General features: G+C 64.6%; 53 protein-coding genes (2 of these 53 only partly in view). 13 read left to right on the forward strand and 40 right to left on the reverse strand.

Features of this window, described 5'->3' with window-relative positions:
* Positions 1 to 552: the 5' portion of a tetratricopeptide repeat protein gene (locus IG197_RS08015; RefSeq protein ID WP_115733153.1), read on the reverse strand. Its footprint begins 114 nt before the window's first position; the window shows 552 of its 666 coding nt (coding positions 1-552); it begins with the start codon at positions 550 to 552; its stop codon lies off the left edge, out of view.
* 515 nt (positions 553 to 1067) lie between these two features.
* On the opposite strand from IG197_RS08015, the gene IG197_RS08020 reads away from it, so the two are divergent.
* Positions 1068 to 2066: a polysaccharide deacetylase gene (locus tag IG197_RS08020; RefSeq protein WP_192318115.1), complete on the forward strand. Its 999-nt coding sequence runs from the start codon at positions 1068 to 1070 to the stop codon at positions 2064 to 2066.
* A 243-nt stretch (positions 2067 to 2309) separates the two neighbouring features.
* Here the strand turns inward: IG197_RS08020 and sbmA are convergent, their stop codons facing one another.
* Positions 2310 to 3584, reverse strand: a complete 1275-nt coding sequence (gene sbmA, locus IG197_RS08025) for a peptide antibiotic transporter SbmA (RefSeq protein WP_182575435.1) — start codon at positions 3582 to 3584, stop codon at positions 2310 to 2312.
* A gap of 172 nt (positions 3585 to 3756) precedes the next feature.
* Here sbmA and IG197_RS08030 point away from each other — a divergent pair, with 172 nt between their 5' ends.
* Positions 3757 to 4161, forward strand: a complete 405-nt coding sequence (locus IG197_RS08030) for an MAPEG family protein (protein ID WP_192318116.1) — start codon at positions 3757 to 3759, stop codon at positions 4159 to 4161.
* Positions 4162 to 4256: 95 nt separating this feature from the next.
* On the opposite strand, the gene IG197_RS08035 is transcribed toward IG197_RS08030, so the two are convergent.
* The gene (locus IG197_RS08035) at positions 4257 to 4460 is read right to left on the reverse strand and encodes a hypothetical protein (RefSeq protein WP_192320040.1); all 204 of its coding nucleotides are present in this window, start codon (positions 4458 to 4460) and stop codon (positions 4257 to 4259) included.
* A gap of 92 nt (positions 4461 to 4552) precedes the next feature.
* Between IG197_RS08035 and IG197_RS08040 the strand changes: the two genes are divergently transcribed.
* Positions 4553 to 5473 carry a LysR substrate-binding domain-containing protein gene (locus tag IG197_RS08040; protein ID WP_192319644.1) on the forward strand — a complete coding sequence of 307 codons (921 nt, stop codon included), beginning with the start codon at positions 4553 to 4555 and terminating at the stop codon, positions 5471 to 5473.
* A 54-nt stretch (positions 5474 to 5527) separates the two neighbouring features.
* On the opposite strand, the gene IG197_RS08045 is transcribed toward IG197_RS08040, so the two are convergent.
* From IG197_RS08045 to IG197_RS08070, 6 genes are all read right to left on the reverse strand, one after another.
* A complete protein-coding gene (locus IG197_RS08045) occupies positions 5528 to 5878 on the reverse strand; it encodes an ArsC family reductase (RefSeq protein ID WP_192318118.1) in 351 nt (116 codons plus the stop codon).
* A 68-nt stretch (positions 5879 to 5946) separates the two neighbouring features.
* Complete coding sequence (locus IG197_RS08050; RefSeq protein ID WP_192318120.1) at positions 5947 to 6351, reverse strand: RidA family protein; 405 nt, start codon at positions 6349 to 6351, stop codon at positions 5947 to 5949.
* Positions 6348 to 7199, reverse strand: coding sequence for an SMP-30/gluconolactonase/LRE family protein (locus IG197_RS08055; protein ID WP_192318122.1), 852 nt, complete (start codon positions 7197 to 7199; stop codon positions 6348 to 6350). The genes IG197_RS08050 and IG197_RS08055 overlap by 4 nt, the downstream gene beginning before the upstream one ends.
* On the reverse strand, positions 7196 to 8416 hold the full coding sequence (locus IG197_RS08060; RefSeq protein WP_192318124.1) for a PLP-dependent aminotransferase family protein: 1221 nt from the start codon (positions 8414 to 8416) through the stop codon (positions 7196 to 7198). Before IG197_RS08060 ends, IG197_RS08055 begins: the two co-directional genes overlap by 4 nt.
* A 23-nt stretch (positions 8417 to 8439) precedes the next feature.
* A complete protein-coding gene (locus tag IG197_RS08065) occupies positions 8440 to 9711 on the reverse strand; it encodes a Coenzyme F420 hydrogenase/dehydrogenase, beta subunit C-terminal domain (RefSeq protein ID WP_192318126.1) in 1272 nt (423 codons plus the stop codon).
* Positions 9712 to 9837: 126 nt separating this feature from the next.
* Positions 9838 to 10770 (reverse strand): LysR family transcriptional regulator, encoded by a 933-nt coding sequence (locus IG197_RS08070; protein WP_067964709.1) that lies wholly within the window; start codon positions 10768 to 10770, stop codon positions 9838 to 9840.
* Between the two features lie 175 nt (positions 10771 to 10945).
* Between IG197_RS08070 and IG197_RS08075 the strand changes: the two genes are divergently transcribed.
* A complete protein-coding gene (locus tag IG197_RS08075; RefSeq protein WP_067964711.1) occupies positions 10946 to 11389 on the forward strand; it encodes a MarR family winged helix-turn-helix transcriptional regulator in 444 nt (147 codons plus the stop codon).
* A 102-nt stretch (positions 11390 to 11491) separates the two neighbouring features.
* Here the strand turns inward: IG197_RS08075 and IG197_RS08080 are convergent, their stop codons facing one another.
* Complete coding sequence (locus IG197_RS08080) at positions 11492 to 12154, reverse strand: flavin reductase family protein (RefSeq protein ID WP_115733165.1); 663 nt, start codon at positions 12152 to 12154, stop codon at positions 11492 to 11494.
* Between the two features lie 259 nt (positions 12155 to 12413).
* Between IG197_RS08080 and IG197_RS08085 the strand changes: the two genes are divergently transcribed.
* Entirely contained in the window at positions 12414 to 13103 is a 690-nt protein-coding gene (locus tag IG197_RS08085) for a GntR family transcriptional regulator (protein WP_115733166.1), read from the forward strand.
* An 85-nt stretch (positions 13104 to 13188) separates the two neighbouring features.
* A complete protein-coding gene (locus IG197_RS08090; RefSeq protein ID WP_192318128.1) occupies positions 13189 to 14634 on the forward strand; it encodes an amidohydrolase family protein in 1446 nt (481 codons plus the stop codon).
* Positions 14635 to 14637: 3 nt separating this feature from the next.
* Here the strand turns inward: IG197_RS08090 and IG197_RS08095 are convergent, their stop codons facing one another.
* From IG197_RS08095 to IG197_RS08115, 5 genes are all read right to left on the reverse strand, one after another.
* Positions 14638 to 15153 carry a 2'-5' RNA ligase family protein gene (locus tag IG197_RS08095; protein WP_192318130.1) on the reverse strand — a complete coding sequence of 172 codons (516 nt, stop codon included), beginning with the start codon at positions 15151 to 15153 and terminating at the stop codon, positions 14638 to 14640.
* Between the two features lie 188 nt (positions 15154 to 15341).
* Positions 15342 to 16373, reverse strand: a complete 1032-nt coding sequence (locus IG197_RS08100) for a P1 family peptidase (RefSeq protein ID WP_192318132.1) — start codon at positions 16371 to 16373, stop codon at positions 15342 to 15344.
* 5 nt (positions 16374 to 16378) lie between these two features.
* The gene (locus IG197_RS08105) at positions 16379 to 16966 is read right to left on the reverse strand and encodes an NUDIX domain-containing protein (RefSeq protein ID WP_192318134.1); all 588 of its coding nucleotides are present in this window, start codon (positions 16964 to 16966) and stop codon (positions 16379 to 16381) included.
* Between the two features lie 143 nt (positions 16967 to 17109).
* Entirely contained in the window at positions 17110 to 18126 is a 1017-nt protein-coding gene (locus IG197_RS08110; RefSeq protein ID WP_192318135.1) for an amino acid ABC transporter substrate-binding protein, read from the reverse strand.
* 119 nt (positions 18127 to 18245) lie between these two features.
* The gene (locus IG197_RS08115) at positions 18246 to 21296 is read right to left on the reverse strand and encodes an aminotransferase class III-fold pyridoxal phosphate-dependent enzyme (protein ID WP_192318137.1); all 3051 of its coding nucleotides are present in this window, start codon (positions 21294 to 21296) and stop codon (positions 18246 to 18248) included.
* Positions 21297 to 21426: 130 nt separating this feature from the next.
* On the opposite strand from IG197_RS08115, the gene IG197_RS08120 reads away from it, so the two are divergent.
* The gene (locus IG197_RS08120; RefSeq protein ID WP_192319646.1) at positions 21427 to 21864 is read left to right on the forward strand and encodes an Lrp/AsnC family transcriptional regulator; all 438 of its coding nucleotides are present in this window, start codon (positions 21427 to 21429) and stop codon (positions 21862 to 21864) included.
* A gap of 36 nt (positions 21865 to 21900) precedes the next feature.
* Here the strand turns inward: IG197_RS08120 and IG197_RS08125 are convergent, their stop codons facing one another.
* A complete protein-coding gene (locus IG197_RS08125; protein ID WP_192318139.1) occupies positions 21901 to 22956 on the reverse strand; it encodes an alpha/beta hydrolase in 1056 nt (351 codons plus the stop codon).
* Between the two features lie 24 nt (positions 22957 to 22980).
* The gene (locus tag IG197_RS08130) at positions 22981 to 24336 is read right to left on the reverse strand and encodes an MFS transporter (protein ID WP_210346903.1); all 1356 of its coding nucleotides are present in this window, start codon (positions 24334 to 24336) and stop codon (positions 22981 to 22983) included.
* 126 nt (positions 24337 to 24462) lie between these two features.
* Here IG197_RS08130 and IG197_RS08135 point away from each other — a divergent pair, with 126 nt between their 5' ends.
* Entirely contained in the window at positions 24463 to 25446 is a 984-nt protein-coding gene (locus IG197_RS08135) for a LysR family transcriptional regulator (protein ID WP_192318143.1), read from the forward strand.
* 48 nt (positions 25447 to 25494) lie between these two features.
* The gene (locus IG197_RS08140) at positions 25495 to 25992 is read left to right on the forward strand and encodes a peptide deformylase (protein WP_185910196.1); all 498 of its coding nucleotides are present in this window, start codon (positions 25495 to 25497) and stop codon (positions 25990 to 25992) included.
* 405 nt (positions 25993 to 26397) lie between these two features.
* On the opposite strand, the gene IG197_RS08145 is transcribed toward IG197_RS08140, so the two are convergent.
* Genes IG197_RS08145 through IG197_RS08185 form a run of 9 tightly spaced genes read right to left on the reverse strand, consistent with a single transcriptional unit; the run spans position 26398 to position 36980 of the window.
* Entirely contained in the window at positions 26398 to 27846 is a 1449-nt protein-coding gene (locus tag IG197_RS08145) for a M81 family metallopeptidase (RefSeq protein WP_192318145.1), read from the reverse strand.
* Positions 27847 to 27868: 22 nt separating this feature from the next.
* On the reverse strand, positions 27869 to 28771 hold the full coding sequence (locus tag IG197_RS08150; protein WP_192318146.1) for a GTP-binding protein: 903 nt from the start codon (positions 28769 to 28771) through the stop codon (positions 27869 to 27871).
* Complete coding sequence (locus tag IG197_RS08155; protein ID WP_192318148.1) at positions 28768 to 30261, reverse strand: amidohydrolase family protein; 1494 nt, start codon at positions 30259 to 30261, stop codon at positions 28768 to 28770. The genes IG197_RS08150 and IG197_RS08155 overlap by 4 nt, the downstream gene beginning before the upstream one ends.
* Positions 30254 to 31075: an ATP-binding cassette domain-containing protein gene (locus IG197_RS36170; protein WP_192318150.1), complete on the reverse strand. Its 822-nt coding sequence runs from the start codon at positions 31073 to 31075 to the stop codon at positions 30254 to 30256. The genes IG197_RS08155 and IG197_RS36170 overlap by 8 nt, the downstream gene beginning before the upstream one ends.
* Complete coding sequence (locus tag IG197_RS36175) at positions 31068 to 31898, reverse strand: ABC transporter ATP-binding protein (RefSeq protein ID WP_192318152.1); 831 nt, start codon at positions 31896 to 31898, stop codon at positions 31068 to 31070. Before IG197_RS36175 ends, IG197_RS36170 begins: the two co-directional genes overlap by 8 nt.
* Before the next feature lie 2 nt (positions 31899 to 31900).
* Positions 31901 to 32797 carry an ABC transporter permease gene (locus IG197_RS08170; protein ID WP_192318153.1) on the reverse strand — a complete coding sequence of 299 codons (897 nt, stop codon included), beginning with the start codon at positions 32795 to 32797 and terminating at the stop codon, positions 31901 to 31903.
* The gene (locus IG197_RS08175) at positions 32790 to 33779 is read right to left on the reverse strand and encodes an ABC transporter permease (RefSeq protein ID WP_192318155.1); all 990 of its coding nucleotides are present in this window, start codon (positions 33777 to 33779) and stop codon (positions 32790 to 32792) included. The genes IG197_RS08170 and IG197_RS08175 overlap by 8 nt, the downstream gene beginning before the upstream one ends.
* Before the next feature lie 13 nt (positions 33780 to 33792).
* Positions 33793 to 35397 (reverse strand): ABC transporter substrate-binding protein, encoded by a 1605-nt coding sequence (locus IG197_RS08180; RefSeq protein ID WP_192318157.1) that lies wholly within the window; start codon positions 35395 to 35397, stop codon positions 33793 to 33795.
* A 26-nt stretch (positions 35398 to 35423) separates the two neighbouring features.
* Entirely contained in the window at positions 35424 to 36980 is a 1557-nt protein-coding gene (locus IG197_RS08185; protein WP_192318158.1) for a serine hydrolase, read from the reverse strand.
* Between the two features lie 347 nt (positions 36981 to 37327).
* Here IG197_RS08185 and IG197_RS08190 point away from each other — a divergent pair, with 347 nt between their 5' ends.
* Entirely contained in the window at positions 37328 to 37930 is a 603-nt protein-coding gene (locus IG197_RS08190) for a helix-turn-helix domain-containing protein (RefSeq protein ID WP_192318160.1), read from the forward strand.
* A 58-nt stretch (positions 37931 to 37988) separates the two neighbouring features.
* Here the strand turns inward: IG197_RS08190 and IG197_RS08195 are convergent, their stop codons facing one another.
* Positions 37989 to 39452: an MFS transporter gene (locus IG197_RS08195; RefSeq protein WP_192318162.1), complete on the reverse strand. Its 1464-nt coding sequence runs from the start codon at positions 39450 to 39452 to the stop codon at positions 37989 to 37991.
* A 277-nt stretch (positions 39453 to 39729) separates the two neighbouring features.
* Here IG197_RS08195 and IG197_RS08200 point away from each other — a divergent pair, with 277 nt between their 5' ends.
* The gene (locus tag IG197_RS08200) at positions 39730 to 39972 is read left to right on the forward strand and encodes a hypothetical protein (RefSeq protein ID WP_192318164.1); all 243 of its coding nucleotides are present in this window, start codon (positions 39730 to 39732) and stop codon (positions 39970 to 39972) included.
* A 207-nt stretch (positions 39973 to 40179) separates the two neighbouring features.
* Here the strand turns inward: IG197_RS08200 and IG197_RS08205 are convergent, their stop codons facing one another.
* The 3 genes from IG197_RS08205 to IG197_RS08215 all read right to left on the reverse strand — a co-directional run bounded on the left by IG197_RS08205 (position 40180) and on the right by IG197_RS08215 (position 43458).
* Positions 40180 to 41391, reverse strand: a complete 1212-nt coding sequence (locus IG197_RS08205; protein ID WP_192318166.1) for a serine hydrolase — start codon at positions 41389 to 41391, stop codon at positions 40180 to 40182.
* Complete coding sequence (locus tag IG197_RS08210; RefSeq protein ID WP_192318168.1) at positions 41388 to 41894, reverse strand: chlorophyllide reductase; 507 nt, start codon at positions 41892 to 41894, stop codon at positions 41388 to 41390. Before IG197_RS08210 ends, IG197_RS08205 begins: the two co-directional genes overlap by 4 nt.
* 427 nt (positions 41895 to 42321) lie before the next feature.
* A complete protein-coding gene (locus IG197_RS08215; RefSeq protein ID WP_192318170.1) occupies positions 42322 to 43458 on the reverse strand; it encodes an NAD(P)-binding domain-containing protein in 1137 nt (378 codons plus the stop codon).
* Positions 43459 to 43727: 269 nt separating this feature from the next.
* On the opposite strand from IG197_RS08215, the gene IG197_RS08220 reads away from it, so the two are divergent.
* On the forward strand, positions 43728 to 45326 hold the full coding sequence (locus IG197_RS08220) for a globin-coupled sensor protein (RefSeq protein WP_192318172.1): 1599 nt from the start codon (positions 43728 to 43730) through the stop codon (positions 45324 to 45326).
* A 720-nt stretch (positions 45327 to 46046) separates the two neighbouring features.
* Here IG197_RS08220 and IG197_RS08225 read toward each other — a convergent pair.
* From IG197_RS08225 to IG197_RS08270, 10 genes are all read right to left on the reverse strand, one after another.
* On the reverse strand, positions 46047 to 47003 hold the full coding sequence (locus tag IG197_RS08225; protein WP_192318174.1) for a dihydrodipicolinate synthase family protein: 957 nt from the start codon (positions 47001 to 47003) through the stop codon (positions 46047 to 46049).
* An 11-nt stretch (positions 47004 to 47014) separates the two neighbouring features.
* A complete protein-coding gene (gene araD, locus IG197_RS08230) occupies positions 47015 to 48730 on the reverse strand; it encodes an L-arabinonate dehydratase (RefSeq protein WP_192318176.1) in 1716 nt (571 codons plus the stop codon).
* A 54-nt stretch (positions 48731 to 48784) separates the two neighbouring features.
* The gene (locus IG197_RS08235) at positions 48785 to 49660 is read right to left on the reverse strand and encodes an SMP-30/gluconolactonase/LRE family protein (protein WP_192318178.1); all 876 of its coding nucleotides are present in this window, start codon (positions 49658 to 49660) and stop codon (positions 48785 to 48787) included.
* Positions 49650 to 50300 carry a 2-dehydro-3-deoxy-6-phosphogalactonate aldolase gene (locus IG197_RS08240; protein ID WP_192318179.1) on the reverse strand — a complete coding sequence of 217 codons (651 nt, stop codon included), beginning with the start codon at positions 50298 to 50300 and terminating at the stop codon, positions 49650 to 49652. The genes IG197_RS08235 and IG197_RS08240 overlap by 11 nt, the downstream gene beginning before the upstream one ends.
* Positions 50297 to 51235, reverse strand: coding sequence for a 2-dehydro-3-deoxygalactonokinase (locus tag IG197_RS08245; protein WP_192318181.1), 939 nt, complete (start codon positions 51233 to 51235; stop codon positions 50297 to 50299). The genes IG197_RS08240 and IG197_RS08245 overlap by 4 nt, the downstream gene beginning before the upstream one ends.
* A 7-nt stretch (positions 51236 to 51242) precedes the next feature.
* Entirely contained in the window at positions 51243 to 52025 is a 783-nt protein-coding gene (locus IG197_RS08250; RefSeq protein ID WP_192318183.1) for an SDR family oxidoreductase, read from the reverse strand.
* Positions 52022 to 52900, reverse strand: a complete 879-nt coding sequence (locus tag IG197_RS08255; RefSeq protein WP_192318185.1) for an aldose 1-epimerase — start codon at positions 52898 to 52900, stop codon at positions 52022 to 52024. The genes IG197_RS08250 and IG197_RS08255 overlap by 4 nt, the downstream gene beginning before the upstream one ends.
* 1 nt (position 52901) lies before the next feature.
* Positions 52902 to 53852, reverse strand: a complete 951-nt coding sequence (gene araH / locus IG197_RS08260) for an L-arabinose ABC transporter permease AraH (RefSeq protein WP_067964775.1) — start codon at positions 53850 to 53852, stop codon at positions 52902 to 52904.
* Positions 53853 to 53863: 11 nt separating this feature from the next.
* Positions 53864 to 55375, reverse strand: coding sequence for an L-arabinose ABC transporter ATP-binding protein AraG (araG, locus tag IG197_RS08265; protein ID WP_192318187.1), 1512 nt, complete (start codon positions 55373 to 55375; stop codon positions 53864 to 53866).
* A 68-nt stretch (positions 55376 to 55443) separates the two neighbouring features.
* The gene (locus IG197_RS08270; RefSeq protein WP_192318189.1) at positions 55444 to 56436 is read right to left on the reverse strand and encodes an arabinose ABC transporter substrate-binding protein; all 993 of its coding nucleotides are present in this window, start codon (positions 56434 to 56436) and stop codon (positions 55444 to 55446) included.
* A gap of 198 nt (positions 56437 to 56634) precedes the next feature.
* Between IG197_RS08270 and IG197_RS08275 the strand changes: the two genes are divergently transcribed.
* On the forward strand, positions 56635 to 56852 hold the 5' end (the start) of the coding sequence (locus IG197_RS08275; protein ID WP_067964781.1) for a FadR/GntR family transcriptional regulator. It continues 526 nt past the right edge of the window; 218 of the gene's 744 nt are visible here — the first part of the coding sequence; it begins with the start codon at positions 56635 to 56637; its stop codon lies off the right edge, out of view.

The raw sequence follows: 56852 nt of genomic DNA on the forward strand, positions 1-56852 counted from the left end.
GGCGAGCTTGCCTTCCTTCCAGGCGGCAAGGCCGAGCGCCTCGCGGGCCGAATGGCGCAGCGGGTTGGTGTCGTTGGTCAGCGCTTCGACGCGGCCCGAGACATCGGCATAGCTGCCGTTGTCGACGAGCAGGAGTGCGGCGCGCAGACGGGCGACATCACGAATGACATTGGGGATCGAGCTGTCGGCGGCCACTTCGTCGAAGCCGGCGATTGCCGCCTTGAAGTCACCCTTGTCGGCCTGGACGGTGGCGGCACGCATGCGGGCGAGCAGCGGATAAGCACCGTAGCCGTCCTTTTCGAGTGCGTCGAAAGCGGCAAGCGCTTCATCGGCCTTGCCGGTATTGGCGAGCGTCAGCGCCTGCGAGAAGCGGTCGCCGGAATTGTTGGCCTTGTTTTCGACCCAGTATTCCCAGGCCACGAACAGGCCGGTGCCGATGACGATCAGCACGGCGATGACGATGGCTGCGGGGCCATAGCTGTCCCACAGGGCCTTCGCCTTCTCCTGGCGAATTTCCTCGTTTACTTCACGAAAGAAACTGTCGTCCGACATGCTATCCAATCACCTCTGCCCCTCGGGGCCGTTTGAGCCTGCGTTTTAACGGAATTTCGCCGCCATGGAAGGGGGCGGGGCGGAAATTCGGTTCCTACGGGTTCTGCGTGCAGTGAGAGCCGGTCGTGCCTTACGAAGTCAACCTTTGACGTCATGCTCCTTCGCCCCCCCTCTGGCCTGCCGGCCATCTCCCCCACAAGGAGGGAGATCACGCCGTCATCAACGCCTCAGGCAATCACCAACGTAGAAGCGGCAGGATGAGCGCCGCCAGCGACGCGACTAATCTCCCTCCTTGTGGGGGAGATGGCCGGCAGGCCAGAGGGGTTGGGACGGAGCGCGGCAGTGGAGATTTGCGGCACCTCCCCGTGGTATTTAGCGCCCAGAAGCCACCACCCCGGCTCCCTAGCCCAAATGGGCGCATAGGCGGCGGGACGCATCCGTGCCACATTTCGGCCCTACCGGCTGATCTCGCCCCAATACCGAACAAGCCCCCCGAAATTGCATCGAAGTTCGACATGACCAAAGCGTTCCCAGTCAGTGCTCTCATTTCCGCGTCATTGGTCGCGTCCGCCGCGATGGCCGGGCCTGCGCCCAAGGTCGAGGACGTCAAGAAGCCGCAGATCGTGCTGATCTCGTTCGACGGCGCGCATGACCTCGCGCAATGGCAGCGCAGCCGGGAGCTAGCGGCGCGGACAGGGGCGCGCTTCACCTATTTCCTGTCCTGCGTGTTCCTGTTGTCGCGCGAGACGCGCAGCAGCTACCAGGCGCCCGGCAAGTCGGCCGGCAAGTCGAATGTCGGCTTCGCCATGACCAGACAGGAGGTTGTCGACCGCCTGGGGCAGATCAACCTCGCCGCATCAGAGGGCCACGACATCGCCAGCCACGCCTGCGGCCATTTCGACGGCGGCAAGTGGAGCAAGGCCCAGTGGACCAAGGAGTTCGACGCGTTTTCGACAATCATGCGCGACGCCTACAGGATCAACGGCATCTCGCCCGAACCGGAGGGCTGGGCGAGGATCGCCGCATCGGTGAAGGGTTTTCGCGCGCCTTATCTCTCCGACAGCAAGGGGCTGACGGCAGCACTTCGCGACAGGGGTTTTGCCTACAATGCCAGCGGCGTGTCACGCGGACCGGAAGAACCCAGGCTCGACGGCTCGATGATGGATTTTGCCCTGCCGGAGATTCCGGAAGGCCCCTCGGAGCGACGCATCATCGCCATGGACTACAATCTGTTCGTCCGCCACTCCGGCGGCGTCGACAAGCCCGCGGAAGCGGCAAAATACGAAAGCCGCGCCTACGGCGCATTCCGCAAGGCCTTCGACACGCAATATGAAGGCGGCCGCATTCCGTTGCAGATCGGCTTCCACTTCACGCTGATGAATGACGGCGCCTATTGGCGTGCGTTGGAGCGCTTCGCCGGCGAGGTGTGCGTGAAGGCGGATGTCGAATGCATCAGCTATGCCGACTATGTCGGGCGGCAGAAGGATACAGCGCCGGTGCAGACCGGCGGGTGAGCGCGAGCGGGTGGGGCCCCGCCCGCACGAGCTTTCGCCCTACCCGTCGCGACCTGGCCATGCATGATAATGACCCTGCACCGTGCAAGTGCCATCAGCGTTACGGCATGGCAACTGTGTTCATGCCAAGCCGCGAGAGGGTGCAGAACTCGCACACACCCTCAGTTACTTGCCGATAACTGACTCCGGCGATCCAATGCCGATATCTGGCTCCGGCGATTGCGCTGGCCGGGGCGCCGGCACTCAGGCCGGCTCGCTCTCCGGTTCGGAGCCGGTCTTCTTCCGGTCGAGATAACGCTGGTCGATGTCGGGCAGCGCTTCACCCGACAGCGTCGCCTCAAACGCGCGCAGGCGCTTGTGTACCGACTGCAGCTCGACGATCGTCGACCAGGAATTGAGCAGGAACTGCAGCGATCCGGTCACGCGGCCGAAGGCATTCGAGATCTGGTTCATCGGGCCCAATGTGATCTTGTGCGCGACGATCGACGGCCCGAGGATGATGAAGGAGAAGATGTTGTCGGCCTGCAGGTAGGTGTAGCGGACGACGTTGAAGTAGATGTAGTGGGCGTAGAGCCGGAAGTAGTTCTTGCGCACATTGGTGAAAAGCTCGGTGGTCGTCGCCGGCTGGGCACGGTCGGCATGGTCCTCGCCATAGACAAGCTCCTTGCGGTAGGCAGCCTCGACGCGCTGGTTGCGGAATTGCAGGCCAGGCAGCTTCACACCGGCGAGCATGACCGACAGCGTGCCGAGCAAACACCAGCCGATCGCGGCGAGGATGAGCGGCTGCGGGACAGCGCCGATGATCGGCAGCTCGGTGATGTGCTTCTGCAACTCGATCAGAACAGGCAGGAAGGCGATCAGCGTCATGATCGACGCAACGAAGCTGGACCCCAGGTCTTCCATGATCTGGGCGAAACGCATGGTGTCTTCCTGAATACGCTGCGAGGCGCCTTCGATGTGGCGCAGCTTGCTCCAGTTCTGCATGAAATAGTCGTTCATGGCGGTGCGCCAGCGGAAGATCCAGTGCTGCACGACATAGGCGTTGACGACCGAAACGTTCATGCCGATCAGCGCCAGCCAGGCAAAGCTGGCCGCGCCGGCATAGAACTCGGCATTGGTCGAGTTGGTGGTGCCGCCCATCAGGCCCTGGACGTAGTCGAAGAACGGGCCGTACCAGTTGTTCACGGCAACGCTGACCTGAACGTTGAAGTAGATCAGGAACAGGATGACCGAGGTGACGAGGATCGACCATTGCTGCCAGGGATGGGGCGAATACCAGCGCCAGAAGGCGTAGAAGAGCAGGACGCCGGCGACATAGTAGATGTAGAACCAGATGAACGGTGCCGACAGGAACACCGTGATGCCGATGATGGGTGGCGTGCCCGGCGCCGCCGGAGGCAAGCCGAATACGGCGCCCAGCTGCGCCCCGCCGAAGAACCAGAACAGCACAAGCACCAGACTCCAGGCCGCAGCCGAGGTGAAGAACAGCTTCGGCTGCGGGAAGAACGATATGAACACGGTTCCGGGTTCCTTTCGGAGACGGTGGCATTGCCTGTTGGCCGCATGAAGTCACACTTCGTGGCACAAGGGAATCCCCTGCGGCGACCACCTGTTGCAATGCGAGCCGGATCGTGGCGATTTTCCGCACCGGAATATTACAGTTTGGTCATCTAGACAGTTCGGGGAGCGCATGAACCAGTCAGCCCTTGCCGCAGCGGGACTCTATGCGGGCCTGAACGCGCTGATATTGCTGTGGTTGACGATGGCAACCGCGCTGGTGCGGCGCAGGCACATGGTGGTGATCGGCGATGGCGGGGTGGCGCATCTCGGCCGGACGATGCGCGGCCATGCCAACGCCATCGAGAACATTCCTGTGATGCTGGTGCTGCTGGGGTTTGCAGCCACGCTCGGAGCGCCCGTCATGGCGATCCACGCGCTGGGTGCAGCTTTCACCTTCGGCCGCGCGGCGCATGCCTGGCACTTCACCCATGCCGAGGCAGCGCAGTGGCAGCGGGCTGTGGGGTTCGGGCTCAGCGTGCTGACCCTTGGCGCGGCCGCTCTCGGCGTGCTCGGCCACGCCCTTTTGTTGCTCTAGAGGTTTACGCTTTTCTTCGAAATGCGGAAACCGTCTATCTTATTGTCTTGGGCAATCCCGTACGGAAAACCGCGAAACACTTTTCCTGGAATTGCCTAGGCACGGCACTCGCCCGGCACGGGAAGCGCGGGGCGAAAACCGCGGCCGAGCGGCAGGTCGGCGAGCTCGCGTTCGTCCATACGCGCGATGTCAGGATGGGAAAGCGGATCGCGCAGCCAGGCGAGGAAACGCTCGCTGTCGATGCCGTGTTTGTCGTGCTGGCCTTGCAGCAGGGTGGCGAGGCTTGAGAAAATCTTCATCTGACTTCTCCTGAAAGTGTTGGTCCTTTCACTGTATTTTCGTTACAAACACTCACTTTTCAATCAAGATTGCCGCAGGCGGAGTTTAGAAAATCTCAAGTCAGGCACTCAATCGCGTCCATCTCAACGGGCTCCGCGCGGTGGAGAGCGTCGCGCGCTGCGGTTCGCTGGTCAAGGCGGCAGAGGAGCTCGGCGTGTCGGCCAGCGCGGTCAGCCAGCAGATCGGCCGCACCGAGGCGCAGCTTGGCCGTGCCATCTTCCAGCGCACCGGCGCGGGACTGGCGCTAACGGCCTTCGGAGCGGAGTTTTGTACGCGGCTGACGACCGGCTTTCAGGAGCTGGGCCGCGCGGTGGCGCTGGCCGAGGAGGCGGTAAGCAACGTGCTGGTGGTGTCGGTGGCACCGGCTTTTGCCTCGCGCTTCCTGGTGCCGCGGCTCAACCGCTTCAACCAGCGCCATCCCGAAATCAAGCTCAGGATCGACGCCTCGACCGGGCTTGTCGATCTCGACCATTCCGACGTCGACCTCGCCATCCGCATGGGCGACGGCAGATGGCCCGGCGTGCGGGCAGAGCTCTTGCTGGCACAGGAGGTGTTCCCGGTCTGCGCGCCGGCACTGGCCGCCAAGCTCAAGGAGCCGGCCGATCTCGCGCACCTGCCTGTCATCGCCGACGAGAGCACGATGATCAGCTGGGAGCGCTGGTTCGAGGCGGCGGGGCTGGAAAAGCCGTTTCCGGTGCAGCGGGCGGGGCCATCCTTCACCGACCCGATCCTCGGCATCGACGCGGCGGTGGGCGGACAGGGCGTGGCGCTGGCCTGGCAGTTGCTGTCGGCCGATGCACTTGCCGACGGAAGGCTGGTGGCGCCGTTCGGCATCACGGTCGCCAGCGGACTCGGCTATTACCTCGTCAGCTCGAAGCTGGAGCGCCCCGGCCGCAAGCTGCGCGACTTCTCGACATGGCTGCGCGAGGAAGTGGCAACGACGATGGCAAGATTCGGCACGCGGGCGGAGTAGCCGGGCCGAATTTGGGCGTGCGACTGCGGCCTGGCGACCAGATCTCGGAAGGCCTCACTTCGGGACCGCGGCCTCGTAGGCCTCGGGCTTGAAGCCGACGATGCGGCGGCTGCCGAGGTCGAGCATCGGGCGCTTGATCATCGATGGCTGGGCGAGCATCAGGGTGATCGCCTTTTCGGCGTCGAGGCCTTCCTTCTCAGCGTCGGGCAGCTTCTTGAAGGTGGTGCCGGCGCGGTTGAGCACGGTCTCCCAGCCGAATTCCTTGACCCAGCTCTCCAGGCTTTTGCGGTCGATGCCCGAGGCCTTGTAGTCATGGAAGTCGTAGGCAACGCCGTGACCTTCGAGCCAGGTCCGGGCCTTCTTGATCGTGTCGCAATTCTTGATGCCGTACATTTTGATCGACAAGACCGGGCCTCCGCAAGCGCGGCCGGCCGGGCGGACCCGACTCGGCCAGTTTCAGGTCCGGCTAGGTTCTACACCTCGGCAGCTTTGGCAAGCGCGTGGCGCCAGGCGACCGCCTCGACTTCGACCATGATCTCGGGCAGGACGAGCGCGGTGACGACCATGGCGGAGGCGGCCGGCGGATTGTCGGCGAAGATGCGGTTCTTGACCACGGCATAGGCCTGGTAGGCTTCGGCACTGGTCAGGTAGCAGCGCAGCGAGACGACATGGGCGAGCGTCAGCCCCGCCTCGGCCAGCACCGCCTCGATGTTGCGGAACACCTGCTCGGTCTGCCCGGCGGGATCGCCGACCGCGATGATCTGCTTGTCCTTCAGCGCCACCTGCCCGGACACGAGCACGAAGTCGCCGCAGCCGACGGCCTGGCTCATGCCGGGGAAGGCCATGCCTGGAGGATTGAAACGTTCGACGTTGCTCATGGCCGTCCTGCTCCCGATGCTGGCGCGCGGACGACATCGATGCGCCCTGCCCTCAGCTTCACCGTCATCTCTGGGTCGTGGTGCGGGGCAATACAGATGTAGAGGTCGCGACCGTCGGCCCCACCGAGCATGCAGGCATAGGGGTTGGCATCAGGGATGACGACCCGCTCAACGATCGCGCCAGCCGGACTGATGCGCAGCACCGTCTTTTCGTAAGGCGACGCAGCCCAGATGTGCCCCTCGGCGTCGAGGCAGATGCCGTCGGGCACATGGCCGTCGACCGCAGCGAACAGCCTGCGGTTGGACAGGCTGCCGTCGGCTGACATGTCGAAGGCGGTGAGACGGGCGGCCATCGACTCGGCGATGACGAGCGTGCGACCGTCAGGTGAAATCACCGCACCGTTGGGGCACATCAGGTCGCCCGCAGCAACACTGATGGAGCCATCCGGCGCGACAGCGGCCAGCACCGTCGGCGCCGGCGGCTGGCCGGCATAGAAGTCGAAGCCGATGTTGCCGACATAGGCGCGGCCTTCACCGTCGACGACCATGTCGTTGGAATGGAACGGGTGGACGCCGGCGAGATCGGCATGAAGCACGAGTCTGCCGTCGCCAAGCCGTCGGAACAGCTTGCGGTCGTTCATCGAGACGACGAGCAGGTCGCCATCCGGCAGCCAGCCCATGCCGGACGGGCCACCCGGAACGGCGAAACTGTCGCGCCTGCCGCCGTCGCCGTCCAGCACGTGGACGAGGCCGTCATGCTGGTCGGCGAACCACAACTGGCCGTCATGCCAGCGCGGGCATTCGGGATAGACGAATCCCCCCGCGATCGTGCGAACAGAAAGCGTCATGCCGGGACCCGGGCGCAAGCGCTGAGGATCTCGCCGAGCTTCCTGATGCCGCGCTCGATGATATCTTCGCTGACATGGCTGTAAGCGAGGCGCAGGAACTGGCGGCCGTCGCTTTCGCCCATGAAACGCTCGCCGGGGCGGAAGAAGATGCCTTCCCTCGCCGAAAGCTCGGCGGCGCGCTGCCAGTCGACGCGCTCGTCGATTTCGAGCCAGAGATAGAACGAGCCCTGCGGCATGCGGAAGGTGACGTAGTTGCCGCAATGGTCGCGTACGGCGCGCGCCGCCGTCTCGGCCTTGCTCTTGTAGACCTTGTTGACCTCGGCGATATGGTCGTCGAGCAGGCCGTCGGCCATGAACGAGGCCATGACGCGGGAATACCACTGGCTGACACCAAGGTCCTGGCGCACGGCGGCGATGGGTTCGATGGCGGCGGCCGGACCGGCGATCCAGCCGAGCCGCAGTGCGGGAGCGACGATCTTGGAGAAGCTGCCGCACTGGATGACGCGCTCGTCGGTGTCGAGGCTGAGCAGCGTCGGCAACTCCTCGCCGGCGAAACGCAGGTCGCCATAGACATTGTCCTCGATGATGAGAAAGTCATGTTCGCTGGCGAGCTTGAGCAGTTGCTTGCGGCGCGGCACCGACATCTCGGTGCAGGTTGGCGTCTGGAAGGTCGGGATGGTGTAGACGACCTTGACCTTCTTGCCCTCGGCTTTGACTTTTTTCAGCAAGGCTTCGAGCTTGTCGATGTCCATGCCGTGGTCGTCGACCGGCACTGTGCGCAGGTCGCCGCCGGCCATCTGCATGAAGCGCAACGCATAAGGGAAGGACGCCGCCTCGGCGACGACGACGTCGCCCGGATTGACGTAGCCATTGGCGGCAAGGGCGATGCCCTGCACCGAACCCGAGGTCAGGATGACGCCAAGAGTGCCGAGCTGCTTGCCCTGGGTGCGTTCAATGCGGTCAGCGATCTCTTTGCGCAAGCCCTTGAAGCCGAAGACCAGCTCCTCATAACCGGTGGCCGGGTCGAAATAGTCGAGCACCTTGGCGCCGTGCTCGTCGAGCGCCTTGCGGGCGAGACGAACGAGGTCCTCGGTGGGAAACGTCTCGGGCGCTGCCAGTCCCTGGTCGAAATTGAAGATCGCCGGCACTTCGGGATCCGGGAAAAACAGCGCCGGCCCGGAACCGGAGAGCTTGGCGCGCAGATGATCGACAGACATTGTTTCCTCCTTGATGATCGTTGTCAGCTTGTCTTGGCGTCCGGGACGAAGGTCCCCGAGGTGATCGGGCTCTCGCGGTTGCGGCGTTTGAGCGAGCGGGCGAGCGTGCCGCGGAAGGATGCCCAGCGTTCGCGCCAGCTGGCGGCAAGGCCGGCCTGGACCACCCGCAGCCCGCCATAACAGGGGAATGGCTGACCGGTCAGGGCGAGACCGGCGAGCCGCCACAGCACCGAGCGCTTCTTGGTGCCGTGGTCGTCATGCATGGCTTCGAGTTCGGCAACGGAGAACGCCTCCTCATGGATGTAGCCGGCGACGAGCGCATCCTCGATCAACTGCCTGCCGCGTACGGTTCGGGCCATGTGCATGTTCCAGCCGTCGCCAGCCTCGCGATGGCTCGGCTTGCCATCCTCCATGACCCAGCAATCGCCGGCGACGACGTCGGCGTGCTCGCCTGTGCCGTCAGCGCAGATCTTGCAGCGGAACATCAGCTCGTAAGTGAGATTAGAGAACCATGTCTCGTCATAACTCTGGCTGTGCGCCCTGCCCTGCCGCGTGTGCAGATAGGTCGGACCGGGCCAGCCATGGCCGCGATAGCGGAACTCGTCGACGTCGCGGTGGTCCTCGCCGAAGCGCCTGACGATGTTGTAGGTGGCGGCAATGCTGGGATTGCCGCCGCAGACCATCGCCAGCATGTAGGGGATCTGCAGGTCGACGCGCGGATCGACAAGCGCCAGGTTGCGCAAGGTGGCGACGTCGCAGGGCTTGCCGACGAACGCGAAGCGGCGGCCGCTGTCGAGCAGCGCTGCGATGTCCCTCAGCGGCGCCGACGGCCCGTAGCGGGAGCCCGAAGAGGCAACGATCTGCTCGCGCGTGGTGTTGAACCTCGGTTCGTTGTGCAGCGGGTTGTCGCTTGCGACGCCGGTCTGCAACACGCCGTCGACCTCGCCGCTTTCGACCAGATAGACCGCGAGCGCGGTGAGCACGCCGCCGGTGGCGCTCCTGAAGCGAATCTCCTTGTCGGTCGCATGGCCCTTGGCGAGATGCAGCATCGCGCCGAAAATGCGGTGCGGCTTGGCCTCGGCTGGCGCCGCGCCCTGCTGCGCGCGCCCGGCACATATCTCCAGCACCGCCTGCTGCTCGCCCTTGTCGAGCGGGCGCTGGCCGCGCGGCCGCATGAAGCCTTCAGGCGACATATCCATGCGCAGGGCGTCGCCTCCGAGCAGGCTCGCGCAAGCGCCGCAGCCGGTGCAAAGCCCACGCTCAACAATCTCCTCGATGCTTGCCGCAGCACGCATGCGCCATCCTCCCGGCGACAGCCTCGCGGCCATCGCCCCAGCGACAGGTTTTCGATCTCAGCTGTTGGCTCAAGTTATAGGTCGGCGGTATTTGCCCGGGCAAATTGCCAATCCGAATGACCGTCATCAGCCTGAGTGATCCCGGCAGGCGTCCGGAAAACAATCGTCGAGCACGCCGCGAACCCAATCATGCGCCGGGCTGCCTTCAGAGGCCGGGTGCCAGTAGAGCCAGGTCTGAAGCGGCGGCATGCGGAAAGGCCGGGGCAGCGCAACGAAACCATCTTCGGGCAGGAAATGCCGGACGAAGGAGGTCGGAATGGTGAGGCAGAGGTCGCTGCGCGACAGGATGGCGGCAGCGGCCAGGCAATGTTCGAGATGCACCGCCACCTGCCGCTTCAGCTTCATCCGGGCCAGCGCGCCGTCGACCAGATTGGCAAAGCGCGGGCGATTGGAGATGTGCAGGTGGCTGAGCGCCATGTAGCGCTCGATGGTGAAGGGTTCGGTCGCCGCCGGATGGCCCCGGCGCATGACACAGACGAATTCGTCACTGAACAGCAGGCGCTGGCCGAAACCATCCTCGGCCAGCGGATGCGACTCGACGGCGAAGTCGATCTCGCCCGAGGCCAGGCCGGGAAACAGGTCGCGCTCGGCAAGGAAGCGGTTGCGCACCGTCAGCCTCGAGCCCAGCCGGTTCAACTCGCCGACAAACGGCGCCAGCACGACCGCCTCGGCATAGTCGCTCATGCTGAAGGAGACGATGCGCTCGGAGGCGAGCGGGTCGAAGCGCTCATGCCGTGCGAGCGTGCGGTCGAGCGCGGTGAGCGCTTCACGGACAGGGCCGATCAGCGTTTCGGCGAGCGGCGTCGGCGCGATGCCCTGCCGGGCACGGACGAACAGCTGGTCGCCGAAGATGTCGCGCAGGCGCGCCAGGCTGTTGGAAACGGCGGGCTGGGTGACGTTGAGCGTTTCGGCGGCACGGGTGATGCTGGCCTCGCCGTAGACGGCCTCGAAGACATGCAACAGGTTGAGGTCGAGCTTTGCCAGATTGCGCAGGACCACACCCCACCTCCTCCATCCCCGGCTGCGCCGCTCCATTGGCGAGAATGGACATTACCTACGCTGATCGAAGCCGCAGCCTCGTCCGAAGGGACTAGGAGGATGGTTCTTGCCGGAGATATTGCCGCGAATTACATAGGTATCTAATGATAATCAAAAGAACAAAAGGGGGATCGATATGAGCAGCGCCGAGCTGAAGAGCGCGTTTTTTGACGAATTGCTGAAGGTCAACCGCAAGCTCAGGACGATGTTCGACGCGCGGGTGAAGGAGCGCGGCCTGACGCTGGCGCGCGCCCGACTGATGATGCAGATCGCCAAATGCGAGGGCAAGACGCAGGCCGAGCTGGCAGAGCAGATGCAGATCGAGCAGCCCTCGCTGGTCGGGCTCATCGACGGGCTGGAGAAGAAGGGGCTGGTGGTGCGCTGCACCACCGACGGCGACCGGCGCACCAAGCGCATCTTTCTGACGCCGACGGCGCGGCGCGAGGCCGACAGCATGTTCGCCGACGTCGCCGAGCTGCGCTGCCTGGTGCTTACCGGTGTTGACGACGCCGACATCGAAAGCGCGACCCGCGTGCTGCGCGTGCTGAGCGAGAACATTGGCGCGGCGGCCGAGGACTGACGCCCAAACAGAAAGGGCGCCCGAAACGAGCGCCCTTCCCATGCAAGGTCGTCGGGGGCTTACGCCTTGCGGTGGAGCAGGTGGGCCGACAAGGCTCTAGCCTCAGCCGATGACCTTTTCCGACTTCGGGGCGGCATTGGCGGCTTTTTCCTCTTGAGGAAAAAGCTCGGCCGGGCGCTTGAGCACGAACTGGTCGGCGGCAACGATGTAGTTGTCGGCGTGGAGACGGGCGATCGGCTGGTAGACCTCGGGCCGGACATAGCGGCCGCGCTCATCGAGGCAGTCGTCGCGAACATACATCTGCACGACCTCGCCAATGACGATGGTGCGGCGGCCATAATCAAGGATCTGCGACACACGGCACTCCATGGCGCAGGGCGATTCCTCGATGCGGGGTGCCGCGACCTTTTTCGACGGCGTGCTGGTCAGGCCGGCGAGCTCGATCTCGTCGACGTCGGCGGGGAAGTTGATGCCGGTGACGATCATCTCGCTGGCAATCGCCATGTCGACCATGTGGACGACGAACTCGCCGGAGCGGCGGATGTTGGCGACGGTGTCCTTGGCGGTGCCATCAGGACGGGTCTGCATGCCGAGGATGAGCAGCGGCGGCTCATGTGAGAAGACGTTGAAGAAGCTCATCGGCGCGGCGTTGTTGCAGCCATGCTCGTCGATGGTGGTGACCAGCGCGATGGGGCGCGGTCCGACGAAGTTGGTGAGCAGCCGGTAGCGGTCCATTTCGGGCAGCTCGGCGAAATCAAAATCCATCTTTTCTCCTTCGGATCGCATTTCGAAGCGCGTCGACAGCGCTGATCGACCAATCATACGCCCGAAGGCCGGCGCCTCATGGCTTCGACAGCGGCCCCATCCTGTCACGTTACAGGGCGCTTTCGGGCTCCTTCCACCTCACGCTGACATCGTATCCAATTATTGTCAACAATTGGTGTCGACAGATTTGTTGACTTAGCGTCCATTTAGGTTTGAATAGGTTGGAGCCGCATATCGGGACGAACGGGAGGAGGAGTGGATGGACGCTGAAGCAGGCATGCGGCATGCCACCGATCAGGAAATCTACGAGAAGATCTGGAGCGCCATCGCCGAGCGGCAGATCGGCCCCGGTACGCGGCTGAAAGAAGAGCAGCTTGCCGACATCTTCGGCGCCAGCCGGGCACGCATCCGCCATGTGCTGCAGAACCTCGCCCGCGACGGCCTGATCACACTGGTTCCCAATCGCGGTGCGTTCGTATCCAAACCGTCGATCGAGGAAGCGCGCGATGTGTTCTTCGCCCGCCGCACCATCGAGGAAAGGCTGGTCGAGCGGCTGTGCGCGACCATCGACGCCGCCGGAATCGCCCGGCTGGGCGAACATGTCGACCAGGAGCGCAAGGCCCACCAGGGCGGCGACCTCGCCGGTGCGATCAGGCTCTCGGGCGCGTTCCACATGCTGATCGCCGAGCTGGCGCAATCGCAGATCCTCGCCACCCTGCTGCGCGATCTGGTTTCGCGGACGTCGCTGATCATGGCGATGTACCAGCAGAAGGAAATCCAGAACTGCGGCCCCGACGAGCATGCGGCGATCGTGCAGAGCATCACCGCGCGCGACGCCAAGGCGGCACTTGCCGTCATGCACCACCACCTCGCCCATATCGAAAACCAGCTCGATCTCGAAAGCGAACGCGTGCTCGCGCGCGACCTGGAAGACATTCTGGGGCTGTAGCCCCGGTTTGACATGGCTTGCGGAAGGCCGGCTCGGACTTCCGCAACCATGCGATTTCGCCCGCCGACTTTTGGAAAGCAGTGACATGACGCAGCCAGACATCCTCGTCCGCAACGTGACGGCGATCACCGTCGACCCGGAACGCCGGGTGATCGACCGCGCCTGGATCGCTGTCACCGGCGACCGCATCAGCGCCATCGGTGGCGACGGCGACGCCGAGCCTGTCGGCGCCAGGGACATCATCGACGGCACAGGCATGGTGGCGATGCCCGGCTTGATCGACAGCCATTCGCATGCCGGCCACGGGCTGGTGCGCAATGCCGGCGCCGGGCTCGACAGCTGGTTCGACGCCTGCGAGGAGATCTACGCGCGCGGCTCGACGCCGGACTTCTGGCGCGCCGAGGCGCGCATGACCCAGCTCGAACGCCTGCGTGGCGGCATCACCACCGGTATGACGCTGCTCGGCGGCGGCGCCGATATCTACCGCACCGACGATCCCATCTATGGCGACGCGCATTGCGGTGCGACCACCGAATCCGGGCTGCGCACCTTCATGGCCGTCGGCCCCGGCCGGACGCCCTTCCCGAAAAACTACCGCCAGTTCTCGGAGACCGGTCAGGCGCGCGACGTATCCGTCGGCTTCGAGCGCCAGCTCGAGGTCAGCGAAATCCTGATCGATCGCTGGAACGACCTGCTCGGCCGCGGCACCGGCGTGTGCCTTGTCATGCCGGTCTATTATGCCGCCCAGGTGGCGGATGCCGATGCCCGCCGGCAGGTCGTCGAGATGGGCGAAGCGGTCATGGATCTGCGCCGTCGCAAGGGCGTGCTGTTCACCCAGGACGGCCACCGTGACGGGTCGATCGCGCTGGCGCGCGATCTTGGTGTCCTCGGTGAGTTCGCGCTTCTGGGTCATAGCGTCGACCTCACCGAGGAAGATTTTGCAGCACTCAAGGAGACAGGCGCGTCGATCATCCACAATCCGAGCGCCATCATGTCGGTCTATGGCCGCTGCCCGGTGCCGGAGTTGCTCGAGGCTGGCATCACGGTCTGCCTGGGTTCGGACGCGGCCGCCCCCGACCGCGGCTACGACATGTTCCGCCACATGGCGCAGTGCATGCACTACCACCGCCGCCACTTCCGCGACCCGGCCTATCTTCCGCCCGGCAAGACCATCGAGATGGCAACGATCGACGCTGCCAGGGCGCTTGGCCTGGAGAAGGAACTGGGGTCGCTGGAGTCCGGCAAGAAGGCCGACATCGTGCTCGTCGACATGCGCAAGCCGCATCTCTACCCGCCCGTCATGCCGGTGACGCGCATCGCCCATTTCGCCAACGCCGCCGACGTCGACACCGTCATCGTCAACGGCAAGGTGTTGATGCGCAGCCGCAGGACCGACCATCTCGACGCCGAGGACATTCTCGCCGATGCCGCCGAGCAGGCGGCACTCGCCTTCGAGCGTGTCGGGCTGACACATCTGCTGGAAGAACCTGAGGAGTTCTGGCGCAACGCGCGTCAGCCGCTGCCGCTCTGAACCTCAGCCCAGCAACGGCCAGTGGCCGAAGCTCCGGCGGCGGCCACTGGCCGAACGATGCAGGAGATGAAACTCCGTGATCGGGACGACGATCGGCCGGTCGAGAGGCGTTTCCGGGACGAGCCTGTCGGCGTAGAGCACGGTGCAGTGGGGCACGAAGCCGGCGCGCCGGCGTAGCCGGAGCCCCGCACGGTTCAACGCATCGATGATCCGGCGTTCGAGCTCAACCACCTTATCGGCACCCTTGCCGCACAGCAGAACCAGCGGTTTCGATTCCCGATTGTGGAAGCTGGCGATGCGGTCGAAAGCCAGCTCGAATGCCGGCACTCTGACTGTCGCGGCGGCGGCCGAGGCGTCATGCACCGTGGTTCGGTCGATCTCCCCGCCGTTGTGAAGCCCCACCAGCGAGACGTGCAGCTGTCCTGCATCGCGTGGCTTCCCGGACAGGCCATGGCTGCGGCGGGTATGGTCCGCCACCGTCGCCATCTGCGCCGACTGAGCCGGATGCAGACGAAACATCAGCCTGTCTGCGTCGGACCTTGTCTGCCTTGGCCAACGCGACGGTGGTCGCAAACCAAGCGAAGTTGCTCCGAAGTCGAACTGGAGTTGCCGCGACATGACTTCCTCCTTTTAAGAACAAAGAAGGAACATGCTGAGTTTATTTTCCGAGCCCGGCAATCCTGCTTCCAGAGCCCGTCGAAGCCGATCTAGCCCTGCTCTCTCAACCAGTCTGCCAGCGACGGCCTGACATGCCCGGCGCGGCCATGCATGACCTCGGCTGCACACATCGAGTTCACCACGGCCTCCTCGGTTGCTTCGGCCGCGGCGCGGAACAGGCGATCGATGCGGTTTTCGTTGAGGGCGGAGATGGAAACGAAGTCGGCACGCTCGTCATGATCGAAGGTCTGGGCGGTCGAGAAGCCGAGCGCGATGTCGCCGCTGCCATGCCCCCAATAGGCACCGAGCCTGGCGAGACCGGCGCCGCAGCGGCGGACGACGCGCTTGAGCTGTCGGTGTTCCATCGCGATGTCAGTGGCGAGGATGACGATGACCGAGCCCTTCTCGGCCTCTCGCCTGCTGCGCGAATCGGGGCGACGACCATCGGGAAGGACGAGATCGCCGGCGCGGCCGAAATTGGTCAGCACCAGCACGCCGACATGATGCGCGCTGCCGGCCAACTCGATGCGGCGCGAGGCAGTGCCGATGCCACCCTTGAAACCGAAGCAGCTCATGCCAGTGCCGGCGCCGACATTGCCTTCGGCAACCGGCCCGGACGCGGCTGTTGCAAGCGCTGCGCGGGCATTGTCCTCGGTGACGGCGAGCGCCTGGATGTCGCTGAGATGGCCGTCATTGCACTCCATGACCACGGGATTGACCGTCGACGTCTCGCGGCCGATGTCCGGATTCTCCAGAACCGCCGCGCGGATCAGCGCGTTGGCGCAGGTGCCGACGCCGAAGGTGTTGGTGAGCAGGATCGGCGTCTCGATCGAACCGAGCTCGTCGACCTGCATCAGGCCGGTGCTCTTGCCGAAGCCGTTGATGACATCGCAGGCGGCCAACACCTTCTTGCGGTACATGTTACCGCCATGGGGCAGGACCGCGCTCACGCCGGTGTTGAGGTCGCCCGAGCGAATGGTGCGATGGCCGATGGCCACGCCTGAAACGTCGGTGATGGCGTTGAGCGGTCCGGTCGGCGACGTGCCGAAGGAGATGCCGAGCTCGCGGGCGATGGTCGACATCGGCGCTAGGCTCCGCGCAAGAGGTGAAGGGCTGCGTATTGCAGCAGCATGATGGTCTTGGCGTCGCAGATGCGGCCGTCGGCAACCATGGCGAGCGCCTCATCGATGCCGATCTCCAGCACCTCGATGTCCTCACCCTCGCCTTCGTGGCCGCCGCCTTCGGAGATGCGGTCGCCGGGCTCGTAGCGGCCGACGAAGAAGTAGATCCGCTCGGTGACGGCGCCAGGGCTCATGAAGGCCTCGAAGACGCGGCGGACGTCGCGGACGCGGAAGCCCGTTTCTTCCTCGGTCTCGGCCCGAATGCGCTCCTCCGGGCTGGCATTGTCGAGCAGGCCTGCCGGCGTCTCGATCAGCATGTCATCGTAGCCACTGACGAAAGCCGGGTAGCGGAACTGCTTGACGAGAACGACAGTGCGGCGGGCGGAATCATAGAGCAGGATGGTGGCGCCGTTGCCACGATCGTAGGTCTCGCGGCTCTGGAGCTGCCATTCGCCATCATTGCGGCGATACTCGAAGACCGTCTTCTTCAACAGATACCAGTCATCGGACAGGACTTTGACATCCTTGACGCGAACGCGATCGGCTATGCTCATCAATGCACCTATGCTGCGGCCCGACGAACGCGTCGGGAATCTCGCGAGGCAGCATAGGCGGGGCCGCGCTGACGCGCGACTTGGAAATTCTGGCGGGAAGAAAAGGGGCCGCGCTGACGCGCGACCCCGGGGGAGGAAAGCGATCAGCGGACCGGCGGGGCGTACATCAGGCCTCCGGCACTCCACAAGGCGTTGATGCCGCGGTCGATCTTGAGCTCGCTCGACTGGCCGAGATTGCGCTCGAAGATCTCGCCGAAATTGCCGACCTTGGAGATAATGTTGTAGCTCCAACGCGGATCGAGACCGAGCTGCTGGCCGCTGTCACCCTCAGCGCCGAGGAAGCGCTTGATGGCAGGATTTTCCGAGGACAGGCCGGCTTCGGCATTGTCCTTGGTGATGCCGAGCTCCTCGGCTTCGAGCAGCGCAAACAGCGTCCAGCGCACGATGTTGAACCACTTGTCGTCGCCCTGTCGAACGGCAGGCCCGAGCGGCTCCTTGGAGATGATCTCCGGCAGGACGACATAGGCAGCCGGATCGCTAAGCTTCAGCCGCTGGGCATAGAGTGCCGAGGCATCCGTCGTGTAGACGTCGCAACGGCCGGTGTCGAAGGCCTTGATGATGCCGTCGGCGGAATCGATGACCACCGGCTCGTATTTCATCTTGTGGGCGGAGAAGTAGTCGGCGACGTTCTGCTCGGTGGTCGTGCCCTGCTCGGTACAGACGGTGGCGCCATCGAGCTTGAGCGCACTGTCGACGCCAAGAGCCTTGCGGATCATGAAGCCCTGGCCGTCATAATAGGCGGTGCCGACGAAACGAATGCCGAGGCTGGAATCGCGCGACAGCGTCCAGGTGGTCTGGCGCGACAGCACGTCGACACCACCGGACTGCAGCGCGGTGAAACGCTCCTTGGTCGACAGCGGCACGTAGCTGACCTTCTCCGGATCGCCGAGCACGGCGGCGGCTACGGCGCGACAGAAGTCGATGTCGAAGCCTGACCATTTGCCGGCATCGTCGGGCGCCGAGAAACCGGCGACGCCCTGGCTGACGCCGCAGGTGAGCTTGTCACGCTGCTTGACGATGTCGAAGGTGTCGGCCGCTGCCGGAATGGTCATCGCGGCCGAGCCCAGCAATAGTGCCGTTGCAAAAATTGTCCTCATCATTTCCTCCCTCTGGTGTTCGAGGCAAAGCCTCTGCTTGCCGCCGGCGCGATGGCGCCGGAAGTCGGTGAATTCCCTGTCGTTAATTCCCTCCGCGCGAGATTTTCCGCGCGGGTCCTGAGCTATGCGCCTTCGACTGACGCCGCGGCGAACGCCTCCTCGAGCACACCGACGAGATGGTCGGCATCGGCGCGGCTGAAGATCATCGGCGGACGCATCTTGAGCACATTGTCGTGTGGGCCCTCGGTGCCGATCAAGACGCCACGGGCGCCGGCGCCGTCATTGACCTTGCGGGCGAAGGCGGTCGCCGGCGCCTTGGTCTTGCGGTCGGTGACCAGCTCGACGCCGAGGAACAGCCCCTGGCCCCTGACGTCGCCGATGACCTCATAGCGCTGCTGCATCTCCCTGAAGCGCGCGACGAGATAGGCCCCGACATCGGCGGCATTGTCGCGCAGGCGATCGCGCTCGATGACGTCGAGCACGGCGAGGCCTGCGGCACAGGACACCGGGTTGCCGCCGAAGGTGTTGAAATACTCCATGCCGTTGTTGAAGCGGTCGGCGATCTCGCGCGTGGTGACCAATGCCGACATCGGGTGGCCGTTGCCGATCGGCTTGCCCATGGTGACGATGTCGGGAGTGACGCCTTGCGTCTCGAAGGCCCACCAGTGGCTGCCGACACGGCCGAAGCCGACCTGGACCTCGTCGGCGATGCAGAAGCCGCCGGCGGCACGGACCATGGCGTAGACTTCCTTGAGATATCCCTCGGGGAGAAACACCTGGCCGGCGACGCTGGGGATGGATTCGGCGATGAAGAAGGCCGGCGCGCGACCCTTTGTGCGCATCGTCTCGATCTGCTCGGCGATGCTTTCGGCGAAACGCCTGGCATGCTCTTCGACCGGCCAATCATCCGGCGCGTGGTAGCTGTCGGGGATGGTCGCTTCAAAGACATGGGCCGGCCGGCCCTTGCCGCCCTTGCGTTTGTATTTGTAGGGACTGAGGTCGATCAGCTCCTGGGTGGTGCCATGATAGGCCCAGTCGAGCACCAGCGCGTCGTTGCTGCCGGTCGAGGTGCGCGACATGCGCAGCGCAAGTGAATTGGCCTCGCTGCCGGAACAGGCGAAGGAGGCGACCGACAGGCCCTCGGGCAAGGTCGCCGTCAGTCGCTCGGCATAGGTGACGATGGCGTCGTGCAGGTAGCGCGTGTTGGTGTTCAGTTTTGCTGCCTGGGTGGCGATCGCCTCGACGACATCGGGATGGGCGTGGCCGAGGTGGCAGACATTGTTGAAGCAATCGAGATAGGCGCGGCCGCGGTCATCGATCAGCCAGGCGCCCTCGCCGCGCACGAACTTGATCGGCTCGGAATAGGAGATCGACAGGTTGGGCAGCAGCGAGGCTTTGCGCGCGGCGACGATCTCGGTGCGGGTGCGGCCGGTCTGGTGAAAGGTCTCGGGCGGGATGCCGGCAAGCGTTGCGGCATCCGGGAACAGCTCGGCCCAGACGTCGAGATAACGCGCCTCGCCGACGCCGAGGATGTCACGAGCGGCGAGTTCGGGGTCGGTCGAGATCTGGAAATGCAGATGCGGCGCCCAGCCGCCGTTCTCGGTCGGTGCGCCCATTTCGCCGACGAGCGCGCCGGCTTCGAGCGTCTCGCCCGGCTTCAGGCGGGCCATCGCCTCATGCGCCATGTGACCCCACAGCGTGACGAAGGGCGGGCAGCCTTCAGGCGTGTGCTCCAGTGCGATCAGGCAGCCATAACCGAGCGGGTCTTCCTCGATCTCGACGCTTTTGACCGTGGCGGCGAGCGGCGTGTAGACCTTGGTGCCTGCCGGCAAGAACAGGTCGAGGCCAAGATGGTGGACCCGGCGGGCGCCTTCGACGAAGCGCGACCAGAAGATGTCGGAGGTGTAGACCGTGCGTGCCTCGCCCCAGGGGCCGATGCCGAGCTCGACACCGTGCTCGGCGCACCAGGCATCCCACCAGGCGGTGGCCTTGTCGGGCTCCTGGCCGGCCGAAGTGGTCGTCATCGGATGAGCCGGATCGCCATAGGGCACCAGCGCCTTGACCAGGGTTGCCGGGTGACGATCAAGCACCGGTGCAAAGCTCTTCCTGTTGGCCTCGATCCAGGCGGTGACGGCGCGAGCACCTGATACCGCGTCGAAGCCGCACGCGTGGCGCAGGATGGCGGTGGCGAAACGGCGGTTCATCGCGCCAAGGCGGCGCAGCAGCCGCCAGGCCGGCGCCTCCGAGATGGCGAGATAAGGATTGTCGCCGGTCTTGTCCTTGCGCTGCGCCGACAGCGTGACCGAGATGACCAGGCGCATGGCGATGAGGTCGAACAGGAGGTCGAGCTCTTCTTCGCGCAGCGGATATTCGGCATGGAAGCCGGCGGCCAGGGTCGCCGCGGCGCCGATCGGGTCCGAGACATCGAGGATCGAATAGGCGCAGGCGACCGCGACTTCGGCGATCACAGGCGAATGGAGCGCGTCGCCGAAATCGATGATGCCGGCAACCCGGTCGTGGTCGTCCTCATCGACGAGCACGTTCCAGTCATTGGCGTCATTGTGGATGACCTGGGCACGCAGGCCGGCGAGACGGGGTGCCACGGCAGCGTCGAAATGGTCGAGCAGGCGGCGCAAAAGCGCGCGGTCGGCGACATCGGGCACATGGTGCAGGCGTTGGCGCGCGGCGCCGGCCTGGCGGATGTCCCAGTCGAAGCTCCTGATCGCGCCGGGATGGATGAAGCCCTGCAGCGCGCCGTCGAGCCGGCCGAGCGCGCGGCCGAGATTTTCGAGCAGCTTCGGGGTGCGCGCCGCTTCGGCCAGCGGCAGGCCCGGCAGCCACGACACCAGCCGCAGCGCATGGCGCTCGCCTGAGGCACCGGTCGCTTCCGAGAGCGCCGCACCGTCGGCGGACGGCTTGAGGCGGGGAGCGGCGACGCCCGAGCGCGCGAGATGATCGAGCAAGGCGACCTGGAATTCGCTTTCGGAGGCCGGCTCGCTGGCATTGATGATTTTGAGAATCCACTGGGCGCCGTCGTCGGCCGAGAGCTTGAAGTTCTGGTCGCGCTCGCTGTCGAGGGATGCCACACGACCGCTGACGCCGAACCGGCTCGACGCCAGCTCGGCGGCCTCGCCAAAGGAGAATGCAGGCGCGGGGTGGGTCACGTCGGTCATGGTCTATCCGGATTTGCAGTTGACGGAGCTTGGCACGGGCCGAAAAATCGGGCATCCGGCAAAGCGTCGGTTGCACCGGCACTATGACTGCATGGACCGGCACTTTAACGGCGCAGATCGGAAGCGGGAAATGAAGGAACTCGACGCCAAGGACAGGGACATTCTGGGGATCCTGTCGAAGGAAGCGCGCATCCCGCTGAAGACGCTTGCCGGGCGCATCGGGCTCTCCCGCAGTGCGACCAGCGAACGGGTCGCGGCGCTGGAAAAGAGCGGCGTCATCCGCGGCTATCGCGCCGATATCGGCCAAATGGAGAGCAACCTGGTCTCGGCCTTCCTGATGGTCACGCTGGTGAGTACGCCGTCAATGGGAGTGCTCGACCAGTTGGCACGCTATTCGGAGGTGCGGCGGGTATCGTCGGTAACAGGTCAGCTCGACCTGATGGTCGAGGTCGAGGTGCCGTCGATCGACCGGCTGAACACGCTGCGCGACATCATCGCCACGCATCCGAGCGTGCAGGACCTGACGACGCTGATCGTGCTGCGCCGCGACATCGAGCGGCGGGAGTAACCGGCGGCACTGGATGCCGCCCGAAGGCAGGGTTGGTCAGTCGGTCTGCAAGGCGCGCCGGAGCGCCGATTTCCAGCTGGCGATGAAGCCTGCGGAGACTCGGGCGGCTGGAACCATCGTGTCGAAGCCGTGATAGGCACCTGGCACGACCGACAGTTCGACCGGCACGCCGGCCTCGACGAGGCGTGTGGCGAAAGCCATCGATTCCCGGGCGAACAGGTCGAGCGTGCCGACGCCGATCCAGGTTTCGGGAAGCCCGTGCAGGTCCTTTGCCCGCGCAGGAACGGCGCCTTCGGGCGCGGCATCCATTACCGGCTTGCGCCCGAGCACCGAGCTCCAGCCGAAGGCATTGGACTGCCAGTTCCAGATGAAGGTGCCGACATGAGCCGGCGGCTTCTGCACGGCGGTACGGTCGTCGAGCATGGGGTAGCGCAAGGCCTGGAAGCGGATGGGCAGTTCGCCACGGTCGCGGGCCCGAAGCGAAACGGCCGCAGCAAGGCCGGCGCCGGCGCTTTCGCCGAGCAAGGCGATGCGGGTCGGGTCGATGCCCAGTTCGCCGGCCGAACGGTGCATCCATTCGAGCGTCGCATAGGCATCGTCCAGGCCAGCCGGGAACGGATGCTCGGGCGCCAGGCGATAGTCGACAGAAATGATGACGGTGCCAAGCTCGGCTGCAAGCCGCTGCAACTCCTGGATGGCCACCTCTGGTTTGCCGACGACGAGGCCGCCGCCATGGATATGCAAGATCGCCGGCTTGGTTGCTGCCTGCGGCGCGGGGTCGAGGACGACGACGCGCAGGTGGGGATTGCCGGCGCCGCCTGGGATGAACCGGTCCCGCGGCTGGACCGCCGGCGCTGGCAGCGCCGCCGGGAACCGGGCGCCGCGCACCGCCTGGAGAGTGTCCATGCCAAGATCGAGCGGCGGGATGTGATCGAGGATCGGACGCAGCTCGGGATCGACGAGGTCAAGCGGATCGATGGTGGTACCCGCCGTCGGTCCGACTGTCGACGGCGCCGTTTCGGCGCGCGCGCCTGTTGCAAGCATGAGAGCGGAAAAGGACATGGCGGCGAGTTCCCTGCGGTTGAGGCGCATATTGGTCTCCTGAGGTGGCGTGAGTTACTGGCGAGCCGAAGCGACCCGGCCCGACGACGTGGAAGAGAGGAAGAAGCCGGCGATCGCACCGGCAAGCAGGATGACCGCGGCCGCGGTGAAGGTCGTCGCGTGAGCCGCGGCTCCCGCCGGCACCGTGTCGGTGACTGATATCAGCAGGGCGAGGATCGAGGCGCCGCCCATCTGGAGCGAAGTGTTGGTGAGCCCGGAGACCATGCCGGCCTCGCCCTTGCGGACCGAAGCGGTTGCCGCCTCGGTCAGGCTGACAAAGGAGAATGACGAGCCGAAGCCGCCGATGGCAAAGGCTGCGATGGTGAGCAGCAGATAGGGCTCCCCGGCAGCAACCGGCAGGAACGACAGGGCGAAGGACGACAGGCTCATCAGGGCAAAACCCAGGGCGGCAATGCCGCGCGGCGCCATGTAGCCCATGGCAAGAGGTGCGAGGCGGGCACCGACGATCGAAGCCAGTGCGAAGGGCAGAAACAGAAGCCCGGTTTCGAGCGCCTCGAACCCGCGCATCTGCTGGAAGTAGAGCGAGCCGAAGAACAGCGAGGTCAGCGGACCAGCGGAGTGGATGAAGATCAGAGCGTTGGCGACAGCGACCGGACGGTTGCGCAGGACATTGAGGTCGAGCAGAGGGGCTGCGCTGCGTCGTTCGATGAGGACAAAGAAGGCAAGCAGAATGGCGGCTGTGATCCACAGGACAAGGGTGATTGGCGTCGGGTGTGATGTCTGCGCGATGGCAAGCGTGAGCGCGCCGAAGCCAAGGGTTGCCGTGATGGCTCCGGCCCAGTCCATGGGGGCGGCAGGCGCCTGGTCGTCTCTGGTCCCGCCGCCGGCGCGGCGGGTCGCCCAGGCCATGACGAGGCCGAGCGGGACATTGATCAGCAATGCCGACGACCAGCCGAACGTGCTGGTGAGCAAGCCGCCAAGCAGCGTACCCGAGGCGACGCCGACGGTGGCCGAAGAGGCAAACAGGCCGAGCGCACGCAGCCGCGCCGGACCGGAGGGATAAAACAGCGTGAGCAAGGCGAGCGAGTTGGCGGCAAGCAAGGCGGCACCGGCACCTTGCAGGGCACGAGCGGCGATCAACATCGACATCGAGACGCTGTACGCGCCGATCAACGAAGACAGCGCGAAGACAACCGCGCCGGCGGCGAACATGCCGCGGTGGCCGAGACGGTCGCCTGCCCTGCCGGCCAGCAGCAGCAAGCCGCCGAAGGCCAGGGCATAGGCGTTGAAGACCCATTGCAGGTCGCGCTCGGTGGCGTCGAACGCTTGCGCCAGCGCGGGGCCGGCAACCATGAGGACTACGGCATCGATGACCACCAGGAACTGGGCGCCGCAGATGATGAGGAGCATCAGCGACGCGGGTTGTGCCGGCGTGCCGGCTTCGGGTGAGGAGGAATGGGGAAACATCGGGTTCATGGAGACAAGATAGATTATCCCTGTATGACCGATAATTCGCCAAGTTTGGAATAACTATCCATGATGAGAAACAATGAAGCGGGTACACCCAGGGAAGCGGGTGCTCCCAGGGATGAGCGGCTGCCACCGGTCGAGGCCGTGGTGATCTTCACCCGCGTGGCCGAGACCGGCAGCTTCACTGCCGCGGCACGCTCGATGGGACTTCCGCTGGCAACCGTCAGCAAGCGCGTGGCCGAGCTCGAGGAACATCTCGGTATCAGGCTGATTGCGCGGACAACACGGCGATCCTCGCTGACCGAGCCGGGCAAGCGGTTCCTGACCCATGGCCGGCTGATCGTCGATGCCTTGCAACGCGCTGCCGACGAAGCAGCGCAGGCGGTCGCGGAACCGTCGGGGCGGCTGCGGCTGACGATGTCGACGGTGCTGGTCGAGGCCGGGCTGGGACGGCTGATCGCTCGCTTCGTCGCCGCCAACCCGAAGCTGCGCTGCGAGATCGACGTCTCCGACCGTTATGTCGACCTGGTCGCGGAGGGCTACGATCTCGCCATCCGTGTCGGCAGGCTCAAGGACTCGACGCTGATCGCCAGGAAGATCGGCAGCACCGAAGCCTCGATGTTTGCCGCGCCGTCATTGGTCGCCGAGCGAGGCCTGCCGTCAGACCCCAAGGCGCTTGACGCCTATCCGCTGATCGGCGAGCAGATTTCGCCGTCGGACACGCAGCAATGGCTGCTGCATCATGCGACGCAGAAACCGGCGAAGATTGAGTTCAAGCCGCGCATGTCGGCCAACAATGTACGTGCCATCGCCGAGGCAATCGAGGCGGGACTTGGAATCGGGCGGCTGCCGACATTCGTCGGACGGAGGATGGCCGAGCATGGCCTGGCAGTGCCGGTGCTGCCGGAATGGGCCGGGCCCGGGCTCGACATTTCGCTGGTCTATGCCGCGCATCGCGGCATGTTGCCGGGCGTGCGGCTGTTGATCGACCAGTTGAGCCGCGAGGCAGGCTCGCTGCTCCCAGGCCACGCGGCGCTGGCCGCGCGGTGACTTTCGCGCTATGCGGCTGCCGAGCGCTGCCCGAGGCGGAGACCTGACGTGACGACCCGGCCAATCGTGAAATTTCCCGACCCGCGCCTCAAGCTCGTCGCCGCGCCGGTGACGGCCTTTGACGACGAATTGCGCGCGCTGGCGTTTGACCTGCTCGACACGATGCGCGCGGCACCCGGCATCGGCATCACCGCCCCGCATATCGGCATCGCCAGGCGGGTGGTGGTGCTTGAGCTTGAAGGCCCTGGCAGTGCCAGGACCTACGTCAACCCGCAGATACTCTCGGCCTCGGAGGAGACGATGCTCCACACCGAAGGCAGCGTCTCGATGCCTGGTGTGACCGATGAGATCAGGCGGCATGCACGCGTGCGCATCGGCTATCAGGATCTCCAGGGCATCCAGCGCACCGAGGAAGCTGAGGGCCTGCTCGCCGTCTGCCATCAGCACGAGATCGACCAACTGGACGGCATGTTCTGGATCCAGCGGCTGTCGAAGCTGAAGCGGGACCGGCTGATCAAGCGCTACGAGAAGCTGCAGCGGGCGTAGGAGCGTCCGACCTGTGCAGCAATCAAGGCTCAACCGGCCATCCGGCGGGCCAGTTCTTTTTCGAGATTGTACAGGCGGCTTGTTCTGAGTTTCCGAAGGGACGAACTGAGATGATGGAACGTCTGAAGTTGCAAACGCACGCGAACGATCTCCTTGCGGAGCCCTTCATCGTCATAGCTGTCAGGCTTGTTGCCTCGGTCCTTTGTCCTCGTTCCCAAAGTCTCACCTAAGCAAATGCGAACTCCATGCTAGGCCGGATTCTAATGGCCTCAACAGCTACTTTCTACCCAGTTTGTTTCCGAATGGGGTTTGCGATCCAGGAATAGTCGAGCCGACAACCACGCCAACATCGAAGATGATGCAGAAATGCAGGGCGCGGCCGCCCAAGGTCCCGGCTGTCGCCGCCTAAGCGGTCACCGGCCATTTCGGCAGCTTGATCCTGGTGTAGGGCAAGCTGGCGAGATTGGAGGTGACGGTGCCTTCCGAGGCAGCGTAGATCACGGCGCTGGCAACCTTCTCGTAGGACGCGCGGAAATGCTGCGTCAACTTGACCACCACGATCCGCTTGTCGGCGAGGTCGCAGCCGATATTGCTGAACAGGTCGGTGTCGATCGCCTGCGACCGCTCGGAGGCCAGGAGCACCTCGACGCCGCCGCAGTCGATCAGGGCGCAATCGCCCATCGGCGACGGCACGCCGCCAAGCCCGGTCATGACGAGGCCGCGCCTGAGTGCGACGACGCGGCAGGTGACATCCACCGGATCGCCGGAGCGCGGGCCGACCTTGCCGCCGACGCGCAGCGGCAGCACCGCTCCCTCACCCGCCTCGAACACCAGACGAACGGCGATCGGATCCCACAACGGGCCGATCACGGCATCAGAGACGCCGCGCGCGATCATGCGGGCGAGGAAGAAAGTCGAGTCGCTGGCGGCACCGCCGCCGGCATTGTCGGCGGTGTCGGCAATGACGACCGTGCCGGATGGTGCCACAAGGGCCTGATCGAGCGCCTCGTCGATCGAGGGCATCGGCGGCACGATCTCGGCGCGCATGGCATAGAGGTCGTTGGCCAGCCGCTGCGCCAGCGACTGCGCCAGGTCCTGGTTGTCGTCTGTGTAGACAACGACGCGCGTTCCCATCTCGGGCACGTCGGCCCAGGGGAAACCTTGCGCGATCGACACCGACAGCACCTTGTCCTTCTGCTCCATGGCGCGGATGCCGCTGATGATCGAGAGCCCGGGTTCGGTGGTGGTCCGGATGAAGGTGACCATGCCGGTGTCGACGAGGGCCGCCGTCGGCTTGATCTGGCCGGTGGCGATGCGATGGCAGAGGTCGACAAGCTGGACGCCGCATTCATAGACGTCGGTGTGGGGGTATTCCTTGTAGGTCAGCAGGATGTCGACATTGTCGATCATCTCTGAAGTCATGTGGCAGTGCGGGTCGAGCTCGCAACCAACGACCGTGTCGGGGCCGACGATTGCGCGGATGCGGGCGAGGATATCGCCTTCGCAATCGTCGTAGCCATCGGCGACCATGGCGCCGTGCAGCGACATCAAGACCATGTCGACCGGCAGGACGGCGCGCAGATCGTCAAGCAGCTGGTCGCGCAGCGTTTCATAAGCGTGCCGGGTCGTGGTGCCGCCGGGTTCGGCCGAGGCGCTCAGCCCTTCGAACAGGGTCCAGCCCTCGCTGCGGCCGCGTTCGCGCGCCGCCCAGAGCTGGCCGCCATACAGCGTCATGTGGTCCGGATGCTGGCCGGCGGGATAGTAATCGCCGCCATTCACGAAGGCGCCGAGGCCGGTGGGGATGGGCGAGAAGGTGTTGGTCTCGGTCGCAAGGACGGCACTGAACACACGCATGATGGATAACTCCGCTTGCGAATTAAGAGGCAAAAATTTCGGCGAGGCCGGCATGCGCCGTCTCGGCGTCGAGGACGCTGGCCTCGGCGATCAGGACGAGGCGGCAATCGGGCTCGAATTTCGGGAACGGGCGCAAGGTGGCGCGGCGACCGACGAGTTGCAGCAGGAAGCTCTGCCCCGGCCGCTCGACGAAACTGACGATGCCCTTGGCGCGGATGAGCCTGGGCGCAAGCCGGTCGATGGCAGCCTGGAAGCGGTCGAGCGCGACCGGCCCTGATGACTGCCATTCGATCGAGGTGAAGCGCGATGCACCGACCTTGGCCTGGCCCGGCGCTGGCTGCGGCCGGTCGGTGACGAGCAGCGCCTCGATCGGCAAGGCATCGCCATCGGTTTCGAAGACCAGCGTCTTGTTGAGCCAGACGAGTTCCGCCCGCAGTGCCTCATCGGAGTTTTCCCTCGTCTTGGACAGGGCGATGAAATCGGCCGCCTCGACCTGGGCGCGCCAGAGCTCGTCGCGCAGGCGGGCCGGATTGGCGGCGACCTCGTCGGCGTCGACCACGGCAACGACAGCATCGAGCCGGATATCGTGCCACAGGATCGGGTCCATCAGCGTTTCGGTGATGCCCCTGGGGTCAGCGACGCCACTGGCTTCGATGACGATGTGGTCCGGCTGGACGGGCTGAGACAGCACCAGCTTGAGGGTACGCAGAAGTTCGCCTTGCAACGAGCAGCAGATGCAGCCGTTCTTCAGCCCGACGACGGTGTCGGCGGCATCCGCGATCAGCTCGGCGTCGATGTTGATGGCGCCGAAGTCGTTGACGATGGCGCTGATGCGACGGCCGTCGGCACGCTGCAGCAACTGGTTGATGAAGGTCGTCTTGCCGGCACCGAGAAAGCCGGTGACGACGAGGACTGGAACGCTCACCGGTCACCCCGCCTGATCGGGCGCCCGGGTGCCGCCGCCTGGTCGAGGACCCCGTCCGAGATCACCGCCTGGCCGTTGACCAGCACGTGGCGCATGCCCTGAGCGGGCAGGTTCATCTCGGCGAAGGTGGCGCGGTCGGTGACGGTGGCGAGATCGAAGACGACGATGTCGGCATCGCAGCCCGGCTGCAGCCGTCCCTTGCGCTTGAACAGCGGCGCGCAGCTCTCGACGATTTGCGCCGGAATGAGCGTGCATTTGGCAATCGCCTGGGCAAGCGGGATGGCGTCGCGCTCACGTACCCACTGGCTGATGAAGCGGGTGAAGGTGCCCGAGGATCTGGGGTGCGCCGTCTTGTCGGCTCCGAGCGGCCACTCGGAGCCTTCGTAAGGAGTGCCGTCGGGCTGGCTCCACGGCATGGCGTCGGAGGCGATGGCGCCGCCGGGATAGGTGACGGAGACGTCGAGCAGCACGCGGTGGCGCGGATTGTCCTCGGTGTCGAGGAAGTGCCAGAGCACCAGCGCCGAGGGATCGGCCTGCCTGACCTGCTTGAGGTCATCGATGCCGTCGAGGCGGCGATGGGTGGCGACAAGCTCGATTGCGTCGTAACCGGTGCCGGTGCGAGCGGAAAAGGCCGGATCGACGAAGAAGCCGGCGCTGACGACGGTCGAGCCCGTGCCGTAGGGATAGGCTTCGGTGGTGATCCTGAGCCCTTGCGCCTGCGCTTTGGCAATGATCGCCGCGGCACGCTCGACGTCCTGAAGGCTGGTCGAGTTGAGGTGGCAGATGTGCATATGCGCACCGGTTGCCCCGGCCAGTCCGATCAAGGTGACGTAGGCCTCGATCGAGCTCTTGGGGTCGATGTTCGACATCTGGGCGATGTGAGTGTAGGTCGGCGTGTCGGTTTCGGCGGCAAGATCGCAGATCAGGCTCATTTCCTTGGCGCCTGCGCCGGGCGCATAACCGGCGGGAATGCCGATGCCGAGGCCGCCCTCGTCGATGCCCTGGCGGGTACGTGCCACGATCTCGTCTGCCTGCGCTTCGGTCGCAGCGTCCGTCGACCAGCGCGGATCGTCGAAGCCGCGTCCCATCACCGTGATCGGCGCTTCGCCCGGCTTGAGCTCCAGTCCGATCATCACCGCCTTGCGGGCAAAGATCCAGGCTGACGCCGTGCCGTAGTTGAGCAGGCGCGCGGTCCTTGACTGCGCCTCGTACCAGCCGGCGACCGGCAAGGCGCCGACTTCCAGCTCGAGCGCGGTGGTGACGCCATCGAAGGCCTGCATGCGGTCGGCGGGCACGGACTGGCCATGCGCATGGAGATCGATGAAGCCGGGGGCAACGATCAGGCCGCTTGCGTCGATCACCTCGAGCGCCGGACCGAGATCGGCACCAATTGCGGCGATGCGGCCGCCTGCAATGGCGACGTCCGAAATCTCGTCGCGGCCGGTCTCGGGGTCGATGACGCGCCCGCTCTTGATCACGATGTCATGCATGGACAGCCCTTTCGGCGGCGCGGCGCTTCTTGCCCGGAACGGCATCGATCAGCCGGCGGGTGTAATCGGTTCCAGGCGTGCGGAAGATTTCCGACGTCGCGCCGACCTCTTCGAGCACGCCGTGGTTCAATACGCCGACACGCTGGCACAGATGATCGACGACCGACAGGTCATGCGAGATGAACAGCATCGCCAGCCCCTGTTCGCTGCATATCTTGCGCAACAGCTGCAGCACCTGCGCCTGGCTGGAGACGTCGAGTGCCGACACCGGCTCGTCGGCGATCAGCAGCTTCGGCCCCGATGCCAGGGCACGGGCGATGGCAATGCGCTGGCGCTGGCCGCCGGAGAACTGGTGCGGGAAACGATCGATCCAGTCCGGGTTGAGACCGACCTGCTGCATCAGTTCGGCCGCGCGCGTCGTCAGGGCCGCGCCCTTGAGGTCGGTGTAGGATTTGAGCGGTTCGGCCAGGATGTCGCGCACGCGCCAGCGCGGATCGAGTGAGGCATAGGGGCTCTGGAACACCATCTGCACGTCGCGGCGCTTGTCGCGCAGGGCCTTGCCGCGCAAAGCCAGCCAGTCGACGCCGTCGAAGCTCACCGAGCCGGTGCTCGGGTCGGTCAGCCGCGCGATGATGCGGCCGATCGTCGACTTGCCCGAGCCGCTTTCGCCGACGAGCCCGAAGGCTTCGCCGCGCCGGATGGTGAAGCTGACGTCGTTGACGGCGGTGAGCTGGCGCGGCTTCTCGAATAGCCGGCCGGACAGGGTGAAATGGCGGACAAGGCCGCTGACTTCGAGCAGAACGTCATCAGCCATGGGCGGCCCCCGCCTGCATGTGGCCGGCGCCGAAGCTTGGCCGCGCATTGAGCAATTGCATGGTGTAGGCATGTTTCGGATGGCTCAGCACGTCGTCGACATGACCGGCCTCGACAACGACACCGTCCTTCATCACCACGACGTCCTCGCAGATATCGCCGACGACGTCGAGGTCATGGCTGACCAGGATCATCGCCATGCCCTGCTCGCGGCTCAGCTCCTGCATCAGCCCGAGAATCTGCGCCTGTACGGTCACGTCGAGCGCGGTTGTCGGCTCGTCGGCGATCAGCAGAGCAGGCTTCAGCGCGATCGCCGCGGCGATGACGACGCGCTGGCGCATGCCGCCCGACAATTGATGCGGATAGGCGTCGATGCGGCGGCTTGCCTCCTGGATGCCGACACGTTCAAGCAGTTCCAGGCTGGCCGCGCGGATCGCCTTGCGCGACATGTCGGGGCGATGGAAACGGAACACCTCGCCGATCTGGTCGCCGACCGGCATGACCGGGTTCAACGTCGCCATCGCATCCTGGAAGACCATCGCGATACGGTTGCCACGCAACTGGCGCCAGTCGCGCCGGGACATGGCAAGCATGTCGCGGCCTTCAAAGGTGACCGCCCCGCCCAGAATGGCATGCGACGCGTCTGTCAGGCCCATCAGCGCATAGCCGATCGAGGATTTCCCCGACCCGCTTTCGCCGACGACGCCGAGCACCGAGCCGGGCGCGACCTCGAAACTGACGCCGCCCACGGCACGGACCGGACCGCTGCGGCTGGGATAGTCGACGGTCAGGTCGCGGACGGAGAGCAAGGGCGAGGCCGTCATGGTCACATCCGCTCCAGCCGGGGATCGAAATAGTCGCGCAGGAAATCACCGAACAGGTTGATGCCGACCGAGGAGATCAGCACGGCGATGCCGGGCGCAATGACGATCCATGGCTGCTCGTAGAGGAAGTCGCGTCCCTCCGAGATCATGACGCCCCAGGATGCCGTGGGCGGCTGGACACCGAGGCCGAGGAAGGACAACGCTGCCTCCGAGATGATGACCAGCGCGATGTCGAGGGTGGCAACGACAAGCACCGCCGGCAGCACATTGGGCAGGACGTGGGTGAAGATGATGCGCAGTTGCGACACGCCCATGGTGATCGCCGCATCGACATAATCGAGCGTGCGGATGCGCATGGTTTCGCTGCGCACGATGCGGGCGAAATTGATCCACAGCGCAAAGGCCAGGGCCATGACCAGCGTGGCGAAACCGGCGCCCAGAACGGCCATGAAGATCAGCGCCAAGAGCAGGAACGGAAAGGCGAGCTGGAAGTCGACGATGCGCATGATGATGGTGTCGACGATGCCGCCGAAATAGCCGGCAAGCGCCCCGAGCGTCGAGCCGAAGAGGAGCGCTATCGACACCACGATCAGCGCCACCTGGATCGACACCTGCGCGCCCATGACGGTGCGGCTGAGGATATCGCGGCCCATATTGTCGCCGCCGAGCAGGTTGGTGGTCGAGCCGCCCTCCTGCCAGACAACAGGGGCGTAGCGCCATTCGATGACCTGCTGGGCATGATCGTGCGGGGCGATGGATTTCGCAAACAGCGCACAGAGCACGACGATGGCGATCAGGAACAGGCCGGTGAGGCCCTTGGCGCTGCGGCCGAGGCTGCCGAGGAAGCGGCGCTCAGTGGCAGGCCGCGCTGCAGCGGGGACGATCACGGCCTCAGTCATTGCGCACCCTCGGGTCGATGAAGCGGTACAGGATGTCGACGATCAGGTTGAGCGAGATGAACAGCGCCGCCGACACCAGCACAACGGCCTGGATGATCGGATAGTCGCGGACATGGATGGAATCGACGGCGAGGCGGCCGATGCCCGGCCAGGCGAACACCGTCTCGATGACCACCGTGCCCGACAAAAGCGCGCCCATCTGCAGGCCGGCCAGGGTGACGATGGGCAGAAGCGCGTTGCGCAGCGCATGGCGCAGGATGATGGTGAGGCGCGGTGCGCCCTTGGCAGTGGCGAAGGTGATGTAGTCCTGCTGCAGGACTTCCAGCATCGCCGAGCGGATCAGCCGCGCATTGACCGCCACCAGCACGAAGGCCAGCGAGATCGACGGCAGGATGAAGTAGCGGAAAGCATTCCAGAAGATGCCGATGTCGCGTTCGGCGACGGCGCGGCCGATGCTGGCAAGGGCCGAGCCGCGATAGCCCGAGGCGGGCAGCCAGCGCAGCTCGATCGAGAACCACAGGATCATCAGCACGGCGAGCAGGAAGCCCGGCATCGACACGCCGAGAACGGCGATGAAGGTGCCGGCATAATCCAGCCAGCTGTCGCGTTTGAGTGCGGTGACGATGCCGAGCGGGATGGCGATGACGAAGGCCAGGAGCAGCGTCCAGAAAGCGAGTTCGCTCGTTGCAGGCAGGCGGTCGGCGATCAGGCTGGTGACCGGGACGCCCTGGCGGATCGAGGTGCCGAGATCGCCCTGCACGGCATTGCCGAGATAGGCGACGAACTGCTCGGGCACGGAGCGCGTCAGCCCCATTTTCTCGCGCAGCGTGTCCATGTCCTGGACGCTCATGCCGGGATTGCCGGCGGCAATCACGTCGACCGGATCACCCGGCACGAGCTTGACCAGCGAGGCCACCACAAGGATGACCCCGAGCAGGATGACGGCCGCATAGAGCAGCCTCGATACGACCAGCCTCAGCATCCGTCGGCGCGAGTCACGAGGCCATGCCGAGCAGGTCGACGCGCAGCTCTCCGCCGGGATTCATCCGGGCATCGACGACGTCCTTGGCGACGACGGCGAAGTTGAGCGGCTCGAACAGCGGCTTCCAGTAGGCCTCGGTGACGACCTTTGCCTGGATCTTGTCGAGGATGACTTGCCTGGCAGCAGGATCGGAGGTCACGCGCTGCTCGGCGATCATGCCGTCGAGTTCGGCATTCTCGTGGAAGGCCCGGTTGAGCGCGCCCTTGGTGTGCAGCACCGGGTAGACGATGTCGGCGTCGGTGTAGGAGTAGGTCGAGATGACCATGTCCTGCCCGCCTTGTGCTGTGATGGCCGCCCACTGGGCGATCGGCAGCGTTTCGATCGTGATTTCGACGCCGATCTCGCGCAGCTGCGCCTGGACCACCTCGGCCGTACGGCGGATGACCGGCGTGTCGTTGGCGACGAGCTTGACCTTCAGACCCTTGTCGAAACCGGCCTCGGCCAGCAGCGCCTTGGCCTTTTCGGGATCATAGCCATAGGACAATTCGGCGGTCTTGGGCGAATAGCCCGCGATGGAGCTTGCAATGGGAGAGGTCGCCGGCACGGCGAAGCCGTCGAGCGCAAAGGCGATCAGCCGCTTCTGGTCGATGGCATGGGCAAAGGCCTGGCGCACCTTCGGATTGTCGAAGGGCGGACGCTTCTGGTTGAACACCAGCGCCCGCATCATCTGGGCCGGACGCTCGATCATGATGGCGTCGGCATTGCCGCGCAGGCGCCGCACGCTGTCGAGCGGCACCGAGGCGCCACCATACATGGCGTTGATCTCACCGGTTTCGAAGGCCGCGATGCGGGTCGAATCCTCGGGATAGTGGAACAGTTCGACGGCATCGACGCGGGCGAGCGCGGCGACCGGTGCGTAGTCGTCGTTGCGCTCGAGCCGCATGCCGCGGTCGGTCGACCATGACACGAACCTGAACGGACCTGCGCCGACCGGCTTGCGGCCGAACTGGTCGCCCGCCGCTTCGACGGCGGCACGCGAGACGGGTGCCGAATAGCCAAGCGTCAGGCCGACCCAGACGGCGACGAAGGGCTCCTTGAAGTGATAGGCGACGGTCAGCGGGTCGACTGCTTCGGCGCGCTCCAGCGGGCCGAGGAAAAACGCGCTGGGCGACGCGGCCTCAGGCGCCAGATGGCGCGCCACGGTCCAGGCAACGGCTTCGGCGTCGCAGGGCGTGCCGTCGTGGAACTTGACGCCGGGCTTGAGCTTGAAGGTCAGCGTCTTGTTGTCATTGCTGAAGGCCCAGCTCTCGGCGAGGCCCGGCAGGACCTCGCCGTCGAAGCCGGCGCGCGCCAACGGCTCATAGATCATGTCCATCGTCGTCGACGACACCGACAGCGTGGTCTTGTGCGGATCGAGCGTGTCGGGCTCTTCCGAGCGCCCGACGCGCAACGTGCCGCCGGTCTGCTCGGCCAAGGCCTTGCCGGGCAAACCAAGCATGGCTGTGGCCGTGAGCGCTGCGGCGCCACCGAGGAAGGCGCGGCGCGTCAGCGTCGCCTGCTTGAGATAGGAACGCGCCAGGGCGTCGAACTGTTCAGGGGTGAGAGTGCGTAGGGACATGGTGGACCTCGCCGTAAAGTGGTTGATCAGGCTCGCTTGAAGGCCAGTTTCTTGATGCGGTCGGAGTTCATTTCGAAGCCGTCTGAAGTCACCGCCAGCGTCGCGTTCCACGGCAGGCCGGGGCGCATATCGGTACCGGGCTGCAACAGGAACCACAGGTCGGCATCGGCTGCGACGATGGGGGCTGCCATGGCGCCGAGCCCGGAACGCAGGCGGAACTCGCCCTTCGAGGCGTCGCCCGTAATCTCGACCTCGAGGTCCTGCGCCTTGTTGACATAGCGCCCGGCCAGGGGGCGCGCAGCTGCAGCACCCGCCTGAAGCGGCGCATAGAGGCGCGGCGTGCCGCAGAAGACACCGTCGACCTTGCCGTCGGCGCGCGGGCTCAGCACCAGGTCGGTGATGGCGCGCTCAGGCTTGGCGCCGCCCTGATGACCAAAGTCGAAGCCGCCGACGCCGCCGGCGTTGAGGAAGGTCGCGACGCCGTCCTTGGCGACGATTTCGAAAACGTCGGGGCCACCCTCCTGCCGGTAGCGGCCAGGCGCGAGTGCGATCGGCGCCGGGGCCTTGTCGCCGAAATAGATGTCGGCGATGCGCCGGCCGAGCGCGAAGGAGGCGACCTGGTCGTTGTTGGCGATGATGACGACGCCGAAGCCATCATCGACGAAGCGGGTCGATTCCGACTTGCCGCCGGCAACCGTGCCGCCATGGCCGACGGCGCGGCGGCCGCGATAGACGTCGGTGACGAGGCCGAGGCCGTAGAAGCCGGTGGCGCCGTTGTCGAAGACGCAGGGTGTTGCCATGCGCTCGTACATGTCAGGCGTGCCGACCTTGGGATCGAACATGTTCTGCTGCCAGAGGATCATGTCGTCGAGCGTCGAGATCATGCCGCCCTCGCCGCCGAGATCGAGGCCCCAGTTGAGATTGGCCCAGCCTTCCTCGCGCCTGGTGTAGTGCGCGGCGAGCCGGTTCATCGCCGCGCCGTCGCGGATCAAAAGCGAGGTGTCGTCCATGCCGAGCGGGCCGGTGATGCGCTTGCGCAGCACCTCGTTGAAGGTCGCGGCCTCGATCTGCTCGATGATTTCCGACAGCATGAAGAAGCCGGCATTGCAGTAGGTCATGGCGCTGCCGGGCTTGAAGTTCAGCGCGTCCTGGCGAGCGATGACGTCACGACCGGTCTGGCGGTCGGAGGGCGTGAAAATGGACAGGCCGGCGAAGATCATCGCTTCGAGATGGTCGCGGAAACCCGAAGTGTTCGACGCGAGCTGCGCGAGCGTCACCGGCTGCTCGAGCCGCGGCACGTAAGGCAGGTGCTTCTGCACCTCGTCGGACAGGCTGAGCTTGCCTTCGGCCTCCAGCATCAGGATCAGCAGGACGGTGAACTGCTTGGTCTGCGAGCCGATCCGGATGATCGTCTTGCGCCCCATCGGCACGGCATTGTTGATATTGGCGAGGCCGTAGGCGTTGGCAAAGATCTCGCGTCCGTTTTCGGTGACCGCGACGACGGCGCCCGGGCTGCCGGGGCCGGTGAAATCCTGAAACAGCGCATCGATGCGCGCGGCGAAATCGGCCGGTGCCTTGGTCATGCCGGTCACTCCCTTACAGTTTTTGGATTGCCGGCGGCGCTGGGCGCTGCGCCAGATGTGCGTGGAAAGACGTTGCCGCAGCGCATCTCGACTGGCGTCGATGCCGTGCCGTCCTGATGCCTGTCGCAACGCATGGTCCTGCCCTCCCGCAGTGGCCGTGGCAGTCCGCCTGGGCGTGCTGCAGCGCAGGAGCTACCCTGCAAAAATCAAAACTTTTGCCGTTCCCGCTTTTTTGTGATGCAATCGGTAAGATTTCTTTTTTGATACGTCAAGTCGTTTGCGTAAACGCTAAATCCCTGCCATTTTTAGAAAATGAACCCGCTCACGCCGCCAAGACCGGAGGCCATGTGACCCACCAACCGCGACTGAGCGAATGCTTGCGCGCCATGCGCCACCGCCATGGGCTGAAGCTGCAGGAAGTCAGCGAGCGCACCGGGCTGGCGCTGTCGACGCTGTCCAAGGTCGAGAACGACCTGATGTCGCTGACCTACGACAAGATCCTGCAGATCTGCACAGGGCTCGATATCCCTGTTACAGAGCTGCTGAACGTAGAGCCGGCAAAGGGTGTGGAGCGAACGCGGCGCTCGATCGTGTCAGGCACCAACACACTGCAACTGGCGACGCGGAACTACGACTACCGCTATCTGTGCACCGATCTCACCAACAAGCGCATGGTGCCGATCATCGCCAGGATCCATGCGCGTTCGCTCGACGAATTCGGCCCGCTGGTCCGTCACGTCGGCGAGGAATTCGCCTATGTGCTGGACGGCGAGATCGAGATCCACACCGACCACTACGCGCCGACGCGGCTCGCCGCCGGCGACGGCGTCTACATCGATTCGACCATGGGCCATGGCTACGTCTCGGTCGGCGACGGCGAGGCGACGATCCTGTGCATCTGCTCGGCGCCCGAATCCGGGCTGGAACAGGTGCTGATCGACCAGGCCTGACCGACGCAAGGTATCGAAGGCGGCATCGTCGAGAACCGCTCCGCAGGATTTCGGCGTGTCAGCCCCGCTGTCCGGTGAGGCGCACGACGCGCAGTGCGACGAGCACGCAGAGCGCGGGCGCCATCGCAAAGATGGTGCCGAGCCAGACGGCGGCGTTGGCGGCGCCCTCAACTCCGCCCGGATCGGCGATGCCCGCGAAGTTGGCAACCATGCCGGCACAGGCGGTGCCGAGGGCCATGAAGAACAGCTGCACCGTCGTCATGCCGCCGGCGGCAAGATCCTGCTCGCTGGGCGGAGCACTCTGGAAGATGCGTGTGACCAGCCCGGGCCAGGTGACGCCGATGCCGAACCCGACGAGCAGCAGGCCTAGGCTGATCGGCACGAGCAGCGACCGGTCGCCACCGCCATGGATCGGCATGAACAACGCAAACAGCACGAGACCGGCCAGCACGAGCAGTGGACCAAGCACCATCAGGCGGTCGGCATGCGCCTGCCAGCGTGAACTCATGAACGACGCAATGCTCCAGCCGAGCGACATGACGGCCGCGATGTAGCCGGACCAGAGCGGCGACTGGCCATGAAGGTTCTGCAGCAGGTAGGGCACGAAGATCTCGGGCTGTATGGCCAACATCAACAGCGCGACGGTGAGGTAGAGCGCGCCCAGCGGCGTCGAGACATTGAAGGCGCCGCGCGGCAAGAGCCGGGCGCTGGCCCGTGCATCGACGCCGGAGATCAGCACGACGAGTGCAAGGCCGGCGCCGAGCCCGGCGAGGTTCCATGCCAACTGCGCCGACAGGCTGCCGGCAGACACGGCAAGCACGGCCACCGTCAGCATGACGAGCTGCAGGAACGGCACGGCGACGTGTTCGTTGGTGTCCCAGCTCTTCCTGGGCAAGGTGACGAAGGCGACGATGGCGAAGGCAACGCAGAACGGCAGCAACGAGGCGAAGCCGAGCCGCCATGCGCCATATTCGGCAAAGATGCCGCCGATGGCGGGGCCGACCAGCGTTGCGATGCCGAACATGGCCGAGGTGAGGCCGATGGCCCTTGCCCACAGATGCTCCGGCAGGACGATGCGGGTCAGGGCATAGGCGAGTGCGAACAGGAAGCCGCCGCCGAGGCCCTGGACGGCGCGGCCGAGGAGCAAGACCGGCATGCTGGGAGCAAGCGCTGAGGTAAGCGTGCCCAGGGCGAAGATCGACGTGGCGAGCACATAGGCGCCGCGCGGCCCGCTGCCGTTCAGCAGCTTTGCCGTCAGCGCCGAGCCGAGGATCGAGGCGACCACGAACAGGGTCGTTGCCCAGGCATAGAAGTCGAGCCCGCCGATGTCGGCGATGACCGACGGCATGGCCGTCGTTGCAATGTACATGTTGACGGCGTGCAGCGTGACGCCGCCGGCAAGCGCGAATGTGTAGATACCGTGCCTACCGCTGAAGAGATCGCCCCAGCGCGCGGGTTTGGTCGCGGCCGCTGCGGTCGCAGTGCCGACGAGGGGCGCCGGCTGTTCAAGATCGAAGTTCATGTCGGCCTTTCCATTTTTCGTGCCGACACGTCTGTAAAACCTCAAGCCCTATTGAGGTCAACAGACAAAAAGACAAATGGATGTGGCCTGTGGGCAGCGACGAGACTGTCCGCGGCTAGAGCAACGCGCCAAAATTGTTCGCGGCGTGGACTGCTATGGCTGGCCACAGCTTCCGGTCCGATGGCGTAGCAAGCCGCAGACCAGGCCGATGAGAAAGACCGAGGCCATCGTCGTTGCGACGGGCATGGCGGCCAACTGCACCCACCCGGGGAAATAGATGAGCAGGAATGCAACTGAAGTGACGCCGATGGCCAAAGCGCCCCCCCCCCCAACGCTCGGCCAGCCGGGTCCGGATGACGCCCCTGAAAACCAGTTCTTCAACGGCTGCGGCGACGACGATCCAACCATATTCGGCCAGCGGCGAGGGCGACAGCTGGCCGGAGCCCAGCGCACGCCCTCCTCGGTGATCTCGCTGAACATCGCAGGCGGTTCAGCACGCCGCGGTCACGGGCCGCCTTGAGCGCCGGCGTCCACGGATGCCGGTGACAGAGACGACCGAGCCCGGACGAAGCGCCGCCTCACCCTGTCCTCGACGATCGCCACGGCAGCATGGCCGTCGTGCTCGCCGCCTTGTCGCTGCCTGGCCTCGGCAGCGCGGTGTCATGGCAGTTAGGACGACAGAGGGGATTGCGGAAATGGCACGTGCGTCGTTCAGTCGATTGCTGACTCACTTTGGCGGCCCAAGCGCTTTCAGGAGCAGGTTGGCGGCAGGGACGGACGCAGCATCTCCGGTAAGAGCGACCGCGACGATGGCGTTGTCTGAAGGCGAATAGGCAACAACTGCGCTGGCGCCAGGGGTGCCGCCGGCGTGCCCGATCCAGCGTATCGACCGGGAATCATCGGTCACGTCGAAGACCATGATCCCCAAGCCATAATAGGTGCCTGGATCGAACATAGGGTAGAGCTTCCTGGCCATCGTCCGGACCGTGCCGTCTGACAACAGGCGTCCGCCGAGCAAAGCGGCCCAGAAGCGGGTCATGTCGGCCGCGTCACTCACGATAGGACCAGCCGCGCCAGCCCAGCTTGGGTCAATAGGCTTTTCATGTACCGCCGTCAGTGGCGCGACACCAACGGCTCCGCCACCTGGAACAAGCGCCCGCATCGAGCTGAGCCCAAGCGGCGCAATGATCCGCGTGGTGATCGCTGCATCGATCGATCGGTGATCGACCTTCCGGACAATTTCGCCAAGAAGGTCGTAGCCCGTGTTCGAATAGCGCCAGCGTCCCCCTGGGCAGAACATAGCCCCATGCCTGCGCGCAATCGCAAGGTTCGCCGCCGGATCGCGATAGCGCGGATCAGCATGCGCTTTCAGATCCTCATTGGCACTGAATAGCCCGCTGGTGTGGGCGAGCAAATCACGGACTGTCGCAACATCGCCATTCGGTACGTCCGGCACCCAAAGTGAAACCGGGTCATCAAGGGATAGTTTCCCCTCCTCAGCGAGTTGCAGGATGACGACCGCAGTGAAGGTCTTTCCAGCGCTGGCCCAAAACAGCCGTGGTGCATCTGTTGGAGCGCTGGTCTGTTGCCATAGACCTTTCCCAGGTATGGCGACCGCGGCCGTAATCGCTGACGCGGCTGTAAAGGCTTGGATACGCTCGTAGGTGACGTCGAGGCGACGCGTGGTTTCCGCCGGCAGCGCTTTATTCGGAACGGGTGGGGTCGCCGTGATGTCAACGGGGGCATGCAGCGGCGACCCCACATAGGCAGCGTGAACAGCGCAGTGAACTGGCTGATAGTCCGCCGCATGAGCCGGGATGCCAAACGCTGCGAGGCTCGCCACCCCAAGACCGGCAAGGATGAATTTGCAGGGTCTGCGCGTGGTTTCGATCCGACGGAAACGACGTTCGGAGAGCGAGGGTAGGTAGACGGGGCTCATTGACGTTTGCATCCTGCGCGATCGAGCATGTCCTTGACGATCAAGGGTGTTGCCGGCGTTTCCGCTGTGTCTTGACCCGCAGCAGCGGCCTTGAGGGCCTGGCGGACACTCCCTGCGTTCACGCGTAACGATGTCCGACAGGTCGCGTTGCCCATGCTGACAACCGCACCGGCGGCCTCGCCTACGCCGGCAAGGTAGGCGGCAAGAACTTGCTGCGCCGTCCGATCGGTCGGAGCCTTCTCCAGCATCTGCATCACCTGAGCGACTGAGATGAGGCCACGGGAGGTGGATGGCGTGGCCGTTGATGGCGATGCAGCAGGAATGGCGACGAGGCAGGTGACAAGACTGATAGCCAGTTTGGCGAGGCGACGAGACAATGCAGGATCTCCTATGTTGGCCGTCACATTGATCGATAATAATAAATCATTGTCAAACGATAATTTTTTGGGGTTGTATTTTGATTCAGGCAAAGGAAAGAGAGAAGTCGTCCAGACATGGACCAAGCACAAAAGATGATCGACATGACCGCCACGAGGGGCCTCGAGTTGCGGATTCGACGTCTCAGTTGACTGATGGCGACGGGTTGCCTCGTCACATCCGGGCTGCTCACCGCAGCAATGTTCTTCTATTGGTTCATGACGCCGACGCGCACGCTGTTCAGCGAGGCGGCAATTGCGAATGCCCCAGCGACAGGGACCGATCTTTCCATTCGGGCACTGGCGTTCGGAATTTCGATGGTCACGCTCGGTACATTGATCTACGGATTTCTATACGCCCGTCGTTGCTTCGATGCCTTTGCGGTTGGCCATGTCTTCGCCAGCGAGCCGATCCGTTTCCGGACGTGCGGGATGATTTCGTCCGGTGCGCCGGCGCGGTCCGTCAAGGCATCGGCGGGGTGGTTGCGCGGGCCAGGCTGGCTGTCTTTGCTGCTCAGGCGAGCCCGAGATATGCCGCCAGTTCGCGCGCGGCGGCCCCACCCGCCCTGTTGGCGCCGATTGTCGACGCCGAAGGGCCGTAGCCGACGAGGTGGATGCGCGGATCCCTTGAAACCTGTGTCGCCAGCTTGCCGGCCATGACGATGCCGCCACCCTCCTCGCGAATCTGCAGCGGCGCGAGATGATCGAGCGAGCTGCGGAAGCCGGTGTTCCACAAGATGACGTCGGCACGCTGCTCGCTGCCGTCGGGCCAGCGCACACCGTCCTCGGTGATCTCGTTGAACATCGGCAGGCGGTCGAGCACGCCACGGTCGCGCGCGGCCTTGAGGGCCGGCGTCCATGGGATGCCAGTGACCGAGACGACCGAGCCCGGAACGAGCCCCCGCCGGACCCTGTCCTCGACGATGGCCACGGCGGCGCGACCGTCGTCCGGCGTGAACGCGCGGTCGCGGAACTGCGGCTCGCGCCGTGTCACCCAGATCGTGGCGGCGACGCGCGAAATCTCGTCGAGCAGTTGCAGCGCCGAGATGCCGCCGCCGACGATGACGACACGCTGGCCGGCGAACGCCTCGGCGCTGCGGTAGTCGCGAGTGTGGAGCTGCCGCCCCTTGAAGCGCTCAGAACCTGGATAGGCTGGGATGACGGGCGTTTCCCAGGTGCCGGTGGCGTTGACTATGCCCCGGGCCGAGAAGGTCTCGCGATCGGTCTCGATACGCAGCCTGTCGCCACGGTCGCAGACGACCTTGACCGTCACCGGCCGATAGACCGGCAGGTCGAACTCGCGCTCATAGGCGGCAAAGTACTTCGGCACCGCGACCGACGCCCTGACCTCGGTGGCGCCCTCCTCGACGACGTCGGCGAACTGCATGCCGGGCAGGTCGTGGATGCGGTTGACGGTCGAGAGCGTCAGCGACGGCCAGCGATACTGCCAGGCGCCGCCGGCCTCGGGCGATTTGTCCAAGATGACAAAATCGCGCCCGGCTTGAAGGCCGAGCTTTCTCAGATTGTAGGCGGTGGACAGCCCGGCCTGGCCAGCGCCGATGACGACGATGTTGGTCTTGTAGGCGGCACGGAGATCACCCCTGGCGGGCGACGGTTCGGATCCGGGGCTATCGGCATCTTGGTCGGGCATGGCCCGGCAGTGATAAGCAGCCGAAGCCAACGGCGCAACGGGTCGGGCATCGACGCTTGGACGACGACGCGATGCTTCCAGCATATGGCGAGTACCCGACCGATGCGACAACCATCGCTGGCGCGTCATTATTTCGCATGTGATTTCAATGTGTTGGCGGAAACCAATTGTGAACCATTTGGAGCCTAGCGAGCGGCACAGCATTCACTGGCAGCGGGTTCGCGCAAGCGCTCAACCGAAAGCTGCCAGCCACCCCGAAGGAAAGTAACATGTCCGATCACGCCGCAACAACGGACGCAGCAATTGCCCGTCGCCTCGCCTTTGTCCGCTTCGACGGCGAGGCGCGCGCCGCGCTGAACGCCGTCCGACCCTCGATCGAGGCAGCGCTGCCCAAGGTGATGGACAGCTTCTACGGCCATATCGCCGAATTCGCAGAGGCGCGGCGTTTCTTCGGACTAGGTGACGGCAGCAAACAACGGATGCAGGCCGCCGGCGGGCGCCAGATGAAGCACTGGTCGGCCATCGCCGCCGCCGATTTCGGCGACGACTATGCCCAGTCGGCGCAGCGCATCGGCCGCATCCATGCCGACATCGGGCTCGAGCCGCGCTGGTATGTCGGCGGCTACACGCTGATCATCGACGAGTTGGTATCGGTCATCCTCGAGCAGTCCTGGCCGAAGGCGCTCGGCATTCAGGCGCCGGGTCTGACCAAGGCCAAAGAGGCGATGAGCGCCCTGCTCAAGGCCTCCTTGTTCGACATGGAGCTGGTGATCTCGACCTACCTCGAAACCGCCGAGCAGCGCCGGCTTTCGGCCGAAGCCGCGCGCGACGCTGCCGAAAGGGAGCAGCGCACCGCACTGGCCTCGCTGGCTGAGGCCATCGACCAGCTGGCCAAGGGCCGCCTGAACCACCGCATCGACGGGCTCGACGCGCCGAACTACGCGCAGATCCGGGACGACTTCAACCGCGCCATGGAACTGCTCGAGGAGGCCGTCGGCCGCATCCATGGCAATGCCGGCGCCATCCGCGACGGCTCGGCCCAGCTGGTGCAGGCGGCCGACGACCTCGCCCGTCGCACCGAGCACCAGGCGGCGAGCCTGGAAGAGACGGCCGCGGCACTGGTCGAGATCTCGGAGGCGACGGCACAGACGACGACCGGGGCGACGCGCGCCGACAGCGTGGCGCAGGATGCCAGGTCAAGCGCCCAGTCGAGCAGCCAGGCGATGCGCGACATGATCGTCGCGATGGGCGAGATCGACAGCTCGGCCAGGCAGATCGGCCAGATCGTCTCGGTCATCGACGAGATCGCCTTCCAGACCAACCTGCTGGCGCTCAACGCCGGCGTCGAGGCAGCGCGCGCCGGCGACGCCGGCAAGGGCTTTGCCGTCGTCGCCGCCGAGGTGCGCGGCCTGGCGCTGCGCTCGGCGGAAGCGGCGCGCCAGATCAAGTCGCTGATCGCCTCGTCGGGCGAACGCGTCGCCGCCGGCGTGCGGCTGGTCGGCCAGACCGGGGAGGTGCTGGAGGTATTGACCGGCAAGGTGGCGGAGATCAGCGTGCTCGTCGCCGATATCGCCAACTCGGCCAAGGAGCAGTCGGTCGGACTTTCGGGCATCAACAACGCTGTCAACCAGCTCGACCAGGTGACCCAGCAGAACGCCGCGATGGTCGAAGAATCGACGGCTGCCTCGCACGCGCTTGCCGAGGAAGCGTCGGCACTGGCGACCAGCGTCGCGCATTTCGAGATTGGCGCGCGGACACCGCTCAGAGTTCACGCTGAAAAACACGTGCGCAGGCCGCAACCATCGCTCAGGGTCGTCAAACCGGCCAAGCCGGTTCCCACTGCGCAGGAAGGATGGGCGGAGTTCTGAGCCAAAAGAACAGCACCAGTCCTGCAATTGGAAATTGCTGACCTTCGCTTGCTCCGGTCAAACGTTTCGATGAGACTATCGGGATGGTTGAGGTCAGGGAAACAAGAATATCAGTATCGGGCGTGCCGTCGACATGCCGCGAAAGCGCACCTCCAGGCGCCAAGCTTGCATTAACCTGATCTTCCTCACCTTACCTGGATGTCGGATACCGGACATGGCGAACCAGCCACGAGGTTGCAACAGGGAGCGCCACAAAATCGGACGGGGGCGTGCATCCTCGCCGCAGCGGCTGACCGCGCGGGCTCAGTGCCTTCAAACGCTTTCGAGAATACGCAGAGGGCTGGGCATAGAGGCGATCAGGCGGCGTGTGTAGGCATCGCGAGGCTGGTGCAGGATCAGATCGGCCGGGCCACCCTATCTACCTCTAAAACCTCCCAAGGCTGCGGCGCCGTCGTAATCCTGAAGCGATGGCGCCGGCGTATCTGCGGTGTCAATTGCACTCTTGACTGCTTCCTCCAGCGCTGCGGGCAAATGGCTTGTAGGCCTCGCCCATGTTTATTCAACCGTCGAATCCCCGCGTTGACGAGCTATGAGGTTGGGCGCAAATGCTCTGGTGAGCACTGGGCGGTTTGGGCCCCGGAGTCGGCGACCAAATTTCTGCCGGATCCTGCCTCACGAGACGTACCGGATCGTGCGTTCTCGTAGCCAGAGCGTTGGCGCTCAGCTTTCAGTCACTATCGTTCGGCCACGATATTCTCGTGCATCTGGACGCCTGCGACGCAATGGTCCGAGATCGGTGGCGAAGCGCTCAATCATGGCAAGCCCCACCGCATTGGGCCTAAGCGCTGGCGTGCGGTCCTGGACGAGCAAACCAGCGCGCGATGCAAACAACCGTTTACCGTAGGCCATCAGGTGCTCGATGCCCTGCATCGTCGAGACGACGGCCGGCAGCATAGTGCGGTAATGCAACAGCGCTTCTTGTTCGTCTCCGCAGACGAAGGCATCATAGGCTGCGACCGCGTAGTCGATGCAATCCGGCGCCAGGATGAGGCCACGGCAACCGATGCGCAGATTGTCGAGCATTTCGAGCCCGGCGCGGCCGTTGAAGATCGGCAGCTTGCCGCCGGTCGCCTCGACCAGCCCGGCGATGTCGACCACCGGGCCCTCTCCTTTGACCAGCTGGATATTGGGGTGCTGCCGAACGAGATCGGAAATCTCAGAGGAGCTCAGTCCACGGCCCATGAAGGCCGGTGCGTTCTGTATCGCGACGGGCAGATCGGTGGCCTCGGCCACGCGACCGAAGAAGCGGATGTACTCGGCCGCACCATATTGGCCGACCATCGGCGGCTGCAGGATCAGCCAGTCGGCGCCGACGCTCTCGGCATGGCGCACCTGCGCGATCTGTTCGGCGACCGACGCACCGAAGATGGTGAGCGCCAGCGGCACCTTTCCGCCGGTGTCTTCGGCGATCCAGTCCATAACCATCCGGCGCTCGGCATCCGTCAGCTTCGACGCTTCGGTGGCAAGGCCGAGCGCGGCCATTCCGTGGACGCCGACCCCAAGGCAAAGCTCGACCTGCCGGCGCATGGCAGAGCGGTCGAGCTTTTCCTGATCATCGAACAGCGCATACAGGATGGCGTGGATGCCATGCATGTCGGCGACAGCAAAACGAGGCATCGCAACCTCCCTCAATGGCTTTCACGCGGAACGTGGTGGCCACGGCAACCGACCAGGAAGTCGAGGTCGGCACCGCGATCAGCCTGCATGACACGCTCGACATAAAGGCTCTGGTAGCCGCCTTGCATCTCCGGCACAGGCGGGGTCCACAGCTTGCGGCGGCGGGTGAGTTCTTCATCACTGACTTCGAGGTGCAAACGGCGGCTCTCGACGTCGAGTTCGATCATGTCGCCATCCTCGACGAGGGCCAGCGGGCCACCGACCGCCGCCTCGGGTGCCGCATGCAGCACAACCGTGCCGAAGGCGGTGCCCGACATGCGCGCGTCGGAAATGCGGACCATGTCGCGCACGCCCTTTTCCAAGAGCTTCTGCGGCAGGGCCATGTTGCCGACCTCGGCCATGCCGGGATAACCCTTGGGGCCGCAGTTCTTCAGCACCATCACACAGGTCTCGTCGATGTCGAGCGCGGGGTCGTCGACGCGCGCCTTGTAGTGCTCGATGTTTTCGAAAACCACGGCGCGGCCGCGATGGCGCATCAGCTCCGGCGACGCTGCGGAAGGCTTCAGGATTGCACCGTTGGGCACAAGGTTGCCACGCAGGACGGCAATGCCGCCCTGCTGGGTCACCGCCTTGTCGCGGGGCAGGATCACCTCTTGGTTGAAGTTCTCGGCACCGGCGATGTTGTCGCCGACCGTCTTGCCGGTAACAGTCAGCGCATCGAGATCGAGCAGGTCGGTGAGCTCCTTCATGACGACAGGAAGACCGCCGGCGTAGCAGAACTCTTCCATCAGGAATTTGCCGGAAGGCATCAAATTGAGGATGGTCGGGATGTCGCGGCCATAATGGTCCCAGTCCTCGAGCGTCAGCTCAGTGCCGATCCTGCCGGCGATGGCGAGCAGATGCACGACCGCGTTGGTCGAGCCGCCGATTGCACCGTTGATGCGGATGGCATTGGCGAATGCCTTCCTGGTGAGGATGGCGGACAGGCGCAGATCTTCCTTGACCATCGCAACGATGCGCCGGCCGGAAAGGCGGGCAAGCCGCGCGCGGTGGGCATCCACGGCGGGATAGGCGGCGTTGCCAGGCAGGGCCAGGCCGAGCGACTCGACCATCGACGCCATGGTCGAAGCGGTGCCCATGGTCATGCAATGGCCGGGCGACCGCGACATCGCGCTTTCGGCAGCGGCGAACTCCTGCTCGGTCATCAGACCGGCGCGCACGTCCTCGGAGAACTTCCAGACGTCGGTGCCAGAGCCGATCGGCTTGCCACGGAAACGGCCGTTGAGCATCGGGCCACCCGAAACGACGATCGCCGGCACGTCGCAGGACGCAGCCCCCATGACCAGCGACGGCGTGGTCTTGTCACAACCGGCCATCAGCACCACGCCGTCCATCGGGTTGCCGCGGATCGCTTCTTCGACATCCATCGAGGCGAGGTTGCGAAACAGCATGGCTGTCGGACGCAAGTTGGATTCGCCGCATGAGAAGACAGGAAACTCGAGCGGCAGGCCGCCCGCTTCGAGAATGCCCGCCTTCACGTGCTCGACCAGGCCGCGGAAATGCGCATTGCAGGGGGTGAGTTCGGAGAAGGTGTTGCAGATGCCGATCACCGGGCGGCCGTCGAAGGCGTCGTCGGGCAGCCCGTTGTTCTTCATCCAGCTGCGGTGAATGAAGGCATCCTTGCCAAAGCCACCGAACCAGGCCTGTGAACGCAATTTCCGTGTCACTGTCGTATTCCCGTAGTTGAAGGTCCGCTGGCGGCGGGCGGCACGGCTGTGCCGCTAGATCAGCACATCAGGCTCCAGCCGGCCCTTGACCGGCAGGTCGACCAGAAAAGTCCTTCCGGCATCCGGCTCGGCACGGTGTGCGTCATCGCTCAACCCGATCCAGGCGGACGTCACCGCAAGACGGTCGGCATGTTTGCCTAGGAATGCCGGGCATGACGGCTGGCTCACCGGCAACGGCACCGAGCGGACAAGTTCGCCGTCGGGCGCGTAGGCGACCAAATTGCCCTCACCCCAGCGCGCGTTCCACAGGGTTCCGTCGCCGTCGACCACCGATCCGTCGAAGCTGCCCGTGCTTTGGCTTTCGGCAAAAACCTTGGGCTCGCCTTCAGGCAGTCCGGTCCTTGCGTCGCAGGCAACACGCATGATCCGACCGACTGCGGTGTCGGCGTAATAGGCAATGGTGCCGTCGGGGGAGAACGCGATCGAATTGGGGATGGAAACGCCGGCATAGAGCTCGCGCAATTCGCCGCGAAAGAACCAATAGACCCTGCCGGCGCCCGCCTCAGCCTGCTTGCCCATCGTGCCGAACCACAAGGCTCCGCATGGATGCACCCGGGCATCGTTGGAGCGCGTGGCCGCGTTCGTCGCCTCGACCGGGGTATGAAGGGCCATGCCACCCGTCGTTCTGTCCCTGACGTGAAGGCCGGTCTCGGTCAGGATCAGCTGACGCTCGCCATCGATGGTCGCCTGCGCGCTCGCCATCTGGCCGAGCTGGGTCGTCATGGTGCGATCTTCGCCGAAACGTTTCTCCAGCAGCAGCCCGTTGACGATGTCGAACCAGTAAAGCGTGTCACTCACCGGATCGTAGCTCGGTCCCTCGCCGAGTTCACAGGCATGGTCGGACAATACCGAAACGAGGTCAGCCGGCATTGTTCTCGTCCTCGAAAGCCGCGTCCCAGGCAGCTACTGCAGACCTTGCCCGCGTCGCCACCTCATCGATGCCCATGCCAGGTCGGAACAGGCTGGTGCCGAGCCCGAAAGCGGTGACGCCGGCTGCGCGATAGCTGGCGAAATCGCGATCCGAAACACCGCCGACGGCACCGACGACAGTGTCTTTGGGCAGCACCGCGCGCATCGCGGCGATACCGCCTGCCCCGATCACGCTGGCGGGGAAGAATTTCAGCGCCGAAGCTCCGAGCTTCAATGCCTTGAACGCCTCGGTCGGACTCATCACCCCGGGCATGGTCACCATGCCGTGGCGGACAGCTGCGGCCATCACCTCGATGTCGATGTTAGGGCTGACGACAAGGCGACCGCCAACTTCGGCGAGGCTATCGACCTGACTTGCTTCAAGCACGGTACCTGCACCGATCAACGCGGAGGCTGGCAGGCTGCCAACTATGGAAGCGATGGAGGCAAAAGGCTCCGGCGAGTTGAGCGGCACCTCGATTGCCTCGATGCCGGCCTCATAGATCACGCCGGCTACTGCAATGGCCTGATCCGGGGTGAGGCCACGCAGGATCGCGACAAGCCCGCGCCGCAATCTCGGAAATTCCGTCGTTCTGGTCATGCCGGCACTCCATCGAGCATCTCGTTCTGACGCGCGGCCTCAATCAGACCGATGCGCACCGCGGTGTCGGCATCTATGTCGCGGACTTCGAGCCCGGCGATCTCGAAAGCACGGCGATAAAGCGTGGCGAGTGTGCCGGATGCGACGAGGGTCACACTTCTGTCAGCATGGAGGAATTGTCGCCGGGCCGACGCCACTTCGCTGCCAATCATCAAGCCGGATAGCCTAGCCGCCGCGTCCTCAGGCGTCAGACCATGAAGCAGCGAACCGGCCCGGATCGAAAACAGTCGCGAGGCGAAATCGCCGCCGTCAGCGAGCGCGATCTCGCAGGCTCTTGCAAATACCGGGTTCTCCGTCGAGACGGCGTCCGGCTGCTCGCCAATCGAATGGCGCAGGATGGAGTGACCTGAGAGCAGCGCGAACAATTCGCCGGTCGGCCACGTCCGGAAAGTCTCGACGGCGCCGCTGTCGACAATCACCCATTTGGAGTGGGTACCCGGCATACAGACCACATGGCGGCCGGCAGTCTCGAGCTTCGCGCCAGCGAGTTGCGTCTCCTCGCCCCGCATCACGTCGGGGGCGTCGAGACTGCGACAGGCAAGGCCCGGCACGATGCGGATGTCGCGCCCCGCATGGGGAACGCGGACGGCGCCCCTCAGGATCGCCGCAATTGAGGACGGGACGTCGACATAAGGCGCCTCGATCCATCCCTGGCGCGCGCCGGCCATGCCGCAGATGATGACCGGCACGTCGTCCGGCGCGCGCAAGGCAGCAAGGCACCGTTCGAGAATGGGCTCGAAGCCGACCGTCTGGGCTGTGGTCAGCCCTTCGTCGCTGCGATGTTCGGCACGGGCGGCACCTTCGGCATCGAGGAGCCACGCCCGCATGCGGGTGGTTCCCCAATCGATTGCCACGATGACGGATGCTGCGGCCATCGTCCCCTCACTGCGCGGCGTGCTGGAGGACGCTCAGGCCACCGTCGACGACAAGACAGGCAGCGTTCATGAACGGGCATTCGTCCGAGATCATGAACACGGCCGCCTTGGCGATCTCCGTGGTGGTGGCGATGCGCTTGCCGGGATGAAGCGCCAGCGTTTCGGCGCGCGCCTTTGCCGGATCGGCAAAGCTGTTCCAGTAGTCGATGTTTTTCTGCGTCTCGACATAGCCCGGCGCAAGCGCATTCACCCGCACGCCGGAAGCCGCATATTCGAGCGCCAGGGACTTGGTGAGGCCAAGCAACGCGTGCTTGGCCAGCGGATAGGGAAAGGTATGCGGAATGATGGTGAAGGAATGCGTCGAGGCGATGTTGAGAATCGCCCCGCCGCCTGCCGAGATCATGCCTGGCAATACTGCCTTGCAGCAGTTCCATGCGCCCTTGAGATTGACGTCGAAACAACGCTGCCATTCGGCATCAGTGGTTTCGAGCGGCGAACCAAAGACGTTGATGCCCGCATTGTTGATCAGGGCGTTGACGGGGCCGATCGTCTTTTCCGCCGAGATCATGGCGGCAGCTATGGCAGTCATATCGGAAATGTCGGCCTCGGCATGACCGAGCGCGCCCTCGGATGCCCCAAGCTTGGCAACAGTCTCGCGCAGCAGCGGACCGTCACGGTCGACGATGAAAAGTTTTGCACCCTCCTTCAGGCATTGCTGAGCTATGGCCAGACCAATGCCCTGTGCTGCGCCGGTCAGGAAAATGCGTTTGCCGACAAGACGGTCGCTCATTGGGTAACCTCGAAGTTCGAGACGGTGATCGAGAAAGCCCCAGACAGGGTTTGCCCAGGCGCAAGCAGATGGAGTGCGTTCGCGCCTGAAGTCGCCAGCGCATTGGGCGTGTGCGACATTGGCTCAAGGCAGAAGAAGCTACGGTCGTCTTCCGGCGCATAGAGCATGTAGCGCGAGAACGACGCATCGGCGGCGATGTCTGCGGCGAGCTTCGTCTCGGGCCAGATGATCTGCGCCTGCCCGCTCCAGCCTTCGAAGCAATTGTTCAGCCTGCGGCGTGGCAGCAGGCGCGGCGTTGCGAAATCGGCGCTGTCCGCGATCGGCGTGCGCACGCCAGGCAGATGGCCCTCGCGCTCGGTCCACCAAGCCATCGCCGGGGCCGTGAGCAGGGTGCCCTCGGTGCGGGGAAAATAGGGGTGGAAGCCGATGCCAAACGGCAACGTCTCGTTACCCAGGTTCGTCACCGAAAGCGATAAGGTCACGGTTGCACCGTCCAGAGTGACGGTCTGGACAGCGCGATAGACGTGTGGCGACTTAGCCGGCCGCAGTTGCTCGAAAGCGAGCCGAACATGGGTGGCCGATGCATCTTCAACGTTCCATTCGGCTAGCCAGCCGTCGCCATGGATGTAGTTCGGCTCAGCCGTGTTGTGCGTGAAGCGATAGCTTTTGCCGCCCAGCTCGAAACCGTTGCCTTCGACGCGATTGCCGACCGGAACCAAAGGAAAGCAGGCCGAGCGCAAGACGTCGAACGCGCCGTCGTCATGTCGGCGCAGGAAGCGACGTCCATCGCGCGTATGGCCGTCAACGACCGCCCCGCCCTTCAGGCTCACCCGCAGCGACAGGCGGTCGCCTTCAAGTTCGACAAACCCTTGCATCTCAACGGCGTCCGAGCGCGCTGGACCTGAGATTGTCGAGCAACACGGCGAGCAGCAGGATCACACCACGGACGATGTACTGATAAAACGCCGGGATGTTGAGCAGGTTCATGACATTCTCGGCGATGCCCATGATCATGACACCGACGATCACGCCGGCGATCGCCGCGCGGCCACCGGCCAGCGAAACGCCGCCGAGCACGCAGGCCGAGATGACCGACAACTCCAGGCCGATGGCCGCGTTGGGCTGGCCCGAGGTGATGCGCGAAGCGAGCAGGATGCCGGCGATGGCGCAGACCATGCCTTGCAGGGTGAAGATCCAGATGCGCGTCCAGTCGACATTGACGCCAGCCAGACGCGACGCCTCGGGATTGCCGCCAATGGCCAGCGTGTTCTTGCCGAAGACAGTGCGGTTGAGCACAAAGCCAAACACCACAAACAGGATCGCCAGCACCCAGATCGGCGTTGGAATGCCGAGCAGCTTGGACAGCGCGAGCTGATAGAAATTCGGATCATTGATGCCGACGGCCCGGCCGTCGGAGGCAATCAGCGCCAGGCCGCGCACGATCTGCATGGTTGCCAGCGTGGTGATCAGCGCGTTGATGCGGAATTTGGCAATGACCACACCGTTGATCAGGCCGACGGCGCCACCGCAGAGAAGGGCCGCGAGGATCCCGACCATGATCGAACCGGTGGCATTCGAGGCCATGACGGCGACCATGCCGGCAAAGGCGACGATCGAACCGACCGACAAGTCGAAATCCCGCGCCGCCAGGCAGAACATCATCGTGCAGGCAACGATGCCGACTGTGACGACCGACTGCAGCAGGCCGAGCATATTGCGCTCGGTCAGGAAGTTCGGGACGAAGATCGACACCAGCGCGAAGGCCAGAACGAAGATCACGACGAGGCCCTGGTCGCCGAGCAATATCTTCTTGAAAGAGTTTGTCATGCTCAGTCCCCTTAGGATGCGATTGCGTCTGGCGTCTTCTTGTCGGGAAGCGCTGCCGCCAGGATTGCGCGCTCGCTGAAATCGTTGCGGTCGATGTGCGCCGAGATGCGGCCGCCGCACATGACCAGGATGCGGTCGCAGATGCCCATTACCTCGGGCAGTTCGCTGGAGACGACGATGATCGCCATGCCTTGCTCAGCGAGCTGGTAGAGAATTTCGTAGATTTCGGATTTGGCGCCGACATCGATACCGCGTGTCGGCTCGTCGACGATAAGGACGCGGACGCCCTGTTCGGACAGCCAGCGGCCGAGAATGACCTTCTGCTGGTTGCCGCCCGACAGGTTCAGGATGTCCTGCTTGCGGGAAGGTGTGCGGACCTTGAGCTTCTTGATGTATGTCTCGGCGATTTCAGCTTCCTTGCGCGGATTGAGGATGCCAAAGCGGGTATTATGACGGCGCGAGGAGATGTTGATGTTCTCCTCGAGCGACCGTCCCTGGATGATGCCGTCATGCTTGCGGTCTTCGGAGCACAGCACGATGCCGGCTCGTATCGCCTGGCGCGGGTCGACGGCATGAACTGTTTGTCCGTCTACATTGATCGTTCCGCTGCTGCGCGTGTCGGCACCATAGACCAGGCGCATCAATTCGGAGCGGCCGGCTCCGATCAGTCCGAAGAAGCCTAGAATTTCGCCGGCCCTCGCCTCGAAGCTCGCCGGTTGCATGAGCTTCTCGCCGGCGATGCCTTCAGCCTTCAGCCTGACTTCGCCCACCATTCGGGCGCGCCAGCCCCAGACATTGGAGATCTCGCGACCGACCATCTCCGCCACCACCTGTTCGCGCGTGACGTTTTCGAGGCTCGGGTGATGGGCGGCCAGCTTGCCGTCGCGCAACACGGTCAGGCTGTCGCAGAGCCGAAACACCTCGTCGAGGCGATGGGAGATGTAGAGAATGACCTTGCCTTCGGCGCGCAGGCGCTCGATCAGGCTGAAGAGAATTTCGCTTTCGCGCGACGACAACGACGACGTCGGCTCGTCCAACGCGATGACGCGTGCATCGAGCATGATCGCCTTGGCGATCTCGACCATTTGCCGCTCGCCGATCGACAGCGTCTTGACCTTGCGGCGCGGGTCGATGTCGATGCCTGCGGATTTCAGCTTGTCGCCGACCTCCGAAAACATCTGTCGTGACTGGATGACACCGGCATTGGCCGGAAAGCGGCCGAGCCGCAGGTTTTCGGCGACGGTAAGCTCCGGAACCAGCTGCAGTTCCTGGTGAATGACGATGACGCCGGCATGAAAGGCGTCACGCGTCGAGGCATATTTCTGGACCTGGCCGTCGATGATGATGTCGCCGGTATCGGCATGCTGGTCGCCCGAGAGGACCCGGATCATCGTCGACTTGCCGGCGCCGTTTTCGCCCATCAGGCCATGGACGGCCCCCTTTGCGACGGAAAACGACACGTCGGACAGCGCCTGGACGCCAGGATAGGCTTTCGAGATGTGAGAAAATTCGAGAAATGACATCGACGGTTCTCCTGAATGTCCGACGGCAGCAAAGCACCGCCGCCAGACACCGTTCAATGTAGCGGTGATTACTCGATGCCGAGCTCCGCACGGACCTTTTCGAAGTCGTCACGCTTGGCAAGCGCGCCGGCGGTCAGGATCAGCTTCTCCGGTTCCTTGCCGTTGGCGACCCACTCATACATGTTGAGCGCAGTCTCATAGCCATGGCGCTTCGGCGAGATGATCACCGAACCGATGAAGCCGGTGGCCGAAGGCTTCTTGAACTCGTTGATTGCCGAGTCCGCGCCGCCGATGCCGACACCGATCATGCCGTCAGCTGCGATGCCGACGCCTTCCGATGCACGCACGGCACCCAGAACCGCTTCGTCGTTGAGGCCGAAGGCGACCCACTTCTTGATGTTGGCGTTCTTGTTCAGGACAACCGTCGCCGCGTTGAGCGCGGCTTCGGTGTCGGTCTTCGCCTGAGGCGCGTCGAAGATGTTCTCGGCCTTGAAGCCGTTGGCCTTGAGCACCGAGATGGCGCCCTCGACGCGGTCGACGGCGGTCGGCAGTTGGTCATAGGAGACACGGATCGCACCGACCTCGTCGGCCTTCCAGCCACGGGCCTTCATTTCGTCGACGATCGCCTGGCCGACGGCCTCACCGATCTTGGTGGCCGAGATACCCATATGCGGCACTTCCTCGATCGGCTTGCCGTCGGCACTGACAAGACGGTCATCGACGGTCATCACCTTGAGGTTGTTGGCCGCAGCCTTTGCGACGATGCCAGGCCCGAGTTTCACGTCGGGCGTGCAGACGACGAAGCCCTGGGCGCCCTGGGCGCCGAGATTGTCGATCGCCGACATCAGCTTCTCGCCGTCCTCGGCACCGATCTTGACCAGCGCAAAGCCTTTTTCCTTGGCAGCCTGGTCGGCAAACTTCCACTCGTCCTGGAACCAGGGCTCCTCGGGCTGCTTCACGATGAAGCCGATCTTGGTTTCCTGCGCATAGGCAGAAGCAATGGTGGTGGCAGACAGAACCCCAAGGGCGCCCGCGACGAGCGCCGTCTTCAACAATCGCATGTGAACTCCTCCCAAAGGTGCCGGGCAATCAGCCCGGATGACAAACGCTAGCTTCTTTTATCATACCAGTCAATTGCGTTGGTATGATAAATGAGATAGCTTCCTTTCGCGACACCGTCATGGATGATCGCAGGGGCGCATTGTCCGGCATAAGAAGCGGACATAAGAACGAGAAAACGCTCTTGGGGAGGAGAACGCATGAACATCAACGAGGCACCTGAAGCGGCAGCGAAGTCACGTCGCCCGCGCGTCCTGCCCGATGTCGTGCGGGCAATCGCTTCTCAAGTCCTCGCCGGCAACTATCCGGTGGGCAGCACGCTACCGAGCGAAATCGACCTCTGCACGGAATACAGTGTAAGCCGCACCGTCATCCGCGAAGCGCTCAAGACGCTCGCAGCCAAGGGCCTTGTTCTCAG

Origin of the sequence: Aminobacter sp. SR38 (assembly GCF_014843375.1) — a bacterium.
Taxonomy (GTDB): Bacteria; Pseudomonadota; Alphaproteobacteria; order Rhizobiales; family Rhizobiaceae; genus Aminobacter; species Aminobacter ciceronei.

Coding starts and splice junctions, on each gene's coding strand:
- IG197_RS08020 (WP_192318115.1), top strand. CDS start 1,068: ATGACCAAAGCGTTCCCAGTCAGTGCTCTCATTTCCGCGTCATTGGTC.
- IG197_RS08030 (WP_192318116.1), top strand. CDS start 3,757: ATGAACCAGTCAGCCCTTGCCGCAGCGGGACTCTATGCGGGCCTGAAC.
- IG197_RS08035 (WP_192320040.1), bottom strand. CDS start 4,460: ATGAAGATTTTCTCAAGCCTCGCCACCCTGCTGCAAGGCCAGCACGAC.
- IG197_RS08050 (WP_192318120.1), bottom strand. CDS start 6,351: ATGAGCAACGTCGAACGTTTCAATCCTCCAGGCATGGCCTTCCCCGGC.
- IG197_RS08055 (WP_192318122.1), bottom strand. CDS start 7,199: ATGACGCTTTCTGTTCGCACGATCGCGGGGGGATTCGTCTATCCCGAA.
- IG197_RS08060 (WP_192318124.1), bottom strand. CDS start 8,416: ATGTCTGTCGATCATCTGCGCGCCAAGCTCTCCGGTTCCGGGCCGGCG.
- IG197_RS08065 (WP_192318126.1), bottom strand. CDS start 9,711: ATGCGTGCTGCGGCAAGCATCGAGGAGATTGTTGAGCGTGGGCTTTGC.
- IG197_RS08075 (WP_067964711.1), top strand. CDS start 10,946: ATGAGCAGCGCCGAGCTGAAGAGCGCGTTTTTTGACGAATTGCTGAAG.
- IG197_RS08080 (WP_115733165.1), bottom strand. CDS start 12,154: ATGGATTTTGATTTCGCCGAGCTGCCCGAAATGGACCGCTACCGGCTG.
- IG197_RS08085 (WP_115733166.1), top strand. CDS start 12,414: ATGGACGCTGAAGCAGGCATGCGGCATGCCACCGATCAGGAAATCTAC.
- IG197_RS08090 (WP_192318128.1), top strand. CDS start 13,189: ATGACGCAGCCAGACATCCTCGTCCGCAACGTGACGGCGATCACCGTC.
- IG197_RS08095 (WP_192318130.1), bottom strand. CDS start 15,153: ATGTTTCGTCTGCATCCGGCTCAGTCGGCGCAGATGGCGACGGTGGCG.
- IG197_RS08100 (WP_192318132.1), bottom strand. CDS start 16,373: ATGTCGACCATCGCCCGCGAGCTCGGCATCTCCTTCGGCACGTCGCCG.
- IG197_RS08105 (WP_192318134.1), bottom strand. CDS start 16,966: ATGAGCATAGCCGATCGCGTTCGCGTCAAGGATGTCAAAGTCCTGTCC.
- IG197_RS08110 (WP_192318135.1), bottom strand. CDS start 18,126: ATGATGAGGACAATTTTTGCAACGGCACTATTGCTGGGCTCGGCCGCG.
- IG197_RS08115 (WP_192318137.1), bottom strand. CDS start 21,296: ATGACCGACGTGACCCACCCCGCGCCTGCATTCTCCTTTGGCGAGGCC.
- IG197_RS08120 (WP_192319646.1), top strand. CDS start 21,427: ATGAAGGAACTCGACGCCAAGGACAGGGACATTCTGGGGATCCTGTCG.
- IG197_RS08125 (WP_192318139.1), bottom strand. CDS start 22,956: ATGCGCCTCAACCGCAGGGAACTCGCCGCCATGTCCTTTTCCGCTCTC.
- IG197_RS08130 (WP_210346903.1), bottom strand. CDS start 24,336: ATGCTCCTCATCATCTGCGGCGCCCAGTTCCTGGTGGTCATCGATGCC.
- IG197_RS08135 (WP_192318143.1), top strand. CDS start 24,463: ATGATGAGAAACAATGAAGCGGGTACACCCAGGGAAGCGGGTGCTCCC.
- IG197_RS08145 (WP_192318145.1), bottom strand. CDS start 27,846: ATGCGTGTGTTCAGTGCCGTCCTTGCGACCGAGACCAACACCTTCTCG.
- IG197_RS08155 (WP_192318148.1), bottom strand. CDS start 30,261: ATGCATGACATCGTGATCAAGAGCGGGCGCGTCATCGACCCCGAGACC.
- IG197_RS36170 (WP_192318150.1), bottom strand. CDS start 31,075: ATGGCTGATGACGTTCTGCTCGAAGTCAGCGGCCTTGTCCGCCATTTC.
- IG197_RS36175 (WP_192318152.1), bottom strand. CDS start 31,898: ATGACGGCCTCGCCCTTGCTCTCCGTCCGCGACCTGACCGTCGACTAT.
- IG197_RS08170 (WP_192318153.1), bottom strand. CDS start 32,797: ATGACTGAGGCCGTGATCGTCCCCGCTGCAGCGCGGCCTGCCACTGAG.
- IG197_RS08175 (WP_192318155.1), bottom strand. CDS start 33,779: ATGCTGAGGCTGGTCGTATCGAGGCTGCTCTATGCGGCCGTCATCCTG.
- IG197_RS08180 (WP_192318157.1), bottom strand. CDS start 35,397: ATGTCCCTACGCACTCTCACCCCTGAACAGTTCGACGCCCTGGCGCGT.
- IG197_RS08185 (WP_192318158.1), bottom strand. CDS start 36,980: ATGACCAAGGCACCGGCCGATTTCGCCGCGCGCATCGATGCGCTGTTT.
- IG197_RS08195 (WP_192318162.1), bottom strand. CDS start 39,452: ATGAACTTCGATCTTGAACAGCCGGCGCCCCTCGTCGGCACTGCGACC.
- IG197_RS08200 (WP_192318164.1), top strand. CDS start 39,730: ATGAGCAGGAATGCAACTGAAGTGACGCCGATGGCCAAAGCGCCCCCC.
- IG197_RS08205 (WP_192318166.1), bottom strand. CDS start 41,391: ATGAGCCCCGTCTACCTACCCTCGCTCTCCGAACGTCGTTTCCGTCGG.
- IG197_RS08215 (WP_192318170.1), bottom strand. CDS start 43,458: ATGCCCGACCAAGATGCCGATAGCCCCGGATCCGAACCGTCGCCCGCC.
- IG197_RS08220 (WP_192318172.1), top strand. CDS start 43,728: ATGTCCGATCACGCCGCAACAACGGACGCAGCAATTGCCCGTCGCCTC.
- IG197_RS08225 (WP_192318174.1), bottom strand. CDS start 47,003: ATGCCTCGTTTTGCTGTCGCCGACATGCATGGCATCCACGCCATCCTG.
- IG197_RS08235 (WP_192318178.1), bottom strand. CDS start 49,660: ATGCCGGCTGACCTCGTTTCGGTATTGTCCGACCATGCCTGTGAACTC.
- IG197_RS08240 (WP_192318179.1), bottom strand. CDS start 50,300: ATGACCAGAACGACGGAATTTCCGAGATTGCGGCGCGGGCTTGTCGCG.
- IG197_RS08245 (WP_192318181.1), bottom strand. CDS start 51,235: ATGGCCGCAGCATCCGTCATCGTGGCAATCGATTGGGGAACCACCCGC.
- IG197_RS08250 (WP_192318183.1), bottom strand. CDS start 52,025: ATGAGCGACCGTCTTGTCGGCAAACGCATTTTCCTGACCGGCGCAGCA.
- IG197_RS08255 (WP_192318185.1), bottom strand. CDS start 52,900: ATGCAAGGGTTTGTCGAACTTGAAGGCGACCGCCTGTCGCTGCGGGTG.
- araH (WP_067964775.1), bottom strand. CDS start 53,852: ATGACAAACTCTTTCAAGAAGATATTGCTCGGCGACCAGGGCCTCGTC.
- araG (WP_192318187.1), bottom strand. CDS start 55,375: ATGTCATTTCTCGAATTTTCTCACATCTCGAAAGCCTATCCTGGCGTC.
- IG197_RS08270 (WP_192318189.1), bottom strand. CDS start 56,436: ATGCGATTGTTGAAGACGGCGCTCGTCGCGGGCGCCCTTGGGGTTCTG.